Source organism: Desulfobaculum sp. SPO524 (genome assembly GCF_044987625.1).
Classification (GTDB): Bacteria; Desulfobacterota; Desulfovibrionia; order Desulfovibrionales; family Desulfovibrionaceae; genus Desulfobaculum.
In genome coordinates this window covers 1-57,671 of record NZ_JBJDSB010000007.1, presented here as the reverse complement: position 1 = coordinate 57,671, position 57,671 = coordinate 1, and the positions used below count along the sequence as shown (strand labels likewise).

The 57,671-nt window shown below is 61.4% G+C and carries 46 protein-coding genes and 1 tRNA gene (1 of these 47 running past the window's edge); 23 read left to right on the top strand and 24 right to left on the bottom strand.

Going from position 1 to position 57,671, the window contains the following annotated elements; all coding sequences use genetic code 11:
* Positions 1–411 carry the 5' portion of an AraC family transcriptional regulator N-terminal domain-containing protein gene (locus ACI3L3_RS16480; protein ID WP_404846260.1) on the bottom strand. The gene continues 447 nt to the left of window position 1, outside the view, so the window shows 411 of its 858 coding nt (coding positions 1–411); its start codon is at positions 409–411; its stop codon lies off the left edge, out of view.
* Between the two features lie 209 nt (positions 412–620).
* Here ACI3L3_RS16480 and ACI3L3_RS16475 point away from each other — a divergent pair, with 209 nt between their 5' ends.
* The 5 genes from ACI3L3_RS16475 to ACI3L3_RS16455 all read left to right on the top strand — a co-directional run bounded on the left by ACI3L3_RS16475 (position 621) and on the right by ACI3L3_RS16455 (position 4,937).
* The gene (locus ACI3L3_RS16475) at positions 621–1,808 is read left to right on the top strand and encodes an iron-containing alcohol dehydrogenase (RefSeq protein WP_404846253.1); all 1,188 of its coding nucleotides are present in this window, start codon (positions 621–623) and stop codon (positions 1,806–1,808) included.
* A gap of 39 nt (positions 1,809–1,847) precedes the next feature.
* Positions 1,848–2,885 (top strand): alpha/beta hydrolase, encoded by a 1,038-nt coding sequence (locus ACI3L3_RS16470; protein WP_404846252.1) that lies wholly within the window; start codon positions 1,848–1,850, stop codon positions 2,883–2,885.
* A gap of 129 nt (positions 2,886–3,014) precedes the next feature.
* Entirely contained in the window at positions 3,015–3,428 is a 414-nt protein-coding gene (locus ACI3L3_RS16465) for a cupin domain-containing protein (RefSeq protein ID WP_404846251.1), read from the top strand.
* 107 nt (positions 3,429–3,535) lie between these two features.
* Positions 3,536–4,285 (top strand): carboxymuconolactone decarboxylase family protein, encoded by a 750-nt coding sequence (locus ACI3L3_RS16460; RefSeq protein WP_404846250.1) that lies wholly within the window; start codon positions 3,536–3,538, stop codon positions 4,283–4,285.
* Between the two features lie 163 nt (positions 4,286–4,448).
* Positions 4,449–4,937 (top strand): GNAT family N-acetyltransferase, encoded by a 489-nt coding sequence (locus tag ACI3L3_RS16455; protein WP_404846249.1) that lies wholly within the window; start codon positions 4,449–4,451, stop codon positions 4,935–4,937.
* Between the two features lie 182 nt (positions 4,938–5,119).
* Here the strand turns inward: ACI3L3_RS16455 and ACI3L3_RS16450 are convergent, their stop codons facing one another.
* The 3 genes from ACI3L3_RS16450 to ACI3L3_RS16440 form a co-directional block, all read right to left on the bottom strand.
* A complete protein-coding gene (locus tag ACI3L3_RS16450; protein WP_404846248.1) occupies positions 5,120–5,968 on the bottom strand; it encodes a glycine betaine ABC transporter substrate-binding protein in 849 nt (282 codons plus the stop codon).
* A 122-nt stretch (positions 5,969–6,090) separates the two neighbouring features.
* On the bottom strand, positions 6,091–7,434 hold the full coding sequence (locus tag ACI3L3_RS16445; protein WP_404846247.1) for a radical SAM protein: 1,344 nt from the start codon (positions 7,432–7,434) through the stop codon (positions 6,091–6,093).
* Between the two features lie 92 nt (positions 7,435–7,526).
* Positions 7,527–8,783, bottom strand: a complete 1,257-nt coding sequence (locus ACI3L3_RS16440) for a M24 family metallopeptidase (RefSeq protein ID WP_404846246.1) — start codon at positions 8,781–8,783, stop codon at positions 7,527–7,529.
* Between the two features lie 201 nt (positions 8,784–8,984).
* On the opposite strand from ACI3L3_RS16440, the gene ACI3L3_RS16435 reads away from it, so the two are divergent.
* From ACI3L3_RS16435 to ACI3L3_RS16415, 5 genes are all read left to right on the top strand, one after another.
* Complete coding sequence (locus ACI3L3_RS16435; RefSeq protein ID WP_404846245.1) at positions 8,985–9,875, top strand: LysR family transcriptional regulator; 891 nt, start codon at positions 8,985–8,987, stop codon at positions 9,873–9,875.
* 117 nt (positions 9,876–9,992) lie between these two features.
* Positions 9,993–10,460, top strand: a complete 468-nt coding sequence (locus tag ACI3L3_RS16430) for a CreA family protein (protein WP_404846244.1) — start codon at positions 9,993–9,995, stop codon at positions 10,458–10,460.
* Between the two features lie 188 nt (positions 10,461–10,648).
* Positions 10,649–11,482: a methyltransferase domain-containing protein gene (locus tag ACI3L3_RS16425; RefSeq protein ID WP_404846243.1), complete on the top strand. Its 834-nt coding sequence runs from the start codon at positions 10,649–10,651 to the stop codon at positions 11,480–11,482.
* A gap of 245 nt (positions 11,483–11,727) precedes the next feature.
* Positions 11,728–12,723 (top strand): amidoligase family protein, encoded by a 996-nt coding sequence (locus ACI3L3_RS16420; RefSeq protein ID WP_404846242.1) that lies wholly within the window; start codon positions 11,728–11,730, stop codon positions 12,721–12,723.
* A 2-nt stretch (positions 12,724–12,725) separates the two neighbouring features.
* Complete coding sequence (locus ACI3L3_RS16415; protein WP_404846241.1) at positions 12,726–13,493, top strand: gamma-glutamyl-gamma-aminobutyrate hydrolase family protein; 768 nt, start codon at positions 12,726–12,728, stop codon at positions 13,491–13,493.
* A gap of 50 nt (positions 13,494–13,543) precedes the next feature.
* On the opposite strand, the gene ACI3L3_RS16410 is transcribed toward ACI3L3_RS16415, so the two are convergent.
* The 7 genes from ACI3L3_RS16410 to rfbC form a co-directional block, all read right to left on the bottom strand.
* The gene (locus tag ACI3L3_RS16410; RefSeq protein ID WP_404846240.1) at positions 13,544–14,749 is read right to left on the bottom strand and encodes a mercury methylation corrinoid protein HgcA; all 1,206 of its coding nucleotides are present in this window, start codon (positions 14,747–14,749) and stop codon (positions 13,544–13,546) included.
* 525 nt (positions 14,750–15,274) lie between these two features.
* Positions 15,275–16,570, bottom strand: a complete 1,296-nt coding sequence (qrcD, locus tag ACI3L3_RS16405) for a menaquinone reductase integral membrane subunit QrcD (protein WP_404846239.1) — start codon at positions 16,568–16,570, stop codon at positions 15,275–15,277.
* Positions 16,563–17,384, bottom strand: coding sequence for a 4Fe-4S dicluster domain-containing protein (locus ACI3L3_RS16400; protein ID WP_404846238.1), 822 nt, complete (start codon positions 17,382–17,384; stop codon positions 16,563–16,565). The genes qrcD and ACI3L3_RS16400 overlap by 8 nt, the downstream gene beginning before the upstream one ends.
* A gap of 15 nt (positions 17,385–17,399) precedes the next feature.
* On the bottom strand, positions 17,400–19,430 hold the full coding sequence (qrcB, locus tag ACI3L3_RS16395; RefSeq protein ID WP_404846237.1) for a menaquinone reductase molybdopterin-binding-like subunit QrcB: 2,031 nt from the start codon (positions 19,428–19,430) through the stop codon (positions 17,400–17,402).
* A 15-nt stretch (positions 19,431–19,445) separates the two neighbouring features.
* The gene (gene qrcA, locus ACI3L3_RS16390; protein WP_404846236.1) at positions 19,446–20,048 is read right to left on the bottom strand and encodes a menaquinone reductase multiheme cytochrome c subunit QrcA; all 603 of its coding nucleotides are present in this window, start codon (positions 20,046–20,048) and stop codon (positions 19,446–19,448) included.
* A 265-nt stretch (positions 20,049–20,313) separates the two neighbouring features.
* Positions 20,314–21,756 (bottom strand): mannose-1-phosphate guanylyltransferase/mannose-6-phosphate isomerase, encoded by a 1,443-nt coding sequence (locus ACI3L3_RS16385; RefSeq protein ID WP_404846235.1) that lies wholly within the window; start codon positions 21,754–21,756, stop codon positions 20,314–20,316.
* A gap of 48 nt (positions 21,757–21,804) precedes the next feature.
* Entirely contained in the window at positions 21,805–22,368 is a 564-nt protein-coding gene (rfbC, locus tag ACI3L3_RS16380; RefSeq protein ID WP_404846234.1) for a dTDP-4-dehydrorhamnose 3,5-epimerase, read from the bottom strand.
* A 198-nt stretch (positions 22,369–22,566) separates the two neighbouring features.
* Between rfbC and ACI3L3_RS16375 the strand changes: the two genes are divergently transcribed.
* From ACI3L3_RS16375 to ACI3L3_RS16335, 9 genes are all read left to right on the top strand, one after another.
* Positions 22,567–25,353 (top strand): PAS domain S-box protein, encoded by a 2,787-nt coding sequence (locus ACI3L3_RS16375; protein WP_404846233.1) that lies wholly within the window; start codon positions 22,567–22,569, stop codon positions 25,351–25,353.
* A gap of 369 nt (positions 25,354–25,722) precedes the next feature.
* Entirely contained in the window at positions 25,723–27,063 is a 1,341-nt protein-coding gene (locus ACI3L3_RS16370) for a tetratricopeptide repeat-containing serine protease family protein (protein ID WP_404846232.1), read from the top strand.
* Positions 27,064–27,086: 23 nt separating this feature from the next.
* Positions 27,087–28,136: an extracellular solute-binding protein gene (locus ACI3L3_RS16365; RefSeq protein WP_404846231.1), complete on the top strand. Its 1,050-nt coding sequence runs from the start codon at positions 27,087–27,089 to the stop codon at positions 28,134–28,136.
* 56 nt (positions 28,137–28,192) lie between these two features.
* The gene (locus ACI3L3_RS16360) at positions 28,193–28,840 is read left to right on the top strand and encodes a molybdenum cofactor guanylyltransferase (RefSeq protein ID WP_404846230.1); all 648 of its coding nucleotides are present in this window, start codon (positions 28,193–28,195) and stop codon (positions 28,838–28,840) included.
* A gap of 249 nt (positions 28,841–29,089) precedes the next feature.
* Entirely contained in the window at positions 29,090–30,067 is a 978-nt protein-coding gene (gluQRS, locus tag ACI3L3_RS16355) for a tRNA glutamyl-Q(34) synthetase GluQRS (RefSeq protein WP_404846259.1), read from the top strand.
* A 166-nt stretch (positions 30,068–30,233) separates the two neighbouring features.
* On the top strand, positions 30,234–30,740 hold the full coding sequence (locus ACI3L3_RS16350) for an ATP-dependent zinc protease (protein ID WP_404846229.1): 507 nt from the start codon (positions 30,234–30,236) through the stop codon (positions 30,738–30,740).
* 12 nt (positions 30,741–30,752) lie between these two features.
* Positions 30,753–32,273, top strand: coding sequence for an inactive transglutaminase family protein (locus ACI3L3_RS16345; protein ID WP_404846228.1), 1,521 nt, complete (start codon positions 30,753–30,755; stop codon positions 32,271–32,273).
* Positions 32,274–32,277: 4 nt separating this feature from the next.
* Positions 32,278–33,219 carry an alpha-L-glutamate ligase-like protein gene (locus ACI3L3_RS16340; RefSeq protein ID WP_404846227.1) on the top strand — a complete coding sequence of 314 codons (942 nt, stop codon included), beginning with the start codon at positions 32,278–32,280 and terminating at the stop codon, positions 33,217–33,219.
* On the top strand, positions 33,197–33,988 hold the full coding sequence (locus tag ACI3L3_RS16335) for a hypothetical protein (RefSeq protein ID WP_404846226.1): 792 nt from the start codon (positions 33,197–33,199) through the stop codon (positions 33,986–33,988). Before ACI3L3_RS16340 ends, ACI3L3_RS16335 begins: the two co-directional genes overlap by 23 nt.
* An 84-nt stretch (positions 33,989–34,072) precedes the next feature.
* Here ACI3L3_RS16335 and ACI3L3_RS16330 read toward each other — a convergent pair whose 3' ends face one another.
* The 5 genes from ACI3L3_RS16330 to ACI3L3_RS16310 form a co-directional block, all read right to left on the bottom strand.
* Positions 34,073–36,106, bottom strand: coding sequence for a polysaccharide deacetylase family protein (locus tag ACI3L3_RS16330; protein WP_404846225.1), 2,034 nt, complete (start codon positions 36,104–36,106; stop codon positions 34,073–34,075).
* A gap of 87 nt (positions 36,107–36,193) precedes the next feature.
* Complete coding sequence (locus ACI3L3_RS16325) at positions 36,194–38,194, bottom strand: adenylate/guanylate cyclase domain-containing protein (protein ID WP_404846224.1); 2,001 nt, start codon at positions 38,192–38,194, stop codon at positions 36,194–36,196.
* A 338-nt stretch (positions 38,195–38,532) separates the two neighbouring features.
* Entirely contained in the window at positions 38,533–40,674 is a 2,142-nt protein-coding gene (locus ACI3L3_RS16320) for an ATP-dependent helicase (RefSeq protein WP_404846223.1), read from the bottom strand.
* Between the two features lie 107 nt (positions 40,675–40,781).
* Entirely contained in the window at positions 40,782–42,086 is a 1,305-nt protein-coding gene (locus ACI3L3_RS16315) for an alkaline phosphatase family protein (RefSeq protein ID WP_404846222.1), read from the bottom strand.
* A gap of 45 nt (positions 42,087–42,131) precedes the next feature.
* Positions 42,132–43,037: a LysR substrate-binding domain-containing protein gene (locus ACI3L3_RS16310; RefSeq protein ID WP_404846221.1), complete on the bottom strand. Its 906-nt coding sequence runs from the start codon at positions 43,035–43,037 to the stop codon at positions 42,132–42,134.
* Positions 43,038–43,138: 101 nt separating this feature from the next.
* Here ACI3L3_RS16310 and ACI3L3_RS16305 point away from each other — a divergent pair, with 101 nt between their 5' ends.
* From ACI3L3_RS16305 to ACI3L3_RS16290, 4 genes are all read left to right on the top strand, one after another.
* Positions 43,139–43,618: a hypothetical protein gene (locus tag ACI3L3_RS16305; protein WP_404846220.1), complete on the top strand. Its 480-nt coding sequence runs from the start codon at positions 43,139–43,141 to the stop codon at positions 43,616–43,618.
* A 38-nt stretch (positions 43,619–43,656) separates the two neighbouring features.
* A tRNA-Leu gene (locus tag ACI3L3_RS16300) sits at positions 43,657–43,743 on the top strand.
* Between the two features lie 629 nt (positions 43,744–44,372).
* The gene (locus tag ACI3L3_RS16295) at positions 44,373–45,161 is read left to right on the top strand and encodes a toll/interleukin-1 receptor domain-containing protein (RefSeq protein ID WP_404846219.1); all 789 of its coding nucleotides are present in this window, start codon (positions 44,373–44,375) and stop codon (positions 45,159–45,161) included.
* 674 nt (positions 45,162–45,835) lie between these two features.
* Complete coding sequence (locus tag ACI3L3_RS16290) at positions 45,836–46,147, top strand: DUF6694 family lipoprotein (RefSeq protein WP_404846218.1); 312 nt, start codon at positions 45,836–45,838, stop codon at positions 46,145–46,147.
* A 196-nt stretch (positions 46,148–46,343) separates the two neighbouring features.
* On the opposite strand, the gene ACI3L3_RS16285 is transcribed toward ACI3L3_RS16290, so the two are convergent.
* The 8 genes from ACI3L3_RS16285 to caiE form a co-directional block, all read right to left on the bottom strand.
* Entirely contained in the window at positions 46,344–47,510 is a 1,167-nt protein-coding gene (locus ACI3L3_RS16285; protein WP_404846217.1) for an ABC transporter substrate-binding protein, read from the bottom strand.
* Between the two features lie 194 nt (positions 47,511–47,704).
* Complete coding sequence (locus ACI3L3_RS16280) at positions 47,705–49,144, bottom strand: sigma-54-dependent transcriptional regulator (protein WP_404846216.1); 1,440 nt, start codon at positions 49,142–49,144, stop codon at positions 47,705–47,707.
* 5 nt (positions 49,145–49,149) lie between these two features.
* The gene (locus ACI3L3_RS16275; RefSeq protein ID WP_404846215.1) at positions 49,150–50,445 is read right to left on the bottom strand and encodes an ATP-binding protein; all 1,296 of its coding nucleotides are present in this window, start codon (positions 50,443–50,445) and stop codon (positions 49,150–49,152) included.
* A gap of 135 nt (positions 50,446–50,580) precedes the next feature.
* A complete protein-coding gene (locus ACI3L3_RS16270) occupies positions 50,581–51,135 on the bottom strand; it encodes a 4Fe-4S dicluster domain-containing protein (RefSeq protein WP_404846214.1) in 555 nt (184 codons plus the stop codon).
* Positions 51,132–52,517 (bottom strand): [FeFe] hydrogenase, group A, encoded by a 1,386-nt coding sequence (locus ACI3L3_RS16265; protein WP_404846213.1) that lies wholly within the window; start codon positions 52,515–52,517, stop codon positions 51,132–51,134. The genes ACI3L3_RS16270 and ACI3L3_RS16265 overlap by 4 nt, the downstream gene beginning before the upstream one ends.
* A gap of 26 nt (positions 52,518–52,543) precedes the next feature.
* Positions 52,544–53,131, bottom strand: a complete 588-nt coding sequence (locus ACI3L3_RS16260) for a 4Fe-4S dicluster domain-containing protein (protein WP_404846212.1) — start codon at positions 53,129–53,131, stop codon at positions 52,544–52,546.
* A gap of 20 nt (positions 53,132–53,151) precedes the next feature.
* Positions 53,152–55,221 carry a formate dehydrogenase subunit alpha gene (gene fdhF / locus ACI3L3_RS16255; protein WP_404846211.1) on the bottom strand — a complete coding sequence of 690 codons (2,070 nt, stop codon included), beginning with the start codon at positions 55,219–55,221 and terminating at the stop codon, positions 53,152–53,154.
* 1,043 nt (positions 55,222–56,264) lie between these two features.
* The gene (gene caiE / locus ACI3L3_RS16250) at positions 56,265–56,855 is read right to left on the bottom strand and encodes a carnitine operon protein CaiE (protein ID WP_404846210.1); all 591 of its coding nucleotides are present in this window, start codon (positions 56,853–56,855) and stop codon (positions 56,265–56,267) included.
* Positions 56,856–57,671: the final 816 nt, after the last annotated feature.

Below are 57,671 nucleotides of genomic sequence, written 5' to 3'. Positions count from 1 at the left end.
CGTCCGCAGGAGCTTCACCGCCGCGTCCTTCATGTCCTTATCCATGGCGGAGGGACCAATACCCAACGGCGACTCGCCGCCGCCAAGCTCGATGGAGCCGGGGCGCTCGTCCATCTGGGTTATCAGATCATTGAGCTGAGCCATGTCGAGGTCAATATACAGCCCAAGGAGCGGGTCACGCTCACCGGGGAAGGACTCGCACTCAAAGGGCATGGCCACGGATGTGACAAGATAGTTGTCCGCGTCGTAGCGGAAAAACACCCCGCCGAGCGTTCCTTCCTTATGCCCCGACGCCACGATGCAAATTCCAGGATTGTACAACATTGGCCTGCGCCTAACGTGCTGGGTATCTTTAAAAAAACGTACGCCCGGCAGATGTGATTCAACGGCGCCGCCGTCGTTTGTTGCCATTTCATAAAGCAATTCGACAAGTTCTGACATATGGCCTCCCTCCTTGAGTCTGCTCATCCTCCAGACACCACTTTGCGCCGCAGTTCAAGCCTCTCGCGCCATCCAGAGAGGATTGGGCAAACTTTTGAGAGAAATGTGTGTTCAATCCCACGGGGGATGCCCGTAAAAATGACTCCATCGAACACACGAAAAAGCACAAGGAGTGGGGAATGAATTTCGAATTTCACAATCCGACTCGAATCATTTTTGGCGCGGGCAATCTGGCCCGGCTTGGCGGGGTCGCCCGCGAATACGGCGCAAAGGCCCTCATTGTCACCGGCGGCGGCAGCGTGAAGAAAAGCGGTGCGTTTGACCGCGCAGTGCAAAGCCTTACGGCCGCAGGTGTGGCCTATGCCGAGTGCGACGGCGTGGAGCCGAACCCGCGCATCACCTCCGTTATCCGCGGCGCGCAGACCGCCCGCAGCCAGGGCTGCGACGTCATCATCGCCATCGGCGGCGGCAGCGTTATGGACGCGGCAAAAGTCATCGCCGCCGCCACGTTCTACGACGGCAACCCGTGGGATATGATTCACCATGGGCAGGCGGATGTCCACGTTCCAGACAAGGCCCTGCCCATTATCACAGTACCGACACTGGCGGCCACAGGGTCCGAGACCAACTGCGGCGCGGTGATTACCAACGAGGAAACGAAGGTCAAATCCTTCATCCAAAATCCCCTGCTCTCCCCCAAAGCCGCCATCATGGACCCCGAGCTTACCGTCAGCGTGCCGCGCAACCAGACGGCCTACGGCGTGTGCGACCTCATCACCCACGTGACCGAAGCCTACTTCAACGGCATCGACAGCACTCCCCTGCAGGACCGCTTTGCCGAGGGCGTCATCCTCACCGCCATGCAGTGGGGCCCCAAAGCCATCGCCGACGGCGCGGATATTGAAGCGCGCACGCACATCCAGTGGGCTGCCGCTGTGGCGCTCAACGGCTGGGTGCAGGTGGGCACCAACGGCGCCTACCCCGTGCATATGCTGGAGCACACCCTGTCCGGCCATCATGACGTCACCCACGCGGCGGGCCTGTCGGTCATCAACCCCGCGTGGATGCGCTTTGCGGCCAAGACAAACACGCCAAAGTTCGTCCAGTTTGCCCAGCGCATCTTTGGCCTGACGGCAACCTCGGAGAATGATGTGTCCTGCGCGCTGGAGGGGATTGACCGTTTCGAAGCATTCCTGCGCTCCATCGACTGCCCGACCCGGCTGAGCGAACTGGGCATCGACGACGCCCTTTTGGAGACCTACGCCCGCGACACGCTGCAAATCATCCACGATGAAGACGGCAACCTGCCCGGACGCCCGCCCATGAGCGTCGCGGACATCGTTTCGATATTCCGGTCCGCCTTGTAGGCGCACGGCCACGCACCACAGCCCATGCAGGAGGACGCCATGCGCGCCGCATCACTGCTCGCCGGAAAAGGAGCGGCCCTGTTGCCGGTTCTGCTTCTGGTCCTTTTCACAACCATGGCCCATGCGGAGGACATCATGACCTGGGACAAAACGTACGCACAAAGTAGTAACGTCATCCACGAGAAGGTGGAATTTCATAACCGGTTTGGCATCTTCATCGCCGCCGACATGTTCAAGCCCAAGGACTTCGACCCGTCAAAGGGCTACCCCGCCATCATCGTTGGCACGCCCTATGGCGGCGTGAAGGAGCAAGGCGCGGGCATCTACGCCCAGACCATGGCGGAGCGCGGCTTCGTCACCATCGCCTTTGATGAATCCTACAACGGCGAGAGCGGCGGCTTTCCGCGCCAGACCTCATCCGTTGAAGGCTTCGTCGAGGACTTCCACGCCGCCGTGGACTTTATGGGAACCCGCCCCTACGTGGACCGCGAGCGCATTGGCGTCATCGGCATTTGCGGCAGCGGCGGCTTTGCCCTCAGCGCGGCGCAGGTCGACAGGCGCATCAAGGCCGTGGCGACGGTCAGCATGTATGACATGAGCCGCGTGAAGGCCAATGGCTGGATGGACTCATGGACCGAAGCGGAGCGAAACGCCTACCTCGACGAACTCGGCGAGCAGCGCTGGCGGGAATACGCCGGCGGCGAGGTCAAAACACTGGGCCTGCCGGAGACCATAGACGAGAATACCGACCCCATCACCCGCGAGTTCTACGGCTACTACAAGACGGAGCGCGGCCAGCACCGCCGCTCGTCCACGCACTTCACCATGACCAGCGACATGGCCTTCATGAACTACAAGCTGCTTGACCGCATTGCGTCCATCTCGCCCCGGCCCATTTTGTTCATCATCGGCGAAAATGCGCACTCCCGCTACTTCAGCGAGGATGCCTTCAAACAGGCCAACCAGCCCAAAGAACGTGTAGTCGTCCCCGGCGCCAACCACGTGGACCTGTACGACAAGGTGGACAAAATTCCCTTCGACACGCTGGAAGACTTCTTCACTACGGCCCTCAAATAACCACACGCGGCAACATGGCGTATACTGCGCCTGTGTTTGCTCAGCAGGCGCCGGGAAAATCCCGCAAGGCCCTGCTCATGCACCAAAGAGAATCACAAAAGAAATAACCCAAAGCCCACGGAGGCCATTATGAGTCATTCCTTCAACGGTGAAGGCATCTTTCCCACAGGCAGCAAAAATGACGCCTACGCCAAGTACTTCACCGGCACCAGCTACCTTGAAATGCTCTCGACAGAGGGTGTGGTCATCGGCAACGTGACCTTTGAACCGGGGTGTCGCAACTGGTGGCACATCCACCACAAGGGTGGCCAAATCCTGCTCGTGACGGGTGGCCGCGGCTGGTATCAGGAAGCCGGAAAACCCGCCCGTGAGCTGCGCCCCGGCGATGTGGTGCACATTGCGCCCGAGGTCAAGCACTGGCACGGCGCGGCCAAGGATTCGTGGTTTGCCCACGTGGCGGTGGAAGTCCCCGCCGAAGGCGGCTCCAACGAATGGGTCGAACCTGTCAGCGACGAGGAGTATGACGCACTGGACGCGCGCTAGGCACGGGGCGCCCCCTCCACAGCCCCCCCTTCCAGACGCACCACCCCAAAGCGCCCACACGGCGCGGACAACCACCAACACTCTGCCTGCAATGCACGGAGGCCGATATGACCATAAGGACGTCCGCATTTGCCATCATTGCCCTTGTTTTCACCTTCGGCCTTGCATCCGCAGCGGAGGCAACCATGACCACAGACCGCACCCCGGAACCAGCCCTTGATGCCCAGCAGCAGGCCATCGTCACCATTGCCGCCTTTACCGCCAGTGGTGACACGAACCGGCTGACCCCGGCCCTCAGCGACGGGCTGGACTCCGGGCTGACCATCAACGAAATCAAAGAAATCCTTGTCCAGCTGTATGCCTACACGGGCTTTCCCCGCAGCCTCAACGCCCTTGGCGCGTTCATGAACCTGACGCAGGAGCGAAAGGCCAAAGGCATTCTGGACGCGGAGGGCAAAGAGGCCTCGCCCCTGCCCGCCGACATGGACCGCGACGCCTACGGCGCCCGCGTCCGCGCGGACCTTGCCGGGCAAAAGGACATCCCCACAACCCTTGCGCCCTACCAAGAGTTCACGCCCATTATTGATACGTTCCTCAAGGAGCACCTGTTTGCCGACATCTTCGCCCGCGATGTGCTGACGCATCAGCAGCGCGAACTGGCGACCATCGCCGCCCTGGCAAATATGACCGGCACCGAGGGGCAGCTCTTCTTCCACTTTGGCGCGGCCATGAACACAGGCCTGACCGCCACGCAGATGCACGAGTTCATCTCCGTGCTGGACGCCAAAGTGGACAAGGACCAGGCCCGCAGCGCGCAGGCGGTGCTGGCCAAAGTCCTGGCCCAGCGAAGCACCTAGGCTCCACACGCGCCGCGCCCGCCACCGTGTCCGCCGCAGGACTCATGCCCGCGTCGGTCCGCAGCACTGCGGGCCGACACCCCCACCGAAAACCCTTCGGTATTGCGCGCATTTGGGGTAAAGTCGGCTTGCACAAACAGCCGATGCACACAGGAGATGCGCCATGCATATTTGCGAAATCCCCCCGTCAGACGCGCCCCGCTCACTCCTTCTGCTGGCGGACCCGTCCGAGGACAAACTCGCGTCCTATCTGCCGCAGTCGCGGTGCTTCATCGCCCTGCCAGAAGATTCGGACCCGGAAGTCTTGCGAAATGCCGCCTCGGGCCAAGATGCCCTTGGCGCATGCGCGGTGCAGCCCTTAGCGGATGGCGGATATGAGCTCATGAGCATTGCCGTCGCCCCGGAGCATCAACGGCGCGGCATCGGCTCCCAGTTGTTGCAGCATGTCATCGGCGTCTTCCGCTACAGCGGCGCCCCGCGGCTGGAGGTGGGCACCGGGAGCTTTGGCTACCAGCTTGCGTTCTACCAGCGCCACGGCTTTCGGGTAACGGCCATCGACCGGGATTTCTTTGTCACCCACTACCCCCAGCCCATCTTTGAAGACGGCATCCAGCTTCGGGACATGCTGCGCCTTACGCTGGAACTGCCCTAGTCCGCCCAGAAGCCCCGCCCGGCGCCCCTTGGGCCACCGCGTGCTTGCCCATCCCCCACGCATAAAAAAACTCCCCAGACAGTAATCTGTCCGGGGAGCCTCGCTCTGGCCGTATGCGCACCTGCCAATGCAGATGCTGGCGGCGTGCGGCGCGGCGCTCTCGCCGGCGCACGCTGCGCCCGTTATTTGAACCAGGAGTCGACCAATTCCGAATTGGCCTCAATCCACTTGGCCGCGCCCTCTTCGGGGTCGCCGGTGCGCTCGATGGTGGCAATGAGTTCTCCAAGGGTGCTATCAGTCATGAACCACGAGTTCATCCAGCCCAGAACCTCGCCAAAGTCCTTGTCGAAGCCCTTTCTGGTGATGAAGAAAATGTCGTCGCCTTCACCGTAGACGTTCTTCGGATCCTTCAGGTACTTGAGGTCAAACTTGGCAAAGGCGCTGTGCGGGTTCCACAGGGTCACCACCACGTTCTTTTTGGCCTCGTACGCGGCCTTCAAAACGCCCAGCATAGCCGGTTCCGAGCTTTCCACAAAGTCGTACTCAAGGCCGTATTCCTTCAGGGCACCGCGGGTCATCTCGTTCAGGCTGGAGCCGGAATCAATGCCGATGATTTCGCCGTCGAACATCTCTTTGTTTTCGGCAAGGTCGGCCAGCGAGTCGATGTCCACATAGGAGGGGACCACCAGCCCAAGGCTCGCGCCCTTGTACCAGGCATTCTGGATGTCAAAATCCTTGCCGTAGCGGTCCACAAGAGGCTTATCGGAATTGGGCAGCCACACTTCCAGCCCAACGTCCAGCGAGGCATTGGCCACGGCGCTGTACATAACGCCATTGCCCACCTGCGTCAGCACAACGTCATAACCGCGCTGTTCCAGCAAAATCTTCCACATGTTGGAAACCGCGACATTCTCGGCCCAGTTGTTCACGCCAAACCGAATCGTCTTATCCTGCGCATTGGCATGCTGCGGAAAAATGGACAACACACAAACCATGGCGACGAGCGCGCAAATTCCTTTCAGCCTCTTCATACATTCACTCCTTGTCTTGGTTTTGCCTTTTGATGGGGGGCCCAATTTTTCCCCACGTTCCACGGACACAGCGTCCTCATAATTCTGGCAGGGCGTCCGCCCAATGCTCAAAAAATCTCACTCTACAGCCGTTGAATCAGGTACAAATACAGCGGCAAGCGGCTCCACGTTTTCAGTTGCTTCAGTTCAAACAGCGTGCGCGCTGACGGCGGGCTCAGACACAGGGGCGACATATACACCGTCCCTTTCACCTGCGCCGGCCCACCAGCCGCACCGACCAACTCCAAAAACGCCGGGATATGCCCCTGCGGCAAGGCCTCGTCAAAAACGAAGTTCGCCGTGCATTCAATGGACGCATGCCGCGCATTCAGCTCCTGCATGCGTTCAAAACAGCGGGCGACCTGCGCGCTGCGCAGCGGTTTGCCGATGAAGTCCAGCGCCAGCTGGTCCACGGATTCCAGCCCCACGTTGATGTACACCGAGGCCCCGCAGCTCCCAAGGCGGTCAAAAAACGCGTCGTCCTTCGCCAGCAGCGACGTCACACTGCCAAAGAGGAACACGCTCGCGCCCTGCATGTAGGACCGGTCAATCCCCAGCCGCTCCCGCGCCTGACCGATTGCCCACAAGATTGTGTCGTCATCGGCGGCAAGGGCGTCATGGTCGCCAAGAAACACCGCGTTGTAATTGACAAGGTCGCGCCCATACAGCGCCGCAAGCTGATCCAACTGGCTCGTTATGTCCGCCCGCGACCGGGTGCGGAAGGGCATGGTGTTTTTCACCGTGCAGAACCGGCATTTATACAGGCAGCCCTGCGAGATATTTAGCGGAATCACGTTGTAGTCCACATGCCGCGCATCCGGCGGCAGAACCGACGCGCGCCCGCCACAGGCCGCAAACAAGCGCTCGGCCTTCTGGCGCAGCCGCTGCGGGGTCTTGCCCGCCGCGCGGCTCAGAAACTCGCGAAACTGCCGCGGCAGATCGTTGGCCGCACGCCGCACGGCCTGCACTTCTTCAAACCAGCCGTCCACCAGCCCCTGTACCGCAGGCATGGCAAAGGGGTCGGAGCCAAGGATGGCGTTGGACGCGTACGGCAGGTTCGGCAGATAGTATTCGCCGAAGGTCTTGAACACCTCGCTGTACGGCTCTGGAATTCGGAAGGATACCTGCGCGGGGAACGGCGATTCCGTCAGCGTTTCCCACGAGCCGCCGTAGCCACCGGTGGAGTAGTACACCCAGTCGTCCCCGGCGGTGCGCCGGAGGTATTCAAGGTCGCTCGGCCATGCGCCGCCGCGGCCTTCGGCCCGGACAATGTCGCCCTCAAGGTTGAACACCAGCCGCGCCGTGGGGGTTTCCACCTCGTTATACAGCCCGTAGGTCACGGGTCGGCGCTGTTTGACGTAGGCGTTCTCGCCCCGCCTGTTCAGTGTGATGCGCAGGTCGCCGCGTTCCAGTACTTGCGTGTCCAACCTTTGTATTTCTGGCTTCTGGGTTTCTGGCCTCTGCGCTTCCGGCATCTGACTCTTTACCGCTTCGTCATGCATTGTGCCGCCCGGCCTTGCTACTTGAGCAGTTCGTCTTCAAAGGGATAATGCGTCAGCAGCGTGGTGCCGTGCTCGGTCACCAGCAACTGTTCCTCCAGCTTCACGCCCTCGCGGCCGCCCTGCTCACCAATGTAGGACTCCACACACAGCGTCATATTCGGCTGGATAACGCCGTCGTATCCCGCGTCCGGAAAGTCCGCGCGGTGGTACAGGTAGGGATATTCGCCGGACATGCCCACGCCGTGGGCGGACAGGTAATAGCGATTGGCGTGGTACTTTTCCGGAATGTCCCACGCCTTCTCGGCGTACTCGCGAAAGGTCATACCCGGTTTGATGATGCCAATATTGTGCTGAATCTGCTCGTAGGCCACCTTGTACAGCGTGCGCTGCTCCTCGGTGGGGGCGTCCGGTCCGGCGTGGAATGTGCGCGAAAAGTCGGAATAGTAGCCATGGCAGCCCACGACATCGGTATCAAAGCCGATGAGTTCATTCTCGCCGATGACCTTGTTGGCCGACTCCTGAAACCACGGGTTGGTGCGCGCGCCGGAGCTGAGCAAGCGGGTTTCCACATAGTCGCCGTTCAGGGCAATGATTTCCTGATGCATCACGGACCAGAGCTGATTTTCCGTAATGCCGGGGCGGATGGCGCCGCGCATTTTGCCTGTGGCCTGCTCCGTGGCCTGCAGCGAGGCGATAACGCACTTCAGCTCCTCGTCGGATTTGATGCAGCGCGCCATTTCCACCGGCTCCTGCGCGTCCACAATGGGGACGCCCTGCCGCGCCATTTCAATGGCGACACCGGCGTTCATCCGCTCCAGCCCAACGCGCAGGTCCGGCCCGACCAGCTCGCGCATAAGCGCTATCATCTTCTGCGCCCACTGCGCCTCGCGCTCGCGGATGTGCGGCCCGGCGGCCACGAAGCTGGCTGTCTCGGCGGGGCGGACTTCATCAATGGTTTCCAGCCCGTCAGCAAGGTGCTCGCACCCCGTAAATTCAAACAGAATGCTCCTGTGCTCCGTCAGCAGCAGGTAGCGCGAAGGCGCATTGCGGGCGGAAAACACCTGCATATTTCTGGCGCCGGTGGCGTAGCGGATGTTTACCGCGTCCGACAGAATCAGCGCATTGACGTTGTATCGCTTCATTTCGCGGCGCACGGAGGCCAGCCGGTACTGACGCACCGCCTTCAGGTCAATGCCCGCGCTCTCGGGCGCGACATCAACGAGTTCCGGCCAGTTCATATACTGATTCTCCGTGTGCCATTCTATAAGAGCCATGTGTGTCTTCTCCCGGTGTATCGCTCAGCGCGGGGCTGCTTCGCCCCGGCGTTGTGTGCTGTGAACGAGGAGAACCTATACGCCAAGAACCTGCCTGCACAGTGAGAACCTATCCGAAAAACGTATAGGTCATAGACAACGCCCGCCCGCGCGCGTACGTTGCCCGCAGACCTCCCCCGGGAGCACGGAGGAAAATGCATTATGATTTCATTCAATTTCACGCACCTGCAATGCTTTGCCGCTGCGGCGGAGACGGGGTCGTTTTCGGCGGCGGGGCGTCGCCTTGGCAAGGCGCAGTCCGGCGTCAGCACGGCTGTGGCCAATCTAGAAATCGACCTTGGCACCCAGCTCTTCGACAGAAGCCGCAAGTACCTTCGCCTCACCAAAGAAGGCGAAGCCCTGCTACGCGACGCCCAAAGCGTCATCCGCGGCGCGGAGCGGCTGGAGGACCGTGCGCTCTCCTTCTGCGCGGAGGAAGACACGCACATCCGCATCGCCCTTGATGAAGCCCTGTATCCGGACTTCATCGAACACGTGCTTGGTCCTTTTGAAGCCCGCTTTCCCTTTACGGAACTGGACCTGCTGACGGGCATCTTCAACGATGTTGAGGACTATGTGGCGTCCGGCATGGCGGACATCGGGCTTGTGGTGAGTGCGGGCATCCCCAAACGGCTGGAGACCTACACCCTGCTCTCGTACCTGCCTTTTCAGGCCGCGGCGTCCGCCACCCATCCCCTTACCCGCAAGGAAGGGGTCACCCTCGGCAACCTTGAGGACGAGCGCCAACTCGTGGTCACCAGCCGCGCGGCGGAAAAGGACACCGAGGTCACGCACTTCAGCCAAAAGCGTTGGCTGGTGGACAGCTACGCCACGTGCGCCGCCCTTGTGGAGCGCCGCCTGGGCTGGGCCTTTTTCCCGGCCAGCATCCTCGCCACCGTGATGGCGGAGCGCAACATCGTCCCCATTTCGCTGGAGCTGGAACTGCGCGAGCATGCCTCGCCGCTGTACCTCATCCGCTCGCCGCACAAGACCTTGGGCAAGGCCGGGCAGTGGCTCCTGCGCGAGCTTGGGGACTTCCATAAAACGCCCTAGCGCCACGCGGCCACCCGCCCGCACAATTTGACACCACGGCCCGATTGCCCCAGAACAACACAGTCTTCATCCGGCACGGCTCCCTGCCGTCCACCGTCCTATAACCCAAGAGGCATCATGCGTATCCGCCACATTTGTGTTTTGACCCTGCTTCTTCTGCTTTGCGCCGCGCCCAGCTTCGCAAGCGACGCCCGCGTTGTCGGCGAAGTCTCCACGGAATGGAAAATGCTCGGCCCCGACCACACCATCAAGATTTTCTCCTTTGACGACCCGGACATCCCGCAGGTGACCTGCTACCTGTCCCGCGCCATGAAGGGCGGCATCAAGGGCGCCTTTGGCGTGGCAGAGGACAAAGCCAGCTCGTCCATCACCTGCGTGCTGACGGGCAAGGTTGACGAAGCAAAACTCCGCAAGCTGAAACAAGGCGAAGAGGTCTTCTCCCAGCGCGCGTCGTTCATCTTTAAAAGCATCAAGGTGGTGCGGTTTATCGACTTTGAAAAAGGCGTCATCACCTACCTGACCTACAGCCGCAAGGTCATCAGCGGCTCCCACAAAAACTCCGTTGCCGCCGTCTGCTACAAGTAGCGCCCGGCGCGCCGCGCCCATACAAAAAGCCCCCATCTTGGGGGCTTTTTGTATGGTGCACCACGCGTGTGCGGGGTTCGCGCATTGCCAACCCGGTATATAACTTGCTTGCTCTTCCTCACGCGGCGCGCCCGTCAGTTTCCCGTCCATATTGCGCATCCGCAAACACACAAGTCCAGTGAGGAACCATGTCCGCCCTGCACCCTGATTACCATATTCATCTGGCAACACAGGCCCTCAAGGCCCACGACGCCACGACGGCCTACGCACACCTCAAAACCGCCCAAGTCCTCGCCCCGGACGCCGTAGACCACGCCCTGCTCCAGCGCCTGCACGCCAACGAAGCCACACGGAAAACCATGCCTCTTCCTACCTATGTCCGTTTGGAACGTGCGGCGCAGGTTATCCGGGACCTCCACGATGCGGACAATGACGAATTCTCCGTCCTTGATATTGGCGGGGGCAAGGGGCTGCTGTCCCACTTCCTTGGCAATGCCGACTATATGCTGTGCGAGCCGCAGGAAAATACGCTTTTGGCGCACACGGTGCAGCAACTGGGGCGAACCTTTGACTTTGTCGTCTCCGTCCATGTTCTGGAGCATGTCCCTGCTGCAGACCGGGCCCAATTTCTGGCGGACCTCCTTGCCCTTGCTGGACAGGCCGTTATCCTCATTGTCCCCATTGCGGTAGAAGGGTTCGACAAGAACGAAGTTGAACGCCTGATTTACAAACACAGGGGCGCTCCATGGGCCAAGGAGCACCTTGAATGCGGACTCCCCTCCCGCGAAAGCATCCTTAAACTGGGCGAACACGTTGGCGCGCAGGTCCACGAATATCCCGGGGCAGATGGGCTGGCGAGCATGCTGGGCTTTTTCTTCGATGATTTGGGAGCACTTTCCCGGAACCCTGCCGTTACCGCATATTTCAAGGATGTTGACGCCTTTTTCAAAAACAACACCCATTTGTTTCAAGCCTCCGTCCCTACTGGTGATCACATCTTCGTCTTCACCAAAGACGCCTAAAGACGGACAGACGTCGCAATCACCTCCGCATATCAAAAAGCCCCTCCTTGAGGGGCTTTTTCCGTCCCACCGCGTCAACGGCGCCCCCCGATGGACGCGCCGACCTACAAAGGCCAGTGGCTGGCGGCTTTTTCCCGCCCGGTTGCGTCCTGCCGGGATTCATGTGTATGTCTAGGTGATTCCATGTTCTTGGCGCGCCACGCGCCAAGGGCAACACGCAGACAACACCGACAGGACATACACATATGACACAAATGCCCATGCCCCCCGTCACCACAACGCAGGACAACGCCCTGCGCCGGGTGGGTTTTGAATACGAGATGGCAGGACTCACCCCCGACACCGCCGCCGACTGCATCATCAGGCTGTTCGGCGGCCGCAAGGTGGAGCGCAATCCCTTTGACATCACCGTCACGGACACGCCTTACGGCGACTTCGCCACGGAGATGGACGCCACGCTCCTCAAGAACCAAAAGTACAAGACCATCCTTGAGACAATGGGCCTCGACATTTCGAAGTTCATCGACGAGGACAGGCTGGACCATCTGGTGCTGGAGACCTCGCAGAACATTGTGCCGTGCGAGATAGCCACCCCGCCCCTGCCGCTGGACAAGCTGCACGTGGCCGAAGATTTGCGCCAAGCCCTGCACGAACAGGACGCCAAGGGCACCAAGGCATCCATCCTCTACGCCTTTGGCTTTCAGATGAATCCCGAAATGCCGGAAGTCACCACCGAGGCGGCCCTGCGCTATCTGCGCGCCTTCCTGCTCCTTGAGGACTGGATGAAGGAAACGCTGAACGTGGACCTTACGCGCCGCATGACGCCCTTTGTGGATTCCTTCCCCGAGGACTACAAGGCGCTGGTTCTGCGCCCGGACTATGCCCCGGACCTCCAGCACCTCGTGGTGGATTACCTGACGCACAACCCCACGCGAAACCGCACCCTCGACATGCTGCCGCTGTTCTGCTTTATGGACCGCTCCATCCTGGAGGCGGCAACGCTGGACATGCACCTCATCAAAGCACGCCCCGCCCTGCACTACCGCCTGCCCAACTGCCTCATCGACGATCCAACGTGGACCGTGGCGGCGGAGTGGGACATGTGGCTACACGTGGAACGCCTCGCCAGTGACGAAAAGCGCCTTAGCGAAATGGCCGAAGCCTTCATGCACCTGCACGGCACGCCCCTCAGCGCGCTGACCCGGCCATGGGCCGCACATGTGCGGGAGATGATGGAGTAGCCATGCGCCCGACTGTTTGGGTCACGGCCCCGCGCCGAGGCGGCTTGGGGCCGTGGCTGTTTACATGGCTCTGCCTGCGGCTTGCCGGAGCGCGTCCCATTCGGGTCGTGCCCGGCGGGCCGTTGCCGGACGCGCCCATGGACGCGCTGGTCATCAGCGGCGGCGCGGACGTGGACCCAAGCCTCTACGGCGAACAGCCCGCCCCGCCCCCGCATGTGGCCCCGCACCACAGGCGCTACTGGGGCACACGGCTGCTGCTTTCGCCGTTTATCTACATCCTGCGGCGGCTTCTCAGCCTCAAACGCTCCACCTCCTCCGGCAAGGACCGCGACGAGCTGGAAACGCGGCTGCTCCACCGCGCCGAGGACCTGCGCTGTCCGGTGCTGGGCATCTGCCGCGGCGCGCAGCTACTCAACGTCTTCCACGGCGGCACCCTGCACCGCGACCTCGAAGCCTTCTATACGGAGACGGTACAGATGCGCACCATCCTGCCGCGCAAATCCGTCACCGTGGACCACACCACACTGCTCTACCGCCTTGTATCCTCCCGCCACCTGTGGGTGAACGCCCTGCACAAACAGGCGGTGGACAAGCTGGGGGAGGGCATCCGCGTGTGCGCGCGCGAGGACAGCGGCGTCATCCAAGGCGTGGAGCACACCGGACGCGACTTTGTCCTCGGCGTGCAGTGGCATCCTGAATTTCTCTACCACCTGCGCGCCCACCGGGGCATCTGGCGCGGGCTGGTCCGCGCCGCAAAAAAAGAGGGATAGCCGTCTCCGGCCATCCCTCTTCACTTTCATCTCTCGTCGTTTTCGCTGCGCTATCCAAGAAAACGCGATGCCCCCCACAGCACGGCCCACACCGCGCCGCCAATGCACTGCCCAAGGAGCGGGCGGCGGCAGACGGTCACAGGCCCCATGGCTGCGCCGATGGGCGTCAGGCGGGCAAAATCGCGCGCCAGCCAGCTACTGGCACTCACAATCAACGCGCCAAGGGCCACCACATCAAGCGCGGACAGCGCTTCCGGCAGCATTGGGAGCGTCACGCACGCGGCAACAGCGCCCATGCCTAGGCCCTTGTAGGTCAGCCTGCCGCCGGGCAACACGGGCAGCAGAAGCGGTACGGCCACACTCCCCGCGGCAAGAGCGGCAACAGCCGCCCACACCACACCCAGCATCCGCGACCACGCGGCGTCAAAATCAAACACATCCGGCCCCATGCCCGACAGCACAAAGGCGACAACGGCAAACATCGCAAGCGGCCGTAGCAGCGCGTGCAACTGGCGCGGAATGCGCACCATGCGTTCGGCCAAAGTGAAGGTCGTTTCCTGCATGGGCACGGTGGCGACGCCGCCGTTTTCAAAAAATCCCTGCCAATCCTTGGTCCGCCGGGGACCATACACCAACGAAAAACCGCTCTGCCCCATGACGACATCCGCATCAAGGCGGTGCTCGACGGACTGGGGCACATACACACGGCGGTGGCTGACCACATCGTGCAGGCGCGAGGCCCGCACCGCGTGCACCAGCGCCGGGACGGAATACAGATGACGCTCGTCAGCCTTCCATGAATCCTTGCGCGTGGCGTCAAAAACAAGCAGCCACGCGTCAATGCCGGAAAGCTCCTTGCGCAGGACATCAAAGGACATTTTGCGGTTCGGCACGGCCAGCACCGGGGCCTCCTCGTCCGGGAACCCCACGCAGTACAGCCCTGGGGCCACAACATGCGAGGCCCGCAGCACGCCAAGCCCGGCAAGGACCATCTCGCCCATGTCGCGCAGAGAGAGATAAGGCTTCACCCGCGGCACATGGCGGCGGCCAACCTTAATAAATTCCTTTACAAAGGGGCACAGGGTAAACCCCGCCCGCTGCTGCGGCGGAAAGTCCACGCGTGTGTGCGGGCCCTTGCCCGGTTCCTCGCCCCAAATGGCGGCCCGAGGATCAATGAGACAATACGCTCCTTCCATGGAGGACACGTCGTCCTCACGCTTATGGATTGTGGAGTATTGCTCCTCATTCTGTCCCATTCTGCTTTTCCTTCTCAACCACCGCACTGCGGTGACGTCTGAACAACTCTCGTCGTCATATGCGCTGGCGAGCGTATCCGCCCGCACAAAAAAAGAACGCCCACACCACGGACGGCATCCGCCATCCGGGCACGGTGCGTCGTCTTCAGGCTTTTCACTTGGCTTCGGCCCGGGGCGCTGTGGCCCGCTCGGGTACGGCCGGGCACTCTCGTCCAGCCTCCGCCACGATTCGTCTTTGGCGGCGCAAAAAATTCCTTGGCATGCGTGCGTTGTCTTCCGCATGCCGGACGGGGATTTCCGGGCTCGTTCATCTGGGGGCTTGCCTCCAGAAAACCTGCGGCACTGCGCGGCCTGTGCGGGTGTGGCACCAAGGCCCGGCCGCCGCAGTATTCACCGGACATCCTCCTGCATCGTGCCTTGACGATAGACGCTCCCCAACCTTCCGTCAATATGAAGCAATCCCCATCGCAAAAAGGCCCGACCGGATTTCCGGTCGGGCCTTGAAGACGGGGTCTGGCGGGGCGGTTAGGCTGTCGCCGTTGCCTCCGCGTCGTCCTTCTGCTCAACCGGAGCCGCCATGCGGGGCTTGGCGTTCAGTTCCTTCTCCTGCGGGAACACAGGCAGGTAGCGGTAGGACAGGGACAGAACGAGCATGCCGTAGGCGACAACGCCAAGGCAGGGTGCCCACTCAGCCCAGTTCGGGATGTAGTTGTACCACTGGTCAAAGGGCATAACCGGGATAGCCAGCGCCTGAACGGTGAAGACGTAACGGTTGAGCGTAACGCCGGTGCAGTTCAGGATAGCGGCGGTGTACAGCAGGCCCGGAGTGTTGCGGAAGCGGGGCACCATCAGCAGGATGGCGGGCAGAACGCCGCACAGGCCCAGCTCGATCCACAACAGGCTTTCGCCGTAGCCAAGGCCGCTGTTGAACATCTGATCCCACGTCAGGCCGGAGCGCGGCAGCACATCGGCGGCCCAAGCCCAAGTGTCGGCAAACTTGAAGAACAGGTACAGGCACAGCATGGTACCGCCGATGCGGCACATGAGTTTCTTGACCTTGAAGTCCACAAGGGTCTTGCCGGTGAGCAGCTCCATGATCTTCACGACCAAGACGGAGAAGCAGGGACCAGCAGCCACGGCGGACAGCACGAACAGGAAGAACGTCCACGGCCAGATAAAGAACCCATCACGCAGGATGTAGGGGCGGCCGAAGAGGACGCCGTACATGCCGCCAAGGGAACCCTGGTGGAAGGTGGACAGGAACGCGCCGATACCGGCGATGAGCGGCATAACCACGTGCAGGTTGTGCGCGAGGTTGTGCAGGTAAGGAATCTCGTTGAGCTTCCTGTTCTCAAGGATGTTCGGCACAAACTCAATGGCCAGCACCATGAGGTAACAGGTGATGCAGAACATCACTTCCGTCAGCATGGAGTGGACGTTGGCGTGCCAGTAGCCGAACCACGACCGCAGCGGCTGCCCCACGTCCAGCGCCAAGACAAGCATAGCGCCGGAGTAGCAGATGAAGCCGACAATGACCGTGAGGTTAACAATCTTCTCAAGCTCCTTGATGTCGAGGATGTACTTGAGCAGACCGGTGAAGAAGGCTCCGGCACCGAGGGCGATGACCGCAAGGTCAAACGTGATCCACAGGCCGAACCCGAAGTAGTTGTCCAGAGCGGTACGGGCCAGTCCGTCCGGCACGAGAATCATAAAGAACTCGTACAGACCGGCGGCCAGCAGCACACCGACGAACCCGAGCCAAAGCAGGAACTTGCCAAGCGAGCACCGCTCGACGCCTTCAGGCCAAAGAGCTCTATCCATTGTGACCTCCATTGCCGTGGGCTACGGGGCCCGGTTCGTTTTCAAGGTAGTTGTCACCCTGTCGACGCACCCACTCGCGCTTACTCATGTAGTACACCTGCGGGTCGGTGCCCAGGCGCTCAAGCAGGCGGAAGGTGTAGGGGCTGCGAGCCAGCTCGTACACCTTATGCTCGGGGTTCTTCACATCGCCAAAGGTGATGGCGCCGGTGGGGCAGGCCTCGGCGCAGGCGGGGATGTAGGCATCCTCGGGCAGCGCGTTCGGGTCCTCGCCAGCCACGCGGGCGGCGTCCTTGGCGTACATCCAACGGTGGTGGCAGAAGTTGCACTTTTCCACAACGCCGCGCGAACGCACGGAGACGTTGGGGGTCAGCTGCTTTTCCATGCCTTCGGGGTACACGGGCTGGTCCCAGTTGAACACACGGGCGTGGTAAGGGCAGGAGGCCATGCAGTATCTGCAGCCAAAACAGCGGGGGTAGATCTGGCTGACGATGCCGCCGTTTTCGTTTTTGTCCGTCGCCGTTGCCGGGCAGACGGTCACACAGGACGGCATGCCGCACTGCATGCACGGACGCGGCAGGAAGGCGCTGTCATGCGCGCTGCCCTGCTTGCCGTTGGACAGTTCGTAGATGGTGATCCACTCCAGCTTCTTGAAGCGGGTGGGGAAGCCCTTTCCGGCGATGCGGTCAAGCTGCTGACGCTGGGGGGCGATATTATTTTCTTTGTTGCAGGCCACAGTACACGCGCCACAGCCCGTGCACTTGTCTATGTCGATGACCATGCCCCATCTGATCGGGAATTCTTTGAATGCTGACATGATGCGTTCCTCTTTTTATGCGTGGGCGATCTCGACCAGGGTCTTGGACCATGCGGTCATACCGGTCTCGGGCTCGTCGGTTGCGGCGAGCAGTTTGAAGGCATTATCGCCCAGACCGCGGGAGAACTCGTCCCAAGCGGTATGTCCAAGGCCCAGAGGAGCCGCCACAACACCGGTCATCACCTTCTCCGTGATGGCCACCTGAGCGGTCATCTTGCCGCCGGGGCCGGAGAGGCGGACCGTCTGTCCCGCCTTAACGCCGCAGGAGCGGGCCGTCTTGGCGTTCATCTGCACCATGCAGTCGGTTTCGCGCACGGTGGAGACGTTCAGCGGGGGAAGAGCGACCTTGTCGGTGCCAAGGTTGGTCTTCACGATGGGGGCCAGCGCCAAAGCGCCAGTGCCCATGGTGGCCGGACCGTCAATGGCACATGCGGCCAGATTCAGCTGCTTCGGCGCGCTGCTGGACGCGGTGAAGGTCTGTCCCCTCTTGAGGCCGCGCCAGGATGCGCCAAGGGCTTCTGCCTTGGCCTTGAGCACCTCGCGGAAGTTGCGGTAGCCAAGGTCCATGCCCAGCGTACCGGCAAGGCTCAGGGCGACGTCCGCGCCGTGGCGGGTGTCGAAGGCCTTCTTCGCAACGGGGGTGTTCACGTTGTAGGTGGCCTCAGCCGCGCCGTACGGGGTGTACACGTCGTCGTAGCGTTCCACGGTCATGGACGCGGGCAGCACGAGGTCGGCCTCGGCAGCGGTCTCGTCCATGAAGGAGCTGATGGTGGCAACGAAGGGCACGTTCTTCATGGCGCCGCTCAGCTGCTCGGGCAGGGCGTAGGCCGGGTTGGCGTCGTAGACGACCATGGCGTCCACGCTGTCCTTGCCGGCGGCAACGCGCTGCATGAAGCCAACGAAGTCGCCTTCGTACATGGCAGAGCGCGACACGGCGCCGGGCACCACAACGGGAGCGTCGGCAACGGCCTTCACACCGCCGGTAGCGCCGACGCGGCCCAGCAGGGCGTTGAGGCCGAGGGCGGCAAGCTGGATGCTTGCGCCGCCACCGCCGAGGAACTCAGAGCCGGCGACCACGAGGGGACGCTTGGCGCCTTTGAGTTCCGCAGCCATGCGCTGCAGGTCGCGGGCACGCACACCGGTCTCGCGTTCAACGCGGGCGGGGGTGTAGGCCGCAACCTTGCGGGCAAAGGCGTTAAAGCCAGAGAAGCTGGCGGTCATGCCGTCCTGCACCAGCAGGTTTGCCAGACCAAGCGCGATGGGGGCGGCCATGCCGGGGCCAGCCTGCACCCACTCGTCACAGACCACGGCGGTGTTGTTCTGCACCGGACCGGCGTAGACGTACTTGGCCGTGGCGGGCTTGCCGGAGGGATGGGTTGCGGAGAACGCCTGCGCGTTGCGAACCGCCGTGCCGGAGGACTCCAGCGCGTCGGCGCTCAGGAACAGGACGTGGTCCGCGTTCTCGATGTCGTACCCGACCTGACCTTCGCCGCCCATCATCTTCCACGCACGCGATGCGCTCTGCGCTTCGCCGTTGGTGAGGAAGAACTGGCCGTCAAGGTTCGCCACCAGGGCGTTGAAGATTTCACTTGCGGAGCCGGTTTCGTCACCGCACACGGCAGCGACTTTGCCTTTGGCCGCGCCAACCTTCTCGGCCAGCAGGGCTTCCGCCTCGTCCCAGCTAATGGGCTGATGGCCGGTTGCCGTCTTCTTCATGGGGGTCTTCACGCGGGAGGGGCTGTACAGCAGCCCGACTTCCGCCGCCGCCATGGAGGGGATGGCACCTTTGCCCAGGGGATGGTCGGGATTGCCGGCCACACCGATGGGCTGGCCGTCTACAGTGGCGACACGGATGCCGGCACCGGAGGGGTCCATCTTGGATGCGAGTTCAGAGAAATATATAGCCCTTTTGGGGACTTTAGGATTCCACTTCCAATTCTGCGTCCAAATCGACACGTCGTCCGTCAGCTTCCACGGAATGGGGGTAATCATCAGCCCAGCCGTGGCACCTGCGGAGAACGTCAGGAAAGCTCTTCTATTCAACATTACGCCACCTCACTCTTAACGATGACAGACGTAGCAGGCGTTGCTCTGACCGCTTTCGGCATGGCAGCGCTCGCATTCCCACATCTTCATTGTTCCACGGCTGTAGGCCGGGTCCACACCAACGCCACGGCCAAAGACGATCTTATAGCCGCCGTTGGAGTAGTCCGTGAGTTTGTTCTTGTAGTACGTGGGCGGCGTATCCGACGTTTCCATGTCCGGGTGGCAGGTCGTGCAGTCCATGTCCTGGTGCGCGGCGTGCGAGAAGTACACGTTGTCCGGCTGGTACTGGTAGATCAGCCATTCCACTTCCTTCTCCTTGTTCACGTACTCCTCAACGAACTTTTCCTCGTCGGGGTCCGTGCCCAGCACGTCGTAGTGACAGTCCGCACAGGACTGCGTGGACGGGATGCCGCTGAACGAGCCGTCTTCCTTCAGGTAGTGACAGTCGTCGCAGAACATGCCCTGGTCTTCCACGTGCACGACATGGCTGAACCGGATCGGTTGCTGCATCTCGCTAAATAACACGCGGGGGAAGACCCACCATCCTACAAAGAGCATCGCCACAAATCCGACGAAGAATGGCAACGCCCCTCCACTGCTCGAAGATTTTTTCACCATGTGCTCTCGCCTCATCCTTAGGTAGAATGTTTTGACCGCCGGGTCCCCCCCGGTCTCTTCCCGGTCACGGGAAACGACTGCCCTAAGGCCCTCGCCACAGCCCCAAGGCAGACGCCCCACCCCAGGCACCAAAATGCCGGGGGTGCGATTTCCGCCGTGGGACAAAAATCCTTAAAAATTCCCATTATGACCGAGGCAGTTCTAGGCATGAGAACCTAGACGTGTCAAGGCCTAATGAAAAAATTCACGAACCGCGATTTCCGTTTTAGCTGACGTCCTTGGAAGCCTTTATCCGTCCGTATTCGTCGTCAAACCGGACGATGTCGTCCTCCTCCAAATACGGCCCGCTTTGGATTTCGATAATTTCCACCGGAACCTTGCCGGGATTGGCAAGCCTATGCATGGACGTCTTGGGAATATCGACGGATTGGTTTTCGTACAGGAGCATCTCGTCGTCATCCACACGCACCTGCGCGGTGCCGCTGATGACCACCCAGTGTTCGCTGCGGTGGTGGTGCTTTTGCAGGGACAGCTTGGCCCCGGGCAGCACCTCGATGCGCTTGATTTTATAATGCGGGCCTTCCTCCAGCACGGTGTAGCTGCCCCACGGGCGGTGCACCGTCACGTGCGCCTCCACAAGGGAGCTGCCCTCGCTCTTGAGGGTCCCCACCACGTCCTTGACGCGCTGGACCTTGTCCGCCGGACAAATAAGCGTGGCGTCGCGGGTCTGCACCACAATAAGCCCCTCCACCTCCACGGCGGCGAGCTTGCCCCCGCGCGACAGAAGCAGGCTGTCCTTGCAGTCCAGATTCAGCACATCGCCGCGCACCACGTTGCCGTTTGCATCCTTGTCGCCAAGGCGGTGCAGGGCCTCCCAGCTGCCCAGGTCGTCCCAACCAAAGTCCGCGCGCACCACGGCCTGCTGACCGACCTTCTCCATGATTCCGTAGTCCACGGAGATATCCGGAAGTCCGGCGTAGCCATCCACCAGCGCACGCTCGCCCCGCTGCTGCCACCACGCGTCCAGCTCAGGCTGAAACTCGGCCACGGCATCCATAAAGGCCTTGATGCTGAACACGAACATGCCGCTGTTCCAGTAGTGCTCGCCGTCCGCAAGGTAGCGTTTGGCGGTCTCCAGATCCGGCTTTTCAACAAAGGCCGCAACCTCGAAGCCCTCATCCCCAAGAGACGCGCCGCGCTGGATGTAGCCGTAACCCGTCTCGGGATAGCCCGGCGTCACGCCAAAGGTCACAAACCAGCCCTCGCGGGCAAGGGCCACGCCACGCTCCAAGGCGTCGTGCCAGACCTCGGGCTTATGAATCATATGGTCGGAGGGGAACACCGCCACCACTGCGTCGGGGTCGCGCTCAAGGGCGCGCTCCATGCCCAGCATGATGGCCGGGAGCGTGTTGCGGCGCATGGGTTCGGCCAAAACCTGACCGTCCAGCCCCGTGTCCAAAGTGCGGAGCTGACTGCGCACTTCAAAGACATGCTCCTCGTTGGTGACGACCCACAGGTCCTGCGGATCAAATATGGACAGAGACCGGGAGACGGTCTCCTGCAGCAGGGTCTGCTCACCTGTGAGGGCAAGCAGCTGCTTGGGGTACAAACTGCGGGAATACGGCCACAGCCGCGTCCCCGAACCACCTGCCAAAACGATGGCCTGACATCCCTCCAGCCGTTTTGGCGCGGGGGTCTGCTCTGTCATGGATGCTGTCCTTGGGTCGAGTGTTTGAGTGCTGTTGTCTTCCGGCCGTTACGACGCGGCGTCAAACCGGAACGGGGAGGCAAAATCCCTCAGCCGTTGCAAATGCGTATCCTTGTCGGAAAGGATAGGGTCCTGTTCCGGCCAATCAATGCCAAGGTCCGGGTCGTTCCAAAAAATGCCGGAGTCGCACTCCGGCGAGTAGAAGGCGTCCACCTTGTACTGGAACTCCACCTCGTCCGTCAGCGTCAGATAGGCGTGGGCAAAGCCCTTTGGGACGAACATTTGCAGAAAATTCTCTTCGCTCAACGTTTCGGCGTGCCACTTGCCGTAGGTGGGCGAGCCAACGCGCAGGTCCACGACCACGTCGTACACCGCGCCGCGCGTTACGCGAACGAGCTTGGATTGCGCCGCTGGCGGCGCCTGAAAGTGCAAGCCCCGCAACACGCCCCGCTTGACGGACCGCGCGTGGTTGTCCTGCACAAAATCGACCTCTATCCCGTGCTCGGCAAAAACCCGGCGGCTCCAGCTCTCAAGGAAAAATCCCCGTCCGTCGCCATGTACTGCGGGCTTGATGATGAACAGTCCGGGAAAACCGGTCTCCTGAATTTCCACTTTTTTTCCTCCCGACATAAGAATGTCAAATCCTTACCCGAGTTTGTGGCGTGACACAACTCGCGCGCACCGCGTCCCCCCTTCCGGACGAAGGTTTGACACGACGATTCCCATCTGCATATATCCCAAGCAGCTCACCTCAGGGACTGCGGCGCAGCACCACCTCCAACCATCACCTTCGGGACGGAGTAGACGGACATGCACGAGCACCTGCCCCCGGAACGACTCCTTGCGCGAGACGAGCGCCTTCGCGAGGAACTTCAACGCGTCACCCGCGAACGCGACGCCCTTGCCGCGTCAAAAAGCCAACTCGATTCGCTGCTTGAAGCCTCTCCATACATTTTTTATTCCGCTCCGTTCACCGCCTACGGTGCCATCTCCGCCGTCAGCCCCAATATCACCAGCATCCTTGGCTACACTCCCGATGAGGTTGTCGCCGACCCGGACTTTTGGCGCTCCCGCATCCATCCGGACGACCCCGCCCCTGCCGTTACGGCCAAGCGTCTGCCCATTTCAGGGCGGCACACCGCCGAGTACCGCTTCCGCCACGCGGACGGCTCGTGGCGAGTGCTTCGTGATGCAATGACCCTCAGCGCCGGGGACGGCGAAACAGCAACCATCACCGGCACTATTACGGATATAACGGACGACGTGGCGCTTGCGCCCAAACCCAGCGCGCCCTGCTCGCAGGACGCCCCGTGCAGCGCCCCGCGCGACGCCGCAGGGGAATGCCACTTTGCCCTCTCCCTCGCCCGGCTGGAAGACCTCCTCTCCAGCGCGCCATTCATCCTCTATTGCGTTCTTAATACCGACGGATTTCCGGGACTATACGTCAGCCCCAGCATCACGGACATCCTCGGCTACACGGTGGAGGAAGCGACCGGCAGTACGGAGTTTTTCCTCCAGCACATGCATCCCGACGACCTTGGCGTCATTGACGTGGAGGACGTGCTCCAGTCCCTTGGGCACCACATGGTGGAATACCGCTTCCGCCACGCCGACGGCACATGGCGCTGGATTCGTGATGACATGGTGCTGACCACCACGGCAGACGGCGAAAAACGCATTGTTGGCCTAATGATGGACATCACCCCGCAGCGCGAAGCCGCCGTCCGGATGAAGCGGCACGATTCCTTCTTCAAAGCCATTTTCGACAGCTCGCCGTCGGGCATTCTCATCACCAACAAAGACAGCTTCATCATCGACGCCAACCGCAAAGCGGCGGAGATATTTGGGTATACCAAAGGGGAGCTGTTAGGGAAACATCCAGACGACCTCACCCACCCAGACGACTACGCCATCACCCGTGAAATGATCGACTCCATGGACAGCGTAAACGCCTCGTGCACGCTGGAAAAACGCTATATCCACAAAAATGGGCAGCCATTCTGGGCGGATGTGCGCGTCAGCGCCATTTACACGGCATCCGGGACCAAGGAATACGCCATCGTCACCATTAACGACGTGACGGAACGCATACATGCGCAGCAACGCCTGCGCCGCACCGAAGAGGAAAAACACACCATCCTCTCCACCATTTCGGAAATCGTCATCCGGCACGACCTGTCCCACACCGTGCTGTGGGGCAACGAGGCCGCCACGCGCTCGCTGAACCTGACGCAGGATGACCTTGCCTCGCGCAAGTGCTACGAGCTGTGGCACAACCGCACCGCCCCATGCGAGGGCTGTCCCGTACGCGAAGCCATCGACACAGGCGATCCCATTGCGCGCGAGATGGCCACGCCGGACGGGCATGTGTGGTTTGTGACGGGGTACCCTGTCTTTGATGCGCAAGGCGCCGTCATCGGCGCCATTGAGGTGGCGCGCAACATCACCGAACAGAAATTCGCCGCAGAAGCCCTGCGCCGGTCGGAGTCGGAAAAGCAGCTTATTCTGTCCACCATCACGGAGACCGTCGTCCACCAGACCGCGGACCGCCGCATCATCTGGGCCAACTCCGCCGCTGCGGACGCCGCGGGGCGCGAACTGGACGACATGGTCAACAATGCCTGCCACCGCATCTTTACGGGCCGCGACACGCCATGCCCCGGCTGTCCGGTGGAGCGCGTTCTGGAAACGGGTACCACCATGCGCAACGAAGTCACGCATGCCGACGGCTCCATCTGGGAGGTACAGTACTACGCCCTGCGCACAGGTGAGGACGAGCACGGCAGCATCCTCAAAGTCTCCCGCGAAATCACGGAGAACAAGCGCATAGAGGACAACCTGCGCCGCGCCCGCGACCTGGCGCAGGACGCCAGCACAATGAAGACGGAATTTCTCGCCAATATGAGCCACGAGCTGCGCTCGCCCCTCAACGGCGTGCTGGGCATGCTGGATGTGCTGCTGGATACGGAACTGGACTACGAGCAGCGCGACTGCGTAGAAACCGCCCTGCAAGCCGGGGAAGGCCTGCTGACCATCATCAACGACATTTTGGACTTCTCCAAGTTGCAGGCGGACATGATTACCCTGTCCCACAACGAGTTCAATCTGCGCCGCACCATCCGCATGGTTATCAACACCTTTGCCCAGCAGAGCAAACGGCAGGGGCTGACCATCGGCTACACCGTGGACGACTCCATCCCCAAAATGATCATTGGCGATGAAGGCCGCATGCGCCAAATCCTGTTCAACCTTGTGGGCAACGCGGTGAAATTCACCAAAAAGGGCAGTGTTCGGGTAGACGTGCAGATGCTGCGCAAGGCCACGGCCCCCGGCTCGGCTCGTCTGCTCTTCACCGTCACGGACACGGGCATCGGCATCCCCGAGGACAAGCTGGAAACCATCTTCGACCCCTTCATTCAGCTGAACTGGGGCAAATCGCGCAAGTACGAGGGCACAGGCCTTGGCCTTGGCATTGTCCGCCGCCTTGTCTCCCGCATGGGCGGCATCATCACTGTGGACAGCTGCGTGAACAAGGGCACCACTGTGGACTTTTGGGTCAACATCGCCCTGCCGCAAAACACCACTCCCAGCCTTTAGCACGCCCCAAACGCAATCAGGCGCCGCCCCGGATACGGGGCGGCGCCTGATTGCGCGTATGATTCAATCCCGGCATGCCGGGGCATCACCTGCTAGGCAACGCAGGGCGTTGCGTTCCACACGATGATAACCGCCAGCACGAAGAGCGTCCGAAAAAGCTGTTTCATGGTGCGTCCTCCTCTGTGAATCTGGTGTTCATGCGAGGGCAGTCATAAGCGTTGCTTACGCAACAGTCAACCCCGCATTTGCATTTCTTCCCTTCCCCTGCGCTGGTCCATTCCGCGAAAATCCGCTCCCTCGTTGCCTCGACGAGAATCATAGTGGTATAGTTGCCTCCTCAACCTTTGACCAAGGCAGGCCATCGCCACCATGCCCGCACCACGACACCGCCCACACCCGCGCACCAGCCGCGTCCGCGCCCTTATGGCGGCGCTGGCGTGTGTGGTCGTGCTGTGCGCCCTGCCTGTACGTGCGGCGGAGGTGTCCTTCTTTACCGCCGCGCCGCCAGCCCCCGGCGAGGAGTCGCGCCTTCGGGCCGCAGCGCGCCAAGGCGACAGCGAGGCGCAATTCCTGCTTGGCTTTCTGCTGGCGGGCCGTGCGGAGCGCGAAATGCGCGAGGGCTGGCACGGCAAGGGGCGCATCCTGTTCAAGGATGCCGCAACGTGGCTGCGCCGCGCCGCGCGGCAGGACCACCCCCGGGCGCAGTTTGCCCTAGGCTACCTGCACCTGCGCGGCCTCGGCGTCCCGCGTGATGCCGCCCTTGCGCGCAAGTGGCTCACCACCGCCGCCCGCAAGGACATCCCCGATGCCATGCTGCTGCTGGGGACCATGGACATGCAGGGCGAAGGCGCGCGGCAAAATGTTCAGCGCGGCACAGGCCTGCTGGCCTCGGCCGGAATGGCCTTTGCGCGGGAGCGGCGCTTTGACCTCGCCCTTGAATCCGCGCGCCGCCTCAGCGCATTCCGGCCCGGTCATCCGGCGGTAAAAGTCATTGTGCAGGAGGTGGAGCAGCACGGCACCCAGCCCGAATCGCCCGACACGCTGTCCACGGGCACAGGCTGGCCCGTGGCTGAGGGATACGTTGTCACCAATTTGCACGTGGTGCGCGGACGCCCACGCATCGACCTGCTGCTTGAGGACGGCACGCGTCTGACGGCGTATGTGGCCGAAGCCGACATGCAAAGCGACCTTGTGCTGCTGGGCGTTGAGGACCCGTGCACCCTGCCGCCGGCCCTGCCCCTTGCGGCCCAGCCCCCCGGTCTTGGGGCCAGCGTCTTTACCATCGGCTTTCCGCAGGTCGCCATTCTTGGCGCCTCGCCCAAGCTCTCAACCGGACGCATCAGCGGCCTCAAGGGTATACAGGACGACCCGCGAACCTTCACCATTTCCGTCCCCCTTTCCAGCGGCAACAGCGGTGGCCCGCTGGTCAATGACCGTGGCGAGGTGGTAGGCGTTGTGCAGGCGGTTATTGACGCGCAGCATGTCTTCCACACCACGGGAGAATTGCCCGGAGAAATGAATTACGCCCTGCGCGCGGATTTGGTCCGCAGCCTCATTGCCCGCGCGCCGCGCCATACGGCAGGACTAGGTGGACGCATCAAATCCATCTTTGGGATGGGGTGCCCCGGCACGCTGTCCACGGGCGAGCGGTCTTTGGAGGCCCTTGCCAGCGCTATCCAGCACTCTGTTTTGCTGGTTGTGGCGCGCTAGCCCTTCGGCGACAAGGAGTCATCATGCGCCTTTTCCTCTTGCTTCTTTTCGTCGTGTGGTCCGCGCCCGCACAGGGCGCGGAGCCGCTGCGCCTTCTGACGTGGCAGGGGTATGCTCCCCCGCGCCTTGTGGAGCGCTTCACGCAGGAAACAGGCATCAACGTCTCGGTGACCTATTCCAATAATGAAGAGATGATTCCCCTGCTGCGCGCGCCCGATGCCCCCTTTGACCTCGTTCAGCCCAGTCAGGACCGCATCGCCGGGGCGCAAAAGGCCTATGGCCTGTACCAACCCATCGACCTCTCACGCGTCAAGACCGAGCTGTTTGACCCTGTCCTGCTCTCGGCCACACTGCACCACACCAGCATTGGCACAACGCCCTACGCTGTTCCCTTCTGCTGGGGGACGTCGGGACTCATCGTCAACACGGCCAAGGCTCCGGATGCCACGGACTACGACGCGCTCCTCGACCCCGCCTACAAAGGGCGCATCAGCTACCGCCTCAAACGCCCCACCCTCATCGCTCTGGCGTTCAGCCTCGGGGAGAACCCGTTCCACCTCTACGGCTCGCCACAGCACTACGAGGACCTCATCACCCGCGCGGCAAACCTTTTGATGACCAGCAAACCCCTTGTGGCCATGTACTGGAACACCGCCGACGAACTGCGCCGCGCCCTGCTGGACGGAACAGTCCACGTTGCTATGGGCTGGGACAACGACGGCTGGGCGCTCAATGACCAGAATCCCGACATCACCTTTGTGGTGCCTGCCAGCGGCGCGCTGGGCTGGATGGACACCTTTGCCATTCCGGAAAAGGCCACCAACATTGACGGCGCCTACGCGTGGATCAATTTTATGATGCGCCCTGAAAATGCCGCCGCATTCTCCAATTTGGAATTTTTCCCCACGGCCTCACGCCACGCCCACCGCTATCTGGACGACCGCATCCGCGTCCACCACACCCGCACCTACACCCAAAACGCAATGGCAAACATCAAATGGTACCCGCCCGTCTCCGATGAGCTGGAATCCATAGAGGCCAAAATCCTCGACAGCATCAGGCGCGCCCGTTAAAACCACGCCAAGAACACCCCGCAGACGAACCGCTCCGCCTGCACGCACCATACGTCATGCCAACCACACACCACATATCCATCGCCATCCTCGCCGGAGGCCGCGGAGAGCGCCTCGGCGGCGTGGACAAGGCCAGCCTGCGCCTTGGCGGCCGCACCCTGCTGCAACTCCAGCTTGATGTGCTGACCCCGCTGTCCACAGACATCTTACTCGTTGGCGCGGCGGATGCGGATACGGACGCGGCGCCCATCCGCGCCGTGCCGGACCTGCTGCCCGCATCCGGGCCACTCACCGGCCTGCACGCCGCCCTCAGCCATGCCCGTTACGAGCGAATTTTGGTCGTCCCATGCGACGCGCCCTTCCTGCACCCAGCCTTGCTGGAGATGCTCCTGAACGCCGCACCGGACGCGCCCGCCGTCGTCCCTAGGGGCGAGGACGGGTTTTGGCATCCACTGCTTGCGGTGTACGCCCGCGCCATCCTGCCGGATATTGAAGCCCTTGCCGCTACGGGTGTGCGGCAGGTGGTGCGCCTGTTTGACGCTGTTGCCGCGCATCCCCTCTCCTTTGACGACCTGCGGCGCGTGGACCCGCAGCTCAGCAGCTTCTTCAACATCAACACCCCCGGCGACCTGCGCGACGCGGAAAATGGCATCCACCACAGCGCCGGCCCCTCCCTTGCGGCCAAGCCCCGCCGCTGGGCCTGACCATGTCCGCATCCTGCGCCGCTGCGCTTTTGCGCCATGCCCCGGCCGCCCTTCCGGCCCGCGCCACTGCTCCTGCGCGCCCAGCCTGCTTCGGCGGCAACGCTCCCGCCCGAGCTGCGCATGGCCCCGTTCACCACGCCCTCGCCCGACAAAAACATGCCCGCACCCGCGCGCATGGCGATGTGCTACAGCTTGACAATTCACCCGCACCGTGCTTCCACACCCGCCATGGAGAATGAAACGGAACACATGCTCCGCCCGGTGCGTGGCCGTCTGGCACCAAGCCCGACGGGGCACCTGCATCTGGGCAATATTTGGGCGTTCCTTCTCTGCTGGCTGGGCGTTCGCTCACAGGGCGGCCGTCTTGTCCTGCGCATGGAGGACATCGACCCGGAGCGCTCCCGGCAGGCCTACGCCGACGACATCATGCGCGACCTTGAGTGGCTGGGCATCGACTGGGACGAAGGCCCGGACTGCGGAGGCCCCTACGCGCCCTATACCCAAAGCGAGCGTCTTGACCGCTACGCCGAGGTTATCGAGCGTTTGACCGCCGAGGGGCTGACCTTCCCCTGCTTCTGCACCCGCAAGGAACTGCGCTCGCTGGCGTCCGCCCCGCATGTGGGCGAAGCCGGACCAGCCTACCCCGGCACCTGCCTGCACCTGACCCAGGACCAGCGCGAGGCGCGCCGCGCCGCTGGCCGCGCCCCGGCCCTGCGCCTGCACGGCACATGTGAAACCATCGCCTTCACGGACCGTATACGCGGCCCCATCTCCACCTGCTGGCAGGAGTGCGGCGGCGACTTTCCCATCCGCCGCTCCGACGGCGTTATCGCCTACCAGCTTGCCGTGGCTGTGGACGACGTGGACCAGCGCATCACACAGGTGGTGCGCGGCGACGACATCCTGCACTGCACGCCCCGGCAGCTCTACATCCATCAGCTTCTTGACGCGCCAGCGCCTGAGTACGCCCACGTCCCCCTCGTTCTCGACGCCGGGGGTGAGCGTCTTGCCAAGCGCCACAAACATTTCGAAATCCGCGCCCTGCGCCAGGGCGGCGCCCGCGCGCAGGCCATCATCGGCGACCTTGCCCACAGGGCTGGTCTGGCTCCGGCCGGGACCACCTGCACCCCGCAGGACCTTGTGCACGGCTTCACCTTTGACGCCATCCCCAAGGCCCCCATCGTCCTAGAACACGACATCGAGGAGAGGCTGACCCGCATGGTGTAACGCGGCACTGCGCGCCAGAAACGCCGTTCGCCCGTACCGGGCGGATGCACTGCGCCCTACGCCACGCACCTGCACCATCCACAACGCGCCATGACCGCCCAAACAGTTGCCGACGCAACAAGCGGGCCGCCGCGCACGGGTCAGGGCTCCCCATACCGGAGGACCAATGCGACATCTCCGAACGTTTTTTCTGCTCATAACCCTCATCCTGCTGCCCTGCATCGCCTCGGCAGCAGACACCGACCCCATCGTCGCGGGCTGGACGGAATACGTCCTCATCATGCCCCCGGACGACTCCGCGGAGCTGCTGATCCACGCCAAGCTGGATACGGGAGCCAAAACCTCATCCCTGCACGCGGAGGACATCCGTGTGGACGAGGAGGAAGGACGCGTCCACTTCACCTATGTGGACAAGGACGGCGCGCGCACGCCCATGACCTGCCCGCTCATCGACTTTGTCCGCATCAAGCGCCGTCCGGAAGGCTACCACCGCCGCCCGGTTGTGCGGATGCTGATGCGCTTTGGCGACAGGACCATCGAGACGCCCGTCAACCTTGCGGACCGCTCCCACTTCACCTACCGCCTGCTTGTGGGGCGGCGGGTGCTCAGCAAGGGCATCCTTGTGGATTCCTCCAAAACCAACATTCTGCCCAGGCCCAAGGCCGGACTGTAAGGACACCATACCGTGAATACGTTTCAGCACAGGTTCCTCGTGCTGCTGCTGGCATGCACCGGACTCGCCGTTTTTGCCTACAAGGTCCACGTGCTGGGCTTTCCCCTGTCTCCGGACGAGACCTCCCCGCTGTGGAAGGTGGAAGCTCATGTGGCGTTTGAGGGAACGGGGCAACCCGTCAAGGTCCGCCTGCAGACGCTGGACCGCGTCCCCGGCTTTGTCGTCACGGACGAGCACTACATCGGCGGCAACTTTGGCCTGCACACCACCGAGGAAAACGGCAACGCCGCCGCCATTTGGAGCCGCCGCCGCGCCGCGGGCAAGCAGGACATCTTCTACTACGCCACCCTGCGCCCGGACCCCAACTGGACATGGCAGCCCTCCACGGAGTCCCCAACCCTGACGGACCCCGGCTTTACGGAATCCGAGCTCAAGGCCGCGGATACCCTGCTCAGTGAAGCGGGCATGCAGTCCGCCGACCTTGAAACCTTTGTCCCCCTGCTGATGAAGGCGCTGCTGCACCCCGGCAGCGACCCCAACGCCGCCTACCTCCTGCGCGAGACGGACAGCCGCCTCGACGCCGTAAACATGGCCGTGCGCGTCTTGCACCTTGCGGGCATTCCCGCGCAGGCGGTGCACGGCATTGATCTGGAAACCATCAGCGGCGCATCCATCCGCCACTGGCTGGAAATTCACGACGGCAGTACATGGCGCATGTTCGACGTGGCCAACGACCGCTTCTCCACCCCCAAGCACTTTGTGCCGTGGTGGCGCGGCGATGCCTCGCTGTTGTCCACCATGGGCGCGCGCAAGGCCACGGTGCGCCTGTCCGTGGTCAAGGACAGCATGAGCAGCCTTGGCGACGTCCGCAACCGCCTGTCCGCCACGGGCAACGCCCTGCTGGAATACTCCCTGCTCGGCCTGCCCGTGCAGGCGCAGGCCATGTACCACATGCTGCTGCTCATCCCCGTGGGCGCGCTGCTGCTGGTGTTCCTGCGCAATGTCATCGGCTTCAGCACCTTTGGCACGTTCATGCCGGTGCTTATCGCCCTCTCCTTCCGCGAAACGGAATTGGTGTGGGGGCTGTCGCTCTTTTCGCTGGTCATTGTGTTGGGTCTGGCGGTGCGGCTGTATCTGGAGCACCTGAAACTGCTGCTTGTGCCGCGCCTTGCCAGCGTGCTGATTGTGGTGGTTCTGCTCATGGCGGGCATCAGCATCATCACCTACAAGCTGGGCATGCCGCGCGGCGTTTCGGTGTCGCTGTTCCCCATGGTCATCCTCAGCATGACCATTGAGCGCATCTCCGTGATGTGGGACGAGCTTGGGGCGCTGGCCGCCATCAAGCAGGCGCTGGGGTCCCTTGGCGTGGCCGTGTTGGCCTATCTGGTCATGGTCAACGACCTTGTGGGGCACCTTGTGTTTGTGTTCCCGGAACTGTTCCTCGTCCTGCTGGCGCTGACGCTGCTGCTGGGACGCTACACCGGCTACCGCCTGATGGACCTTGTCCGCTTTCGGGCGTTTTTGACGAGGTAGGCGCATGTTCTGCAATCCCTTCAGCCGCCTGAAGCGTGCCGGCGTGGTGGGCATGAACCGCCGCAACGCGGACTACGTGCTGCCCAACAACCCGCGCAAGCTCTACCCGCTGGTGGACGACAAGGTCATCACCAAGCACCTTGCCCAAAAGGCGGGGCTCAAGGTGCCCGAACTCTACGGCGTCATTGAAGCCCCGCACCAAGTGCACAAGCTGGGCGACATGCTTGCGGGCCGCGACGCCTTTGTGGCCAAGCCCGCGCGCGGGTCCGGCGGCAACGGCATCCTTGTCATCACCGGACGCGTTGGCCAGCGCTTCCAAAAGCCGGACGATTCCCTTGTGGGGCTGGACCATGTGTCCTTTCACGTCTCCAACATCCTCTCGGGCATGCACAGCCTTGGCGGCATGCCGGACAAGGCCATCATTGAATACTGCGTCCGCTTCGACCCCGTGTTTAACGAAATCGCCTACCAAGGTGTGCCGGACATCCGCATCATCGTGTACAAGGGCGTGCCCGTTCTTGCCATGCTGCGCCTGCCCACCCGCGAATCCGACGGCAAGGCCAACCTGCATCAGGGCGCTATGGGGTGCGGGGTGGACATCGCCACCGGCGTGACCACCACCGCCGTGTGGAAAAACGCCACCGTGGAAACCCACCCGGACACCCTGCGCCCCATCTCGGGCGTGACTATCCCCGGCTGGCGGGAGCTTCTCCTTCATTCGGCTTTGGGGTACACCGTGACGGGGCTTGGGTATCTGGGCGTGGACTTTGTGCTCGACCGGGACTGCGGCCCCCTGATGCTGGAACTCAACGCCCGCCCCGGTCTGGCCATCCAAATCGCCAACCTGACGGGGCTGCAACCGCGTCTGGACAAGGTGGACGCCGTCGCCGACCGCCTGACCACCGAAGAGGAACGAGTGGACTATGCCATGCAAACCTTTGTGTAGACTCACCCTTGCGCTGGCCCTGTGCCTGCTGTGCGGCTGCCTGCGCCTGTCGCCGCAGCCCGAGGCCGCGCCGGCGCCGCCGCCCATAGACGTGCCGCCCATCCCGCGCGACAACGAAGTGCGCTTCGACGTGGACATCATCGGCATGAACAGCGAAACCACCCTGCGCAAGGTCCGCTTTGCCACCATGCACAAGGGCGAACGCCGCTCCGTGCAAAACGGCGAGGACCTCCTGCGCGTGGGGCGCTACGACGAGGAAGTGCTGACCCTGCCCAAGGTCCGTGCCTCGCGCGATTTTCACATCGTACTGGACGACGGCAACGGCACCACCTTTGACGGCTACTCCAACGTCACCTACGAGTGCCTGCGTGTGGACGACACCTTTACCACCATGCTGCTGGGCGGCGTGCTGGGTATGGTCGCCACAGACGGCCGCCTGAGCTCCACCTTTTACATTCCGCTGGATTCCCATGGGCGCTACCGCGCCGTTACCGGACGGGTGGAACCTGCCGGCGTGCACTTTGACCCCATCCAGCGCACGCGGGTTGTTGCTAAGTCCGAACGGCAATACGCCCTGCGCTACCTGGGCAAAAAGGGCATGAAGCTGGAATTCCAAATGCGCGAAATCTGCGGCGGCAGCCGCCCCCGCGTGGTCAGCCGCCAGCATATCTTTGTGCCCCTTGGCACCACACAGACCGAGGTCGCCGGGCACCTATTCCGCATCCACACGGCCACGCCGGACTTTCTGGACGTGACCCTTGTGCGCTAAGCCCGCCGCCACACCACAACGCCAAACGGGGCCGCCATCACACAGATGGCGGCCCCGTCTTTTTGTGTTTAAACGTGCAGCACGCTACAGCCCGCGCACAGCCTCCAGCAGCTTGCGCGCCTTTTCAAGGTCACTGCGGGCCTTCTTGTGCCACGGGTTGGCCTGCAGGGTCAGCTCCCACGAGTCCACAGCCCGCTCAAGCTCCTCGTTGATGTAGTAGTTGACGCCCTGCAGATAGAGCGGCTCGGAGGTCTTGTCGAGGGCCTGCTGCACCTTGCCGGTCAGCTCCTTGGTTGCGCGGTAGTCGCGCGGCAGGTTGCGCAGCATGTGCATGGCGCGCACGTTGCTGCCGTCGCTGATGAACCCTTCCGCCAAGCTGTAGTAGGACTCGCGCTGAATCTCCAGAGCCTGTTCGTTGTCCGGGTCCAATTGCAGAATTTCGTTGGTGATGGAGACCACGGTCTCATAAAGCCCGTTACCGAACTGCAAACGCGCCATGGACAGAAGCGGCGTGATGCGGTCCGCCGGGGTTTCCTGAATGGCAACCTCCACCGCTTCCGCCTCCGGTTCGGTCATCATCTCCTCCTGCGCGGGCTCAGCCGGGGCAACCGGCGCCGCCTGCGCCACAGGCGCAAGGGAAATCTCAATGCGCTGGGCCAAGGCCTCGGACAGAATGGGCAGCTTCACCATCTCGCCGGGTTCCAGAATGTCCACCACGGACTTGTTGTTCACCTTGGCGAGCAGAATCTCTCCACCGGGGTTGCCGTATTCACGCTCCGCAATGCGGCGCAGGGTATCGCTCTGCGTCAGGGTCAGTTCGCGGTGCGTCGGCGGCGACAGCATCGCCTTCAGCTCCGCGGCCACCTCGGGAGACGGGTCGTACCTCAGGGCCTCTACGTACGCATCGCGGGCCGCGGCGCGGTCGCCTCCGTCACGGGCGCTGCGCGCCTTCGCCAGCAATTCCGCCGCCCGTGCGTCCATGTTCTTTTTGGCCTCCTGCGCCTTGCGGCGCACGCCGGGGGCGCGGCGATTCAGCGTTCCGGCAATGCGATACAGCTCCAAGGCGCGTATCCACTGCCCCTCCGCGGACGCGGCGTCCGCGCGGGCCATCACTTCCGTCACCACGGCGGCGTAGGGATCATCATCGCCAGCGGCAAAGGCGGCCTGCAAGCCGTCCACCATGGTGCCGCGCTCCGCGGCGTCCACACCAAAGCGCATCACCTCGGCGTAGGCGTCCATGGAGATGTCACCCGGCATCCTGATGCGCGGGATGGCGTAATTGTCCACAAAGAACGGCGACACCCGCTCCTCCATGGTAAACGCGCCGCGGAAGCCATTCTTGCGCAGCAGTTCCACCACGGCCTCATTCATGGTGCCGAAGGGATAGGCCAACCACGAGGGCCGCTGTCCCAGTTCGGCCTGGAAGGTCAGCGACGCCACGGTCAGCTCGCGGTCCACGTTGATGATGTAGTCCTCAAGGGTTTCACCGCCCATTCGCCGCGCAAGGTTGCGCAGGGTCTTGGTACGGTGCTCAATCGCCATCCCCGCATCGCGCATGGTGCGGATGCGCTCCCACGACAACGCCCCGGCGCGGTCGGCCACAAGGTCCGTACACACGAAAACCGTGGCCGGAAAGCCAAAGCGCTGCAGCTCATCAAAGGCAATTTCAAAAGTATTTTGCCCCACGTCGTCGATGGTGATGAGCACCGACCGCTCGGGGATATGGTCGTCAAATTCGATAAAGCGAACGAACTCCTCAAGGGTCAAAGGCGTGATGCCGTTGTCCTTGAGGTATTGCAGCTGGGCGCGGAAGCGGTCTCGCTTCATGGAGAACACATCGCTGGTCTGCTCGGAAAACGCGCTGTAGACCAGCACCGGAACCGTCTGGAATCCGCCGCCTTCGCCCAAGCCGCCACGGTACAGCGGCATCAGCGGAATGGTGACAAAGCTGTCCGGCGACAACGTCTCCACCCCGTTGAATTCCTCAATGATCCAGCCCTTGCGCGCATCGTCCAGATACCGCAGGGCCAGCGCCTGCGGCGTATCCCCCGCGCGCGGCGTCACCACGGCGTAGGACCGCGACGACCGCGTGGTGGAGACCACTCGGCTCCCGCCCACGGCGCACGCTCCAAGTAGCCCTGCAAGCACACACAGCACCAGTACCCGACTCCATACGAGACCCCACCTGCGACTCATGGCTCCCCCTCACTTCTTGGTCGGTCCGGGCTTGCCCACCGGACGCGGTTTGGCTGGTTCCTGCCCCTTACCCGCTTCGGGCTTTGGCTGCTGCGGCGACGCGGGCTTCTTGGGCGCGGGTTGCGCCGTGCCCGCAGGCTTTTGCGCAGGGGCCGCACCCGGCTTCCCCCCGGGTTTGGGTGCGGGCTTGGCGGCAGGCTTTCCTGCGGGTTGAGCCGCCCCCTTCCCCGCCGGCTTTGCGGCGGGCTTCGGCGCGGGCTTTTGCCCCGCCCCGCCAGAGATTGCCACGGGCCGCGCCTTCTCGGGCGGCGGTCCGGCCACGCCATCGCCGGAAAACATCTTGGGCGGCCGCGCAGGACCATCATCTGGCCCCAGCACACGGTCCACACCGTAGGGCTGCAGGGGCTTGGCCTTGCCCTTCACCATCTGCGGCTGCAGTTGCGTCACTTCCACAAAGTCCTTCACCGCCTCAAAAGTGGTTTCGCTGACAACAATGCTGCCCGGCCCCGCAAGGGAATTCAGCCGCGAGGCCACATTCACGGAGTCGCCGATAACGGTGTACTCCATGCGCACCTCGGAGCCGATATTGCCCGACACCACGGTGCCCGTATTAATGGACGCGCCCACGCGGTTGAGGATGGGGTTAGCCTCGGACGCGCGCTTGGCCAGCTCCTGCTGCATAGCCCACGCCGCGCGCACGGCGTCCTGCGCGTGGTTGCCTGTGGAGTCCGGCAACCCGCCAAACACGGCCAGCACCTCGTCGCCGATGAATTTATCTATGTACCCGTTGTGCTGGCTGATGTTCTTCGCCGCTATGTCAAAAAACTCGTTGAGCTGTTCCACCACCACTTCCGGGTCGTGGGATTCCGAATACTTGGTGAAGCCGCGCACGTCCGCAAACATAATGGTCGCATCGTTACGTACGCCCTTCAGCCACATGCTTTCCGGGTCCGCAAGGATCAGGTCGCGGATGGTGGTGGACACATAGCGCCCAAAACTCTCCCGCATGATGGACTTGAGCCACAGCTCGTGGCTCATGAAATTAAACGCCTGCGCCAGGTCGCCAAACTCGTCCTTGCGCTTAAAGTCCACCTTGTGATGGTAGTTGCCGCTCGAAATCTCACGCGTTGCCACCACAAGGCGGGAAATGGGGCGGGAGAAGTTGGTCCCCAGCAGCCCGGCCACGGCCATGCCAGCAAGAAAGAACACCACCGTCACCACGTAGATGAACAGCTTTTCGCGCTCTATGCGGTCTTCGATGAAGTCCAAGGACAGGCCAACATGCACCTTGCCCAGCACCTTGCCCTGGAAGGTCACCGCACGGGTCAGATTCAGAATCTGCCGCCCGTCCAGTGTGGAGCGGCGGAAATACGAAATATCGCCTTCCTTCGTCTCCGGCCCCACCCGGCCGGGCAGGGCCAAGGCCTTGCCCACGCGGGAGAGGTCGTTATGTGCCATGGTCACGTTCTCGCGGTCCACAATGGCGGCGTAGAGCAGGCCCTCCACCTCCGTCACCTTCCGCACCAAGGCGTTCAGGCGCAGTGTATCGCCATTGAGGATGGGGACTTTGGCCTCGTCCACAAAATACGTCAGGCTGATTTTCCCCGACTTGATGCTTTCCTCATAGAGGTTGTTCTCCTGCCGCTGCAGCAGAAAGTAGCTCAGGACGAACATGGAGAGGAGAAGGAAAAAGGCAAGAGTGACGGAGAGCTTGAACCGGATGGGAATACGCAGGCGGCCAAGGAAGGTCTGCTGGACCTGCTCTTCAATGAGGGCGTCGATGTCATCGCGCACCGACTCGGCCTTAATGCCGTAGGCCGCGTTGACGACCTCCAGCACGCGTGGCTCCTTTTCAAAGCCGAGGTCCACCACCAACTGCGCCAGATTCGGCACATCCGCGCCCGCCATCTGCGCGGCCTGCTGGCGCTCCACGGCCTTGGCAAGCTGCGCCTCGGTGATGACGCCCTCGCGCGTGAGCACCTCCCCAAGCAATACGCCCGGGTCGGTCATGGACCGCATCCTCTGCGAAAGACCACTCCAAAAGGACATAAGGCTCTCCTTAACCAGCCGCGACAGATTCGGCGGTGTCCGGGCACCCCGCGCACAACGGAAAGGTTCATCCACTCTCCAATAGAAACAAATTTCGCCTATAACGCAAGAAATCATCCCCGTCGCGGGGGGAGTGCGCGCGGCGGCAAAAGGCGGGCACAGGCGACGTTTCACGGGCACTCCCCCACGGCCCATGGGCGTAGCCTGCCGAATTTATGGCGCAAAAAAGCGCCCCGCGCAGGTGGCGCGGGGCGCTGAATCAATCTCAAACGGTCCTGCCGACAACGCGGCAGCAGCACTTATTCAAAGGTCAAAAAGTTCGCCATGATGACCTTGAGACCAAAGCCTGGGAAATTCACCCGGTATTTGTCGTCGGATACGGCGGCCACAATCTTGCCCCGGCCAAAGATCTTATGGCGGCAATAGCCCAGCTTCTTGGGCGACACCGGGCGCGCGCCACCGGCATCCGCCGCGGCAGGTTCTGCCCCGGCGCTGGGGGCGGCGGCCATGGCGGGCTGCGGCGTCTTCATCTGGCTGATGCTGCCGGAGAAGTTCTCGCGCCACGCCTCAAAGGTTCGCTCGGGCAGCTCCGTCAGGAAGGGGCTCTCCAGCGCAGGCTCGCTGGTATGGTTGTACTGGTTGTAGATGGTGGCAGGCACAAACAGGCCAAGGTACTTCTTGGCGCGGGTGCAGGCCACGTACATCAGGCGGCGCTCCTCTTCAAGCTCATCGGAGCTGTTGAGCGCATGGCGGGACGGGAACCGGTCCTGCACAAGGTCGATAACCAGCACGGCCGACCACTCCAGCCCCTTGGCCGAATGCACCGTGGACAGAACAAGGGTGTCCTCCTTGCCGCGCTCGTCGTCATCCTGCGGATTTTCTAGGCTTATGTCGCCAAGGAAGGCCTCCATGTCCTTGTACTGGGTGGCGATGCGCTCCAGCTCATCAAGGCCAGACTTGCGGCGGGGGTAGTCGTCCGGGTAGCGGCGCTCCAGAATCGGCTCGTAGAACTCCAGCGCGCGGGCCAGCATGGCCGACGGCGTGCCGCCAAGGGCGCGCTGGGTGTCGAGGAATTCCAGCGTTTCGCCGACCTCGGTCCACCGCTTGCGGACCGTGGCAAGGTAGCCGTCATTTCCGGTCATGACGGCGGTATAAATCTTGGTGACGGTCTTTGGCCCCACGCCCTTGATATGCGACAGCACGCGCTGCCACGAGGGGATGTCCGTAGCGTTCTGGGCAAGGCGCAAATAGGCCAAAACGTCCTTGATGTGCGCGGCTTCGGAGAACTTCAGCCCGCCAAACTTCTGGAACTTCACGCCCACCTTGTTCAGCGCCACTTCCACAGGATAGGAGTGGTAGCCCGCGCGGAACAGCACGGCAATTTCGTGCAGGGGGTACTTTTTGGAGAGTTCCAGCACCTTGTTGAGCACGGTGTTGGCCTGCGACTTATCCGACAGCGTACGGATAATCTGGGGCTTCGGGCCATCAGGAATATCCGAGAACAAATTCTTGCGGAACTTCACCTCCGCCTGCTCCAAGATGGCGTTGGTCAGGTCCAGCACCGGCTGGGCCGAGCGGTAGTTCTGTTCCAGCCGGACGACCTTGGTCCCCGGAAACTGGTTCGGAAAGTCCAAAATATTGCGCACATTCGCGCCGCGGAAGGCATAGATGGACTGCGCATCGTCGCCAACGGCCATGACATTGCCGCCCTCCCCGGCAAGCAGCTTCACAATGCGCGCCTGCACGAGGTTGGTATCCTGAAACTCGTCCACCATGATGAACTTGTAGCGGGAGCGGAGCATGTCCCGCGCGGGTTCGTGCTCGCGCAGCAGGCGCTCCAGCCCGAAGAGCAGGTCGTCGTAGTCCAGCAGGCCGTGTTTTTGCTTAAAAAGGGAGTACCCCTTGGCAAGGCGGTCAAACTCCTCCTCGTACTTGGCGAGGTGGAAGGCCTCATTACGCAGAATGTCCGAGAGGGGCTGCTCTTTATTGCGGCTTTTGCTGATAAGGCCAAGAAGCGTGCTGCGCTTGGGGAAGGAGCGGTCGCCCTTGCCAAGGCGCATGTCGTTCTTGAGGTCGCGCACAATGCCTTCGGCGTCGGACTGGTCCATAACCGTCAGGCCGTTGGCCGCGCCCAGCGCCTCGGCGTAGCGGCGTAGCCAGCCGTAGGCAAAGGAGTGGAAGGTTCCGCCCGTTACGCCCCAAAGGCCCTGCTCACCCAGCAGAGTCCCCGCGCGGTTGAGCATCTCCTGCGCGGCCTTGCGGGTGAAGGTGAGCAGAAGGATGCTTTCCGGCGCGTAGCCGCTCTGCACGATGTTGGCCATGCGGTAGACGATGGTGCGCGTTTTGCCGGAGCCTGCGCCGGCGATGACCAGCACCGGCCCCGTCAGCGTCTCCACGGCCTCAAGCTGGGCCGGATTCAATTCGTTCTTGAAATCTATCATAGTATCCAAATGCGGTGGTGTCGTTGTTGCGGCGGTGTGGCCGTGCCTGTGTGGACGACGCGCGCAGCGCCGGGAGGCGGTCCTGCGCGGCGGTGGCAGGACGGGCGTCAATACTGCGTTCTGGCCCCGAAAAAGTCCAGCACCTGTTGCCCCACATCGCGCGGGGAGGCCGCAGGACGGCCAAGGCTGTCGTACACCACAGCGCCATCCGCCGTATGCGTGCCGCGCCGTCCGTGGAACCCAAACACCTCGCGCCCATCAAATTTGGCCGTCAGGCTCATGCCGGGCATGGGCTCGCACACAAGGTCCGGCGCGCTGGCGCTGAGGGGGCCGTTATACAGCTCCTCACGCAGGTGCACGGCGCGCAGCACCGGGCGCCCCTTGTAGCGCATATCCAGCAGCATGGTCCGCAGCTCCTCACGCACGCGCAGCGCATCCGCAGGGAGGAGGCGCCCACGGCCAAAGCGCTCCGCCGTGTGCAGATAAATGCGCCCCGGATCAAGGGCAAAGGCCCGCGACGCCGCGCCAATGCAGGTGGCGTCAAGCTCCGAGAGGGGCTGGCGCTCCATCTGCAAAAAGCCATGGGCCATAAGCCACGAATTCATGTCCACTTCCGTCTCAAGGGCCGTGAAGCCATGGTCGGCCATCACAAGCAGGCGCTTGGGTTCTGGCAGGGCGTCAAAGCGCTCCAGCAGCGCCCCGGCAACGCGGTCCAACTGCCGCATCAGCTCGCGGCATGGCGTGTGGAGCGGGTGTTCTGCATCCTCTAGGGCAGGATACAAAAAATGGAACAGGCGGTCCGTCTCCGTCAGCACAAAGACGAAGGCGTCCCACGCAAGGTCGCGCCAGAACAGGTCCAGCGCGGCAAGGCGCGAGTCCAGCGTGGCAGAAAGCTCGGCAAGGAGCACTTCCGGATCGTCCTTCCCGCGCACGGTGTCGGCCTCCAGCCGGTAGCCCATGCCCGCCAGCTGTCCCGCCAAAAACGGCGGGAATACGGCCCGCGACAACTCCGGCGCCACAAAGCCCGCCACCATCATCCCACGCATGGGCCGCGCCGGGTAGGTGTTGGGCAGGTTCACCACGCGAGAGGTCAACCCGCGCTCCCCGAGCGCGTCGAAGATGGTGGGCGTACGCACCGCTGTGGCGTCGGTTATGGCAATGGAATACGTCGCCGGGTCAATACGCGTGAAGCCAAAGACGCCGTGCGTCTCCGGTCCCGCGCCCGTGGCGAAGGAGGTCCAGTTCACCGGGGAAAGCTCGGGAAGCTCCACACGCATACTGGCGACATGGCCCGACAGGGCAATGCGCGCAAGGTTCGGCGTCACGCCCTGCTGCGACAGCGTGCGCAGCAGCTCCAAAGGCACACCGTCTAGGCCAAGAACGACTACTCGTCTGCGTTGATTCGTCTGCATGGTATGGGGACGTACCACAGCCCCCGGCAGGACGGAAGTACCGCCCTAGCACATCGGGCGCTCCGCGATGCACTCCCTGACGATGTCCACAAAGCGCAGGACCAACGGGTCCTTTTCGTCACAGCGCCACACCAGCGACAACGATGGGCTGGGCAAATGCTCCCGCAGCGGGCGGACCACAATTCCCGGCGTATCCCCAAAGGGAAGCGGCCGGTAATGGATGGTATAGCCAAGCCCGCTCGCCACCAGCGCAAGGCCGGTCTGGACCCGCTCCACGACCTGCACAACATTCATCTCCACCCCGGCGCTATGCATAGCGTCGTGGATGGCGTCATGCCACTGCGGGTGCTGGCAGCGGGGGAACATAACCATCGGTTCGCCATCTAAGTCCTGAAGCGATACCTCATCACGCGCCGCAAGGGGATGCCCCTCCGGCAACACAACGGACTGCCTCACGCATCCTTTGTTGAGCGGCGTGCTCTCAAAGAGCGTGTCGCCCTCGGGCACATAGCTCACGCAACCGATATCAAGACGCTTTTCGCGCATCAGCCGAAGCTGCTTTGCCGTGGAACAATCCTTAAGATGCAGCGACACACGGGGAAACTCATCGTGATATTTGCGCAGAGCCAACGGGATGGGGGTCAAATACATCCGGACCACCGCCCCAAGACGAAGCTCCCCCTCCTTTCCCGCGCCCACACTGCGAACGCGCTGCACCGCCCGCTCCACAGAGGAGAGAATCTCCACCACCTCCGCCTGAAACACCTCCCCGGCGCGCGTCAACTCCACCTGCCTGCTCGTCCGCGTAAACAGCTCAACCCCAAGCTCTTCCTCCAGCTGACGGATCTGCTGGCTGAGCGGCGGCTGAGACATATTCAGGCGTTTGGCGGCGCGGCCGAAGTGCAGCTCCTCAGCAACAGCCAAAAAGTAGCGTAAATGACGGTGCTCCACCGCTGATATCCCCCACGTCTTGATTCATGCAAAGCCGATATTGGACCGTTCTCCTCGGAAACCTCATATTGGTATCCATAACACGAACCGAGGAGGAAACCATGTCGCAAAATATATCAAACATGCCTTTTCACGAATCAATCCGCCGCCACGCCGCGGTGCTGACTTGTGCCCTCGTCCTGACGGTGGGGGCCATCCTGACCTTGCCCGGACAGGCACGCGCCGGCGAAGAAACCCTTGTAGCCATGGACGCCCGAGGCGTCATCTACACCCTACAGCCCAAGACCGGACGCCTCGAATGCGCATGGCAGGACGCCACCCGCACAGTGCTCGCCACCGGCCTGCCCGCCGAAGCAAACGCCATCGCCGTCGACGCGCAGCGCACCGTCTACGTGGGCACGGCAACCGGAAGCATCTGGGCCGTGAGCGCCCGCGGGACCACACGCCGCATCACCACCACAGCAGGCCCCATCAGCGACATGCTCACAGACCGCGACGGCAATCTCATCCTCGCCCGCCCAACCGGCGCCATCCACACCATCAGCCGCGCGAGCATGCTGCCAATCACCAGAAAACATTGACGCCACACCACCCCTCGGTATAGACAAAAGCCGCACATGCCCGGGTGGTGGAACAGGTAGACACAAGAGACTTAAAATCTCTCGCCCTCATGGGTGTGCGGGTTCAAGTCCCGCCCCGGGTACCAAAAACGAAATTAAGCGTTTACGACGATTTTTTTAAAATTGTTGTGAACGCTTTTTTGTTTTTTTAGCAAGCTTATCCCCATTCTCTCCCCACTTCTGTCATTACTGTGCTCAGCGAAGCCCTAATTGAGAAGATGATGTCATTACTTTTATCCTAGGATGATTGCTTTCTTTAAGCTTTTTAGTCCTAAGGATTCGTACGTAATGAAGAAGTCGAAAGTGCCTCTTCCGAAAATTTTATTCAGCTCTTACGACTGTAGATGCCTTTTCTGTTTTTGCAGGGGGGGGGGAATCGCCCCATCGAAATCATATTCAACTTGTGCCTGTACAGGCAATATGCCTTTCTTTGACAGGTAGGCGGAGTTCATAAGCGAAAACCTTTTAAGATGCACAGGGCAACAATGAGAATCGGCAACCTTGCGTGTATGTAATATATTTAATATCCTTCGGCGGTTATGACGTCGCTAAAGAATTTACCTAAGTTGCAGTATGGCAAGTAGTAACTTCTGACGGTTTCAGTCTTAATCTCACAAGCTGTGTGTAGTGTAAGGGGTGTGAGTTGCCGAAGCCAAGCGATGATGGATTGCTAAAATGGTAGGCGTTAATTGAAAAAATGGAGTGAGTTCGAAATATGATTTTTCTCTCCCATAATCATAATGATAAGGTAATTGTCGAGCAAATTGCTATTCGCTTGAGAGACACATTCGGACAAGAGAACATTTTTTATGACTCATGGTCGGTGCAGCCTGGGGATGGAATAGTTGATAAAATGAATGAAGGGCTAGGTGCCTGCAAACTTTTCTTATTCTTCGTGTCAAAGAATAGCTTGCAAAGTAACATGGTAAAATTGGAGTGGCAAAATGCGGTAGTGAGGGCTACTGGTGGTCATACTAAGATAATACCAGTAAAGTTGGATGATTGCTTGATGCCACCAATCTTATTGCAAAGCCTTTACATTGATTTGTTTGGGCAAGGGATTGAAGTTGCCTTACGACAAATCGTGGATGTCGCATCAGGGAGAAATACATTTAACCATGGCCCTCAGAAGTTCTCTAACCTCAGATCATATGTTTATGAAGAAGGTGGCAAGAGTATTGTAGAATGCAGGGCTGAACATTTTATGGAGCCTAAATCGAATTTTTTATTTCTTGTGGAGAACGATAAGTCAGATCTTCTTTTTAATTGCAGAAGTAGTGTGATGGTTCACACCGGATTTCACAAAGGCATAGAATTCAAAAATGGAAAAATATTCAACGGTCAGACGATGATGGTAGAGAGCGCAACTGTTCCAGGGTTTCCTTTTGTTGTTGATATTATTCCACAAAATGCATCTTCTGTTCAGCTAGCAGGGGTAATGCATGAGAAAAAGAAAAATTACTGGGAGATGATACCTTTGATTTGCCATAAGCCAAACGATTAAGCGATGGCTTGTTCAAGCAAGCTTTCCTTATGAGACTTGCTGTGTATTGGATGCGAGGAAGATTTTGGTGACTTAAGTCGCAAGGTGTGGCTGGCACGTCGTATAATAATGATGGAGTCGTTGGGGAGATGCCAGAGCTGTATTCAATACTGTATAGAGATAGTATTCACTAATCACCATGCGGACTCAAGCCTCTAAATTTATTTAATAAAACAATATAAGCTGTTGATTTTCTTGTCTTTCAGATGAGACTTAAAATCTCTCGCCCTCATGGGTGTGCGGGTTCAAGTCCCGCCCCGGGTACCAGTGATATCAAGGGGTTACCGCCCATAAGGCGGTAACCCCTTTGTCGTGTATTGCTTTTTGCTCCATAAAGTCATTGCTTGGCGCTTCGCAGCGTTTATACGGGGCAGAGACCTTTCTTTGTCGTCCGCCTAAAGATTGTAAATTTGCTAGGGGCTTTTCATTCACGAAAAGCCCCCCTTTGTTCTCTGCGACAAATCGCCCCTCACCTCACTTGGCATACAGGCCAATTGATACAGAACTTTCCCCCGCCCCCAGCCCCCTTTCAACGATTGCTTCTCATCACACCACGCCAAACACATACAGAAAACTCCATAGTGACAGCCTGTCGATATTTGTTTATCTCTACACGCAAAAAGGAGCTGTTTTCTATGACAAAACTTTCTCGCATCTTCGCAACTGTGTGTATTGCCGGCATCATGCTCATTGGCGCCGGGTGTTCGTCGAACCCCACTGTGGATGCCTCTTCTAAGTCGGCATTCAATGAGTCCGTGAAAGAGATTCAATCGTCCTTGCCTGAAGAAAAGCGCCAGGAGTTTCAGGAAACTTTGACTGGTATGGCTATGCTTGTCGCTATGCAGACGGGTGGCGATCAGGCAAAAATGCGGAGTTTCTTCGATGGGATGGATTATGACGCCATCATGAAGAAAGCTGGAGAGATGCGGCGGGAGATGAACCAATAGTCGACGTGCTGTGACCCAAGCTCTTTTTACGAGACGTTTGCTGGACGAAAAAAGAGCCAGGCAAGGCGCCATGTATTCCAGTGTCAGGTTGCCCTGTACGGTTTTCGTTCACCAATTCTCGATTGCACTGCAGAAATACGACTCATAACAAAGAGGCGCCCAAGTGGCGCCTCTTTTTCTGTTTAAGCCCCTCCCCTCACGGCGCAATGCTCCGCACATACTCCACATCCCGGCCTGATATGCGCAGGAGGACGAGGGGTTTTTGGGGGTCTCTTTGGCCGTTGTAAGTGATGGTTCCGGTGACGCCGGGGTAGTTTTTGGTGGAGAGCAAGGCCTTACGCAGGGGGATGGGGTCGGTGGTGCCTGCGCGGGTGATGGCGTCGGCGAGAAGCATCATTGCGTCGTAGCCGCAGGGGCTGCCGGTATCAACGCGGGCGAGGGCGTCTTCGCCCATTTTCTCCTTGAGCAGGCGGACAAAGTCTTTGCTGGCCGGGCTTTTCTTGCCCCAGTGCCAATGCGAAAGGTAATAATTTTCGCCGGTGAGCGGCTTCATGAACGGGTACTGCTCCACCGCAGTCCACCCGTCGCCGCCCATAAACGGCATCTCAAGGCCCATCTGTCGCGCCTGCTGCAGGAGCAGCCCGGAATCACGGGCGAATCCCGGCGAAACCACAACATCCGGCGCGGCCTGCCTCACGCTATTGATGATGTCCGTAAAATCGAGGGCGGATTGCAGGTACTCCTCCCGCGCGACAATAGTTCCCCCACGGGAGATAAAGCCCCTGCGGAAGCGCTCCGCCAGCCCTTGGCTATAGACCTCGCCCGCAATATTTATGGTTGCCGCCCGCCGCGCGCCCAGCTCCTCCCACGCCACGCGCACAAGGGCATCGGCCTGTTGCTCGTCGGTATAGCACACGCGGAAAATGAATTCCCCCGCCTGCGTCACGGACGGCGCGGTCACTGTGGTGCCCACCATGGGGATGCCCGCCTCTTCGAATACCGGGGCCATGGCAAGGGCGTCGGAACTGCGCGATGGACCGACCACCGCCACAACGCCCATCTGTACAGCCTTGTGCGCCGCCTGAACCGTCCCTATGGCCGAACTCTTATTGTCCAGTTCAATGAGTTCCAACGGACGCCCCAGAATTCCGCCGCGCTCGTTGATGATGCGTGCGGCAAAACGCGGCATAAGGTAATCTGGCGTATTTTCCTCGGCAGCTGACCCTGTATGCGAAAAAATCGCCGCAACGCGGATTGGCTCCGTGTCCTGCGCCACGGCCTCAACGCGCTGTCCCAGACCGCACACCAGCCAAACTCCCAGTGCCCACACCACTACACCCAGCCAGCCTGTCCTCGTCCACATCGCCGCTTCTCCCCGTTGCAATCTTCTCAGAATCTCCAGCATACGTGGCAAAATGCACCCGCGCAACACCCGGCACATTTTACGCGGGACCGTAACAAAAAACGCGGGCAGCCTTTGCTGCCCGCGTTTCGGGTCTCACTTCATTTCCAATTGTTTCCCGCGCCCGGTTTTGCCCGCGCGCACCGGCCAAGCGGTCACTCCTCCTGCTGCTCCATCCGCTCCAGACGGTAATACAGCGTGCGGAGCGAGATACCCAGCTTGCGTGCGGCGTGGGTTTTGTTGCCGCCGCAGCCCTCCAATACGCGGAGCACTTCCGCGTTATCCGGACGCTTTCGGCGGGTACGCCCTGCCGCCTCCGGGACAGCCTGCCCACCGGGCGCAGTGCTTCGCGGCGCGGCAAAAAGGTGCACAAAGTGCGACGGTTCCAGGGTTGGCGCATCGTGCATGAGGGTCACCCACTCCATGGCGTTTTTCAGTTCGCGCACGTTCCCCGGCCAGTGGTAGTCCAAAAGCGCCTTCTGGGCGCCATCACTTATGTCCGCAAAGGCGCGCCCGCGCTTGCGGGCCGAGGCATCAAGGAACATTTTCGCCAAGGGGACGATATCCTCCCGGCGCTCCCGCAACGGCGGGATGATGATTTGCCCCACGTTGAGCCTGTAGAACAGGTCCCGCCGGAACAGCCCCTTTTCCATGCGCTCTTCAAAATCAAGGTTCGTAGCCGCGATGATGCGGATATCCGTCTCGTGCTTTTTCAGCCCGCCCACGCGGTAGAATTGGTTTTCCTCTATCACGCGCAGGAGCTTGGCCTGCAGTTCCACCGGAATTTCTGCAATTTCATCAAGGAAGAGCGAGCCGCCCTTGGCAATATCCAGCTTTCCGCGTTTGCCGCGGTTCGCGCCGCCGGTAAAGGCTCCCGGCTCATAGCCAAAGAGCTCGCTCTCAAAAAGATTCGGCGAGATGGCCGCGCAGTTGATGCCCACAAAGGGAAGCGTCGTGTGCTCGCGCCCATAGTGGACGATTTTCGCCACAATCTCCTTGCCCACGCCGGTTTCGCCCTGAATGAGCACCGGCACGGAGCGGTCCGTATGGTACTGCTCCGCTTGATGCACCACCTGCCACATAGCCGGAGAAAAGATGCCGATGCCGTCCACCTCGGCCTGCTGCGAAAGCATAGACCGCAGTTCCTCCAGCTCCTCTTCCTTCTCCTGCGTTACGGCACGGACTTCGTCGTCAAAATGCTCCGTCAGGCGGCGGTTCTCGCGGCGCAGACCCATATGCTCCTCCACCCGGTCGAGCACAGCGCCAAGCTCTTCCAGATTGATGGGCTTGGTCAGGTAGTCGTACGCGCCGGCGCGCAGGGCCTGAATGGCCAACTGCACGTCAATATGCCCGGTATAAAGCACAATATCCGCGCCCGACTCATCCTCGCCCCCGCGCAGAGCGCCGATCAGGTCAATACCGGTGGCCCCGGGCATGCTGATGTCGGACAGCACAAGGTCAAATTCCTCCTGCCGGTACACCTGTACCGCGCGGTCCACACAGTCAGCGGACGTTACGGCATGGCCCAAAAGATTCAGGTAATCGGCAAGAAAAGCGCGCCCCTGCGCATCGTCGTCAACAAGAAGAATTCGCATGGCCTTTAGCCGTCCCTCTCCGCCGCCGCGCCATTGTGGTGCACGCCGTTTATGGTCCGGGGAAACACAATCTGAAAATGCGCGCCGCCCTCCTCGGCGTTGGTCACCGACAACTGCGCCCGGCAGGACGACAAAATCTCGCGGACAATGGAAAGCCCAAGTCCCATGGCTTTTTCCGTATTCTTGGTGGTAAAAAAGGGCTCAAACAGCCGCTCGCGGTCCTCATCCGGCAAGCCGGGGCCATTGTCGGCTACCGACAAATGCACGCCGCCTTCATCCCATGTACGGATGACGATGCGCCGCTCGCCGGGGCGTTCTTCCAAGGCCTGCATGGCATTCGCCACAAGATTGAGAACCACTTCCTCAAACCGCACGCGCACGCCGTACACCGGGGGCAAATCCTCCGCCAGCGCCACCTCCACCCGCACATCTGCGGCGGTAAGCTGATTGTCCAACAAGACCAGCGCGGAGCGGACGCATTCGTTCATGTCGCACTGTTCATAGGGGCGGGACTGGTTCACACGCAGAAAATCGCGCAGATGCTGAATAATGTCATCAATGCGCCCCACCTGCGAAGAAATATCCTCCAGCAGTTGGACAATGCGCTCGCGCGGCAGGTCGTCCATGGTCTTGGCCATATACAGGCCGGACCCGGCAAGGATGCGAATGGCGTTGAGGGGCTGGTTAATCTCGTGCCCGATGCCACCGCCGACCACGGCCAACGTCGCCATACGCGTGGCACGGGTCATGGCGGCCTGCGCCTGCTGAATCTTCAGTTCCGCGTCCTTCTGGCGCGTAATGTCGCGGCCAATGGACTGGTACTCGATGACGCGCCCCGCATCGTTGAAAATCGCCTGATTCAGAAACTCCACCCAGTACATCTTGCCGTCGCGGCGGATGTAGCTTGGCTCGGTGAGGACGTAGGGATCCTCCGGCGTCAGAGAAAAAATGGCGCGGGCGATTTCGTGGCACTGCTCCGGGGCCAGCAGGTCCTGAAAGTTCATGCCCACAACCTCGGCGGGGTCCAGTTGATAAAACTGGCAGTAGGCATCGTTGACGTAGGTGATGGTGCCATCCGGGGCGAACCGGCGCAACAGATCCACCTGATCGCCCTTTATGGCCTTGTAGCGCACGGCCACGCGGTCCATGAGCGTGGTCTGCCCGCTTTGCTCGTCAAGGCGCTCCAAGCTCTGGCGGGGGCGCTCCGCATTGGCACGACTCCATGCGCAGGGGCGCGTACATCCGCGCCGTCCGGTCCCACGGCCACGGGGACGCATCATCCGCGTCTTGCGTATAGCCATTTTCCATTCCGTTGTTGCATGAGAAAAGACAACCGGCCAAAACCGGAAGAAAAAGCGTAGCCCAGCGGCTCGATCATTGGCAAGGGAGTGCCCGGACCTGCTGTCTGGGGCAGATCCGGGCGCGTAAGGGGGGTCTTATTGTAATCCATTCACCACAGCGAGGCGGCGATTGGTAACAAGCTCTTGCATATGTTCAGGAGTCATAACGTTCAGCGCCCCTGCGGGGCAGATATCCACACACGCCGGACCGCCTTCACGACCCTGGCAGAGGTCGCACTTCAGGGCGGCAAAGATGGCTTTATGATGCGCCTCTTCACCGTCCAAGACCTGCAGCTTCTGCTCGGATGCCGACTCCGTGGATTCCACAACCTGAATAGCACCAAAGGGGCACGCCACAACGCAGCTTTTGCAGCCAACGCACTTGCCGGCCACAATCTCCACCGCGCCATTGCGGCGGATGATGGCTTCCTCCGGGCAGGAGTTGGCGCAGGGGGCGTCTTCGCACTGGCGGCACTGGATGGGAATGGTCACATCCGGCGTGCGCACAATGGTCACACGCGGGTGAAATTCCTTGGCCTTGCGCACATCGCCGTCAATGTCCTTGTCCAGATGCGCCATGGCGCAGGCCACTTCGCACGCGCCGCAGCCTATGCATTTTCTGGGATCACCGAAAACAAATGTATTTTTCACGCCCTGCCGTTCCTCCTGTGGTCGGTGTGGAGCAGGTGGTGCGACTCGTGCCCCAGCGGCTCGCCAAGGAATTCCTCGTACAGGCGCTTGATGTCGGGGTTCTCGTGCGAGCGGCGGTGCTCCAGCTTCCTGTCATGGGCATACAGCCCGGCCTTGCGGCGCAGGTTGGCCTTTTCGCGGTGTTCGGGGAGCATCATCTTGGGCTGGCCGCCGCCGCTCACGCAGCCCTGCGGACAGCACATCACCTCGATGAAATGGTACTCGGCGACGCCGTTTTTCACGTCCTCCAAAATGGGGACAACGTTCTCCAGCCCCGCGACAATGGCGACCTTCAATTCCGTCGTTCCGCACTCCACCGTGGCGGTGCGGATGCCCTCCTCGCCGCGTACGTACTCAAGGTCCGTATCCGCGAGGGGCTGACCGGTCAGCAGTTCGACGCCGGTGCGCAGAGCGGCTTCCATCACGCCGCCGGTGTTGCCGAAGATATTGCCCGCGCCAGAGTAGGTGCCGAGGGGCTTGTCAAAGTCCTCGCTGGGCAGGTTGGTGAAGTCCACCCCAATGTGGCGCAGCATCTGGGCAAGCTCGCGGGTGGTAAGCACCACATCCACGTCGCGGTAGCCGCTGGCCTGCATCTCCGGGCGCTCACTTTCGAACTTTTTGCACGTGCAGGGCATGATGGCCACGCTGAAGACCTTGGCCGGGTCCACGTCATCAACGCGCGCGCCGTAGGTCTTGAACATGGTGCCCGCCATCTGCATGGGGGACTTGCAGCTGGACAGGTGGTCCACCAACTCAGGGTAGGCGTCCTCCATGTACTTCACCCAGCCGGGACAGCAGGAGGTGAACATGGGCAGGGTGCCGCCCTCGCGCACGCGCTGGATTAGCTCCGAGCCCTCTTCCATGATGGTGAGGTCGGCGGCAAAGTTGGTGTCGTAGACTCGGTCAAAACCAAGGCGGCGCAGGGCGGCGGCCAGCTTGCCCGGAGTCAGGGACCCGAGGGGCAAGCCGAATTCCTCGCCAATGGCAACGCGCACGGCAGGCGCACACTGCACCATGGTGTAGCTGTCGCTCTTCAGGGCATCGAACACGCGCTGCGCGTCGCCGCGGTAATGCGCGGCAAACAGCGGTTCCTTCACCGAGGGCAGCATGCCACGCTGGGCAAGGCGCTCTTCCTTGGTCGTTTCAAACTCATCCAAAATGCTGTCGTAGGCGCTGCATTCCTGCACGCACTGACCGCACAATATACATGCAGCCGCGTCGATGGTGTGCGGCTGGTGCCGCTCGCCGGAGATGGCATCAACCGGGCAGACGTCCTTGCAGCGTCCGCACCCGGTGCACAGCTCCTGATCGATGCGGATAATCTGCTCAGAATCAAGAATCATAACCGTATTGCTCCTGTGCTCTGCGGTTAAGCAGGAAGGTTGCGGATAGCGGACATCAGCTTCACCGCGGCATTGAAATTGCGCTTACGGCGCAGTGCGGTGGGCCGGACAATGCGCAGGGCGTCGCCGGGGCACACGCCAACACAGGCGGGGCCGCCGTGCACGCCGGCGCACAGGTCGCACTTCGTGGCGACGAGGCGAGGAGTTTCCTCCACCCGGCCACCGGCTTCCTCACGCAGGACGGGCTGCATCACCCGCTCGCCATGGCGGTACACGTCCATCAGCTGCAGCGCGCCCATGGGACAGGCGACCATGCAATTCTTGCAGCCCACGCAGGCGTCCTCGTCCACGACAATGCGGCCGCCAACCTGACGGATGGCGTCGATGGGACAAGCGTTGGCGCAGGGTGCGTCCTCGCAGTGGCGGCACTGGACGGGTGCGGAGGTCTCGCTGGTGTTCACAACGTGCAGGCGCGGATGCAGCGGGCTCTGCTGGCAGCCGACCGTAGTGGGCACAACGTCTTCGTGCACCGCGGCGCAGGCCACTTCACACAGCTTGCACCCAATGCACTTATCGGAATCAGCAACAACGAAGCTATTGAGAGGAGAAGGCATTTGCTTTCCTTTTTCTTGCACTACGCCACAACGCGGCTGTCGGACGCAGTATCCTTACGTACGCGCACGGCACAAACCTTGAGTTCCGCAGTTTCGGTAACAGGATCGGCCGCACTGTTTGTCAAAATATTTCCGCACGCCTCGGAGAAGTGGAACGTGATGAACGTCAGCCCCTTGGGCACGCGTGGGGTCACCTGCGCCTTGGTGCGGACTTCGCCGCGGCGGGTGGTCACCACAATGGGATCGCCATGCTCAAGGCCAAGCTCCTCGGCGTCCGCGGGATTGATTTCCAACGACTCCTCAGGGCTCAGGCCATTCAGGCCCCAGCAGCGGCGCGTCATGGTGCCGGTGTGGTAATGCGCCACAACGCGGCCCGTGGTCAGCATCAAGGGGTACTCCTCGTCGGGCATCTCCGCCGGGTCGCGGTGGTCAATGGCCGAGAACTGCCCACGGCCATTATCACACTGCCCAACGTGTAGCACCGGGGTGCCGGGATGCGCTTCGTCCCAGCAGGGCCACTGGATGCCGCCCTGCTCAAGGCGGGCGTAGCTGATGCCCGCATAGGTGGGCGTCAGCGAACGCATCTCGTCAAAGACATCCTCGGGCGAAGCGTAGTCGGCGTCGTAGCCCATGGCCTGCATCAACTCCGTGATGATGCGCCAGTCCGGGCGGCTGTCGCCCACCGGCTCAATGGCCTTACGGATGCGCTGGACGCGGCGTTCCGTACTGCTGAAGGTGCCGTCCTTTTCCGCAAAGGACGCTCCGGGCAGCACCACGTCGGCTTTCTGGGCCGTCTCGGTCAGGAAGATGTCCTGCACGATGAGAAAGTCCACATGGTCAAGGCAATGCTCCACATGGTTCACGTCCGGGTCGCTGCGCATGGGATTCTCGCCAAAGACATATAGCGCGCGGATATCGCCGCTCTCGATGCCGTCGAACACACCGGGGATGGTGCGCCCGGGTTCGCCGCTGAGCGAAACGCCCCACGCCTGCTCAAAGCGCTGGCGCACGGCGGGGTCCGTCACCTTCTGGTAGCCCGGGAAGGTGTTGGGCAGCGCGCCCATGTCGCAGGAACCCTGCACGTTGTTTTGCCCGCGCAGAGGATTCACGCCAGCCTTGGGCTTGCCGATGTTGCCGGTGACAAACGCAAGGTTCGCAACGGCCAACACGTTGTCCACGCCAGACGTATGCTGGGTGATGCCCATGGTGTAGTACGTGGCGGTATTTTCACTGTTGCCAATGAGCCGCGCCGCGCGGCGGATATCCCCAGCAGGCACCGTGGTGATGGCCGAGGCAATCTCCGGCGTAAAGCGCTGCACGCTGTCGCGGAACGCTTCAAAATTTTCTGTACGCGCGGCGATGAAATCTTCATCCGCCATGCCTTCTTCAAGGATGACATGGGCTATACCGTTCAGCAGCGCGGCATCGCTGCCGGGCTTCAGGCGCAGCCACAGGTCCGCATGCTGGCTCAGCGTGATGGCGCGCGGATCGGCGACAATCAACTTTGCGCCGCGGTGCTTGGCGCGCATCATGCCAAGGCCGATAATGGGGTGGCACTCGGTGGTGTTGGTGCCGATGGCAAAGATGCAGTCCCGCAGCCCCATTTCGTCCAACTCGCCGATGGAGTTGGTCATAGCTCCATTGCCCATTGCGGTGGCCAGACCGGCCACAGTGGGGGCGTGTCAGAGCCGCGCGCAGTGGTCGACATTGTTCGTCCCCACCGCCGCCCTCATGAACTTTTGCATGAGGTAATTCTCTTCGTTGGAGCAGCGCGCGGAGCTAAATCCCGCCACGCTGTCCGGGCCATGTTCGGCGACGATGCCGCCAAGGCGCTGGGCAATGACCGCATAGGCCTCTTCCCACGTGCTTTCGGTCAGCACGCCATTTTTGCGGACGAGGGGCGATGTCAGGCGCTCCGGGTGCTGAACAAAGTCCACCCCAAAGTGCCCCTTGGAGCACAGCGCGCCCTTATTCACGCTGGTCGGGTCAAGATTCGGCTCAACGCCGGTAATCCGGCCATCATCATTCAGCAGCAGATATAGAGAACATCCCGAACCGCAGTACGGGCAGGTCGTGAGAACTTTTTGCATCGAAAGTTCCTCTCAGGAAGCAAGTCAGTATAGAATTCCGGCATATGCCGGAGAATTGAACACGCAAGGCGTCCTGACCGGACTCTCCGGCCATGGTGCTTGTTTGAGTGCACAATCAGCACACACCGTGCCAAAAACCATACACCTGCAATCCCTCGAAATACGGGAACTTTTATCCACGGCGAGTTTCCCCGCGCCACTCTGCAACCATGCAATTGCACGCCGAAGTTGCACGGTTTGCATTGTTTGCATGGTCAGCTCGCAGCAAGGCTGCACCCGCCGCAGCGCAAAACGTCAGTCCAACGACGAGGATGCCGCCACTTCACGCCGTGAGCGTTCGTGCGGCCGCGTCGCGCGTCTGCCACTCGCCCCGCTCCACTGCCCCCAGCATCATGCGCACCAAAAGGAGAGGTCCGTGTGACCTCTCAACCTGTGTGCTCTTCATGGGATATCGAGTGAAAAATATGCGCCGTTTGATTAACCAAACAAGGCGCTGCGCAGTCCAGCGCGAAGCGATGGGCAAGACATAGATTGAAATTGTGAAAAAAGCAACCACCTTCACAATTGCCCCGCCCTGCGGGCGTTTACAGCAATTATGGTCCTTGCACAGTTGTCCATAATGCGCCGAAATTCCCTTCTCCCACTACGGCGCGAAAGGCCCCTACAGCACTTTGCCCTGCTCGCGAGGGGTGCATGCGTCAAAGAACAAAAACGGACATAAACCGTGGAGGGCAAGCCGCTTTAGCGCGGTGAAGCTCCCTCTCGGGGAAAACGCGAGGCCGGGAAAAACGCAGAAAGTGTCGCTGGCGCGGCCGCTGGATGGCCATCGTTTCGCCGGGAGTCTCTCGGCACAAGATGGTCGTCCACCGCCCGTATGGGGAGACGCTCCGTTCTTCGGTGGCGGGGCGGCGCTCAGAAGGGAGCATTCGCATAGCGAGTACCACCGCCCTGTGCCGAAGGGTCTCGTCTGAGCGCCCTACTCTCAGCGTCATATCCCAGGCGGTATGCCACCTGCATCTGCCGCCTGGGCGTTTGCTCGTACGCTACATCTGCGGCTTTACGTCGGTAATGCCAGCCAGATGGGGACGATTGTCCTCCACCTCGCGAAGCGGGGACACCTCAGTCATCGACTGCGCCGAACGCCCAGCCAATGCCTGATATTCACGGATATTCAGTCCATGCCAATGCATGTCCCGGTCCGTCACCTCACGCAGCACCTTTGCAGGAGAGCCCACCAGCAGCTGGCGAGGAGCTCCATCAAAGCCGGCCTTCACAAAGCTCATGGCGGCGACAATGCTTTCTTCGCCAACGACAGCGCCATCCATCACCACGGAATTCATGCCCACCAGACAATTCCGCTTGATGACGCACCCATGCAAAATCGCGCCATGGCCGACGGACACGTTCTCTTCAACCACCGTGTCCACATCGCAGTACCCATGCATGATGCAACCATCCTGCACATTGGAACCATCCTTCACGATCAACCGGCCATAATCGCCGCGCAGTGAGGCACATGGGCCAATATACACATCCGCGCCAACAATCACGTCGCCAATCAACACCGCCGTCGGGTGCACATAGGCATCCGGGTGGACCACAGGAACCAAACCTTCAAACTCATAACACGGCATCGCCAATTCCCCTTTCGTTCACACCCAAGTCACACAAGCCCTACTTCCGGCTTTCTCCTCACATCAAATGGATGGGTAGACATGACATAATCATGATCATATTTCAATCACGATCGCATGCTACCCTTTATTACTCCCTTTCGCTTCACACGTGGAGGGGGGCTTGGTGCGGTGAAGGCACTTGCGGTGTGGGATGTTTGAAGTGGGATACGGGTGGCTAGGCGGGTTGGAGGGATGAAAAAAGCAACGACGGCGAAGAATGCAGGAAGGGAGTCGGTTCGTCCTTGAGGAGTGGTTATGAGTAGGCACCCGGTGAGCCGTGGATGGAGATTTGTTGATTGGGGGTGAATATGGCGATGGTGAGGTGCATGCGTCGGGAAGATATTGCGGACATGGTGTGGCGCCATGGTGGCTAGGCCGAGAGATGCTTCGGTGGGATTTCTGTATGTTGTTGCCGTGTCTCCGACGGCCAAAGGGTGTTGGGGAAACCTTGCAGGATTCCCCCCGCACCCTCTGGACACCCGTCCCCCTCCGGCCGGAGCCGGATGAAGAGAGGTGGTGAGTGCGAGGCGGTCTCGGGCGTGGTTTTTAGGCTAGTGTGGGCGGGCAGACCGGGTGCTGTGCGCGGGGCTTGGTGGCGGGCGCATGGTGGAGGACGGCACGGGCTTGGCCGCTCTGAACGCTTAAAAGCGTTCGAATGCTTTGGTGTTTCTGTGCTTCGCGCGAGGGTGTGGTGGCTGGGGAGTTCTTGGCTCGGGGGGTGGGATTATCTTGATTGTCGTGGGCTGGACAACTCAAATACTGTTGGGGTGCAGA

Excerpts from the sequence above, each read along its gene's own strand:
- ACI3L3_RS16290 (WP_404846218.1), top strand. The coding sequence starts at position 45,836 with ATGACAAAACTTTCTCGCATCTTCGCAACTGTGTGTATTGCCGGCATC.
- ACI3L3_RS16460 (WP_404846250.1), top strand. The coding sequence starts at position 3,536 with ATGACCATAAGGACGTCCGCATTTGCCATCATTGCCCTTGTTTTCACC.
- ACI3L3_RS16370 (WP_404846232.1), top strand. The coding sequence starts at position 25,723 with ATGCCCGCACCACGACACCGCCCACACCCGCGCACCAGCCGCGTCCGC.
- ACI3L3_RS16475 (WP_404846253.1), top strand. The coding sequence starts at position 621 with ATGAATTTCGAATTTCACAATCCGACTCGAATCATTTTTGGCGCGGGC.
- ACI3L3_RS16410 (WP_404846240.1), bottom strand. The coding sequence starts at position 14,749 with ATGGGACAGAATGAGGAGCAATACTCCACAATCCATAAGCGTGAGGAC.
- ACI3L3_RS16385 (WP_404846235.1), bottom strand. The coding sequence starts at position 21,756 with ATGACAGAGCAGACCCCCGCGCCAAAACGGCTGGAGGGATGTCAGGCC.
- ACI3L3_RS16440 (WP_404846246.1), bottom strand. The coding sequence starts at position 8,783 with ATGGCTCTTATAGAATGGCACACGGAGAATCAGTATATGAACTGGCCG.
- ACI3L3_RS16455 (WP_404846249.1), top strand. The coding sequence starts at position 4,449 with ATGCATATTTGCGAAATCCCCCCGTCAGACGCGCCCCGCTCACTCCTT.
- ACI3L3_RS16465 (WP_404846251.1), top strand. The coding sequence starts at position 3,015 with ATGAGTCATTCCTTCAACGGTGAAGGCATCTTTCCCACAGGCAGCAAA.
- ACI3L3_RS16285 (WP_404846217.1), bottom strand. The coding sequence starts at position 47,510 with ATGTGGACGAGGACAGGCTGGCTGGGTGTAGTGGTGTGGGCACTGGGA.
- ACI3L3_RS16365 (WP_404846231.1), top strand. The coding sequence starts at position 27,087 with ATGCGCCTTTTCCTCTTGCTTCTTTTCGTCGTGTGGTCCGCGCCCGCA.
- ACI3L3_RS16340 (WP_404846227.1), top strand. The coding sequence starts at position 32,278 with ATGTTCTGCAATCCCTTCAGCCGCCTGAAGCGTGCCGGCGTGGTGGGC.
- ACI3L3_RS16275 (WP_404846215.1), bottom strand. The coding sequence starts at position 50,445 with ATGGCTATACGCAAGACGCGGATGATGCGTCCCCGTGGCCGTGGGACC.
- ACI3L3_RS16315 (WP_404846222.1), bottom strand. The coding sequence starts at position 42,086 with ATGCAGACGAATCAACGCAGACGAGTAGTCGTTCTTGGCCTAGACGGT.
- caiE (WP_404846210.1), bottom strand. The coding sequence starts at position 56,855 with ATGCCGTGTTATGAGTTTGAAGGTTTGGTTCCTGTGGTCCACCCGGAT.
- ACI3L3_RS16295 (WP_404846219.1), top strand. The coding sequence starts at position 44,373 with ATGATTTTTCTCTCCCATAATCATAATGATAAGGTAATTGTCGAGCAA.
- gluQRS (WP_404846259.1), top strand. The coding sequence starts at position 29,090 with ATGCTCCGCCCGGTGCGTGGCCGTCTGGCACCAAGCCCGACGGGGCAC.
- ACI3L3_RS16375 (WP_404846233.1), top strand. The coding sequence starts at position 22,567 with ATGCACGAGCACCTGCCCCCGGAACGACTCCTTGCGCGAGACGAGCGC.
- ACI3L3_RS16320 (WP_404846223.1), bottom strand. The coding sequence starts at position 40,674 with ATGATAGATTTCAAGAACGAATTGAATCCGGCCCAGCTTGAGGCCGTG.
- ACI3L3_RS16350 (WP_404846229.1), top strand. The coding sequence starts at position 30,234 with ATGCGACATCTCCGAACGTTTTTTCTGCTCATAACCCTCATCCTGCTG.
- ACI3L3_RS16305 (WP_404846220.1), top strand. The coding sequence starts at position 43,139 with ATGTCGCAAAATATATCAAACATGCCTTTTCACGAATCAATCCGCCGC.
- ACI3L3_RS16430 (WP_404846244.1), top strand. The coding sequence starts at position 9,993 with ATGCGTATCCGCCACATTTGTGTTTTGACCCTGCTTCTTCTGCTTTGC.
- ACI3L3_RS16335 (WP_404846226.1), top strand. The coding sequence starts at position 33,197 with ATGCCATGCAAACCTTTGTGTAGACTCACCCTTGCGCTGGCCCTGTGC.
- ACI3L3_RS16425 (WP_404846243.1), top strand. The coding sequence starts at position 10,649 with ATGTCCGCCCTGCACCCTGATTACCATATTCATCTGGCAACACAGGCC.
- qrcB (WP_404846237.1), bottom strand. The coding sequence starts at position 19,430 with ATGTTGAATAGAAGAGCTTTCCTGACGTTCTCCGCAGGTGCCACGGCT.
- ACI3L3_RS16435 (WP_404846245.1), top strand. The coding sequence starts at position 8,985 with ATGATTTCATTCAATTTCACGCACCTGCAATGCTTTGCCGCTGCGGCG.
- ACI3L3_RS16280 (WP_404846216.1), bottom strand. The coding sequence starts at position 49,144 with ATGCGAATTCTTCTTGTTGACGACGATGCGCAGGGGCGCGCTTTTCTT.
- ACI3L3_RS16260 (WP_404846212.1), bottom strand. The coding sequence starts at position 53,131 with ATGCCTTCTCCTCTCAATAGCTTCGTTGTTGCTGATTCCGATAAGTGC.
- qrcA (WP_404846236.1), bottom strand. The coding sequence starts at position 20,048 with ATGGTGAAAAAATCTTCGAGCAGTGGAGGGGCGTTGCCATTCTTCGTC.
- ACI3L3_RS16420 (WP_404846242.1), top strand. The coding sequence starts at position 11,728 with ATGACACAAATGCCCATGCCCCCCGTCACCACAACGCAGGACAACGCC.
- ACI3L3_RS16325 (WP_404846224.1), bottom strand. The coding sequence starts at position 38,194 with ATGACCGACCCGGGCGTATTGCTTGGGGAGGTGCTCACGCGCGAGGGC.
- ACI3L3_RS16450 (WP_404846248.1), bottom strand. The coding sequence starts at position 5,968 with ATGAAGAGGCTGAAAGGAATTTGCGCGCTCGTCGCCATGGTTTGTGTG.
- ACI3L3_RS16360 (WP_404846230.1), top strand. The coding sequence starts at position 28,193 with ATGCCAACCACACACCACATATCCATCGCCATCCTCGCCGGAGGCCGC.
- qrcD (WP_404846239.1), bottom strand. The coding sequence starts at position 16,570 with ATGGATAGAGCTCTTTGGCCTGAAGGCGTCGAGCGGTGCTCGCTTGGC.
- ACI3L3_RS16415 (WP_404846241.1), top strand. The coding sequence starts at position 12,726 with ATGCGCCCGACTGTTTGGGTCACGGCCCCGCGCCGAGGCGGCTTGGGG.
- ACI3L3_RS16265 (WP_404846213.1), bottom strand. The coding sequence starts at position 52,517 with ATGATTCTTGATTCTGAGCAGATTATCCGCATCGATCAGGAGCTGTGC.
- ACI3L3_RS16400 (WP_404846238.1), bottom strand. The coding sequence starts at position 17,384 with ATGTCAGCATTCAAAGAATTCCCGATCAGATGGGGCATGGTCATCGAC.
- ACI3L3_RS16470 (WP_404846252.1), top strand. The coding sequence starts at position 1,848 with ATGCGCGCCGCATCACTGCTCGCCGGAAAAGGAGCGGCCCTGTTGCCG.